General features: G+C 37.0%; 61 protein-coding genes, 2 rRNA genes and 2 pseudogenes (2 of these 65 running past the window's edge). 63 read left to right on the forward strand and 2 right to left on the reverse strand.

Annotated features, from left to right (window positions below):
- From K364_RS0119550 to K364_RS0119650, 21 genes are all read left to right on the forward strand, one after another.
- Positions 1–257: ribosomal RNA gene (locus K364_RS0119550) — 23S ribosomal RNA — on the forward strand (its annotated part extends 2,500 nt beyond the left edge of the window); the annotation flags it as partial.
- Positions 258–422: 165 nt separating this feature from the next.
- Positions 423–533 (forward strand): 5S ribosomal RNA (rrf, locus tag K364_RS0119555).
- Between the two features lie 426 nt (positions 534–959).
- A complete protein-coding gene (locus K364_RS0119560) occupies positions 960–1,385 on the forward strand; it encodes a DUF3842 family protein (RefSeq protein ID WP_028309407.1) in 426 nt (141 codons plus the stop codon).
- Positions 1,378–1,566 carry a CooT family nickel-binding protein gene (locus tag K364_RS0119565; RefSeq protein WP_028309408.1) on the forward strand — a complete coding sequence of 63 codons (189 nt, stop codon included), beginning with the start codon at positions 1,378–1,380 and terminating at the stop codon, positions 1,564–1,566. The genes K364_RS0119560 and K364_RS0119565 overlap by 8 nt, the downstream gene beginning before the upstream one ends.
- Positions 1,567–1,579: 13 nt before the next feature.
- The gene (gene nadE / locus K364_RS0119570; RefSeq protein WP_028309409.1) at positions 1,580–2,320 is read left to right on the forward strand and encodes an NAD(+) synthase; all 741 of its coding nucleotides are present in this window, start codon (positions 1,580–1,582) and stop codon (positions 2,318–2,320) included.
- Positions 2,321–2,427: 107 nt separating this feature from the next.
- Entirely contained in the window at positions 2,428–3,174 is a 747-nt protein-coding gene (locus K364_RS0119575; RefSeq protein ID WP_028309410.1) for a YebC/PmpR family DNA-binding transcriptional regulator, read from the forward strand.
- Positions 3,175–3,249: 75 nt separating this feature from the next.
- Positions 3,250–3,840, forward strand: a complete 591-nt coding sequence (locus K364_RS0119580; RefSeq protein ID WP_028309411.1) for a hypothetical protein — start codon at positions 3,250–3,252, stop codon at positions 3,838–3,840.
- An 80-nt stretch (positions 3,841–3,920) separates the two neighbouring features.
- Positions 3,921–4,421: a crossover junction endodeoxyribonuclease RuvC gene (ruvC, locus tag K364_RS0119585; protein WP_028309412.1), complete on the forward strand. Its 501-nt coding sequence runs from the start codon at positions 3,921–3,923 to the stop codon at positions 4,419–4,421.
- Positions 4,418–5,038: a Holliday junction branch migration protein RuvA gene (gene ruvA, locus K364_RS0119590; RefSeq protein ID WP_028309413.1), complete on the forward strand. Its 621-nt coding sequence runs from the start codon at positions 4,418–4,420 to the stop codon at positions 5,036–5,038. Before ruvC ends, ruvA begins: the two co-directional genes overlap by 4 nt.
- Before the next feature lie 61 nt (positions 5,039–5,099).
- Positions 5,100–6,092 (forward strand): Holliday junction branch migration DNA helicase RuvB, encoded by a 993-nt coding sequence (gene ruvB / locus K364_RS24920; RefSeq protein WP_051534282.1) that lies wholly within the window; start codon positions 5,100–5,102, stop codon positions 6,090–6,092.
- 38 nt (positions 6,093–6,130) lie between these two features.
- Entirely contained in the window at positions 6,131–6,322 is a 192-nt protein-coding gene (locus K364_RS0119600) for a DUF2905 domain-containing protein (protein WP_035270502.1), read from the forward strand.
- A 16-nt stretch (positions 6,323–6,338) separates the two neighbouring features.
- A complete protein-coding gene (locus K364_RS0119605) occupies positions 6,339–7,793 on the forward strand; it encodes a SpoIID/LytB domain-containing protein (RefSeq protein WP_028309415.1) in 1,455 nt (484 codons plus the stop codon).
- A gap of 1 nt (position 7,794) precedes the next feature.
- Complete coding sequence (queA, locus tag K364_RS0119610; protein ID WP_028309416.1) at positions 7,795–8,817, forward strand: tRNA preQ1(34) S-adenosylmethionine ribosyltransferase-isomerase QueA; 1,023 nt, start codon at positions 7,795–7,797, stop codon at positions 8,815–8,817.
- 24 nt (positions 8,818–8,841) lie between these two features.
- On the forward strand, positions 8,842–9,969 hold the full coding sequence (gene tgt, locus K364_RS0119615) for a tRNA guanosine(34) transglycosylase Tgt (RefSeq protein WP_028309417.1): 1,128 nt from the start codon (positions 8,842–8,844) through the stop codon (positions 9,967–9,969).
- A 140-nt stretch (positions 9,970–10,109) separates the two neighbouring features.
- Positions 10,110–10,373: a preprotein translocase subunit YajC gene (gene yajC, locus K364_RS0119620; RefSeq protein WP_028309418.1), complete on the forward strand. Its 264-nt coding sequence runs from the start codon at positions 10,110–10,112 to the stop codon at positions 10,371–10,373.
- Positions 10,374–10,499: 126 nt separating this feature from the next.
- Positions 10,500–10,664, forward strand: a complete 165-nt coding sequence (locus K364_RS26855; protein ID WP_156946536.1) for a hypothetical protein — start codon at positions 10,500–10,502, stop codon at positions 10,662–10,664.
- 4 nt (positions 10,665–10,668) lie between these two features.
- Positions 10,669–11,097, forward strand: coding sequence for a type II toxin-antitoxin system PemK/MazF family toxin (locus K364_RS24925; protein WP_051534256.1), 429 nt, complete (start codon positions 10,669–10,671; stop codon positions 11,095–11,097).
- Between the two features lie 100 nt (positions 11,098–11,197).
- A complete protein-coding gene (locus K364_RS0119635; protein ID WP_028309419.1) occupies positions 11,198–11,857 on the forward strand; it encodes an HD domain-containing protein in 660 nt (219 codons plus the stop codon).
- A gap of 112 nt (positions 11,858–11,969) precedes the next feature.
- The gene (gene secD, locus K364_RS0119640; protein WP_035270416.1) at positions 11,970–13,208 is read left to right on the forward strand and encodes a protein translocase subunit SecD; all 1,239 of its coding nucleotides are present in this window, start codon (positions 11,970–11,972) and stop codon (positions 13,206–13,208) included.
- A 13-nt stretch (positions 13,209–13,221) separates the two neighbouring features.
- Complete coding sequence (secF, locus tag K364_RS0119645; protein WP_028309421.1) at positions 13,222–14,121, forward strand: protein translocase subunit SecF; 900 nt, start codon at positions 13,222–13,224, stop codon at positions 14,119–14,121.
- Between the two features lie 107 nt (positions 14,122–14,228).
- Positions 14,229–14,702, forward strand: coding sequence for a hypothetical protein (locus tag K364_RS0119650; RefSeq protein ID WP_028309422.1), 474 nt, complete (start codon positions 14,229–14,231; stop codon positions 14,700–14,702).
- Between the two features lie 228 nt (positions 14,703–14,930).
- On the opposite strand, the gene K364_RS0119655 is transcribed toward K364_RS0119650, so the two are convergent.
- Positions 14,931–16,172: an IS4 family transposase gene (locus K364_RS0119655; protein WP_028309423.1), complete on the reverse strand. Its 1,242-nt coding sequence runs from the start codon at positions 16,170–16,172 to the stop codon at positions 14,931–14,933.
- Positions 16,173–16,406: 234 nt separating this feature from the next.
- Here K364_RS0119655 and K364_RS24930 point away from each other — a divergent pair, with 234 nt between their 5' ends.
- The 31 genes and pseudogenes from K364_RS24930 to K364_RS24955 form a co-directional block, all read left to right on the forward strand.
- Positions 16,407–16,793: a LapA family protein gene (locus tag K364_RS24930; protein WP_084296121.1), complete on the forward strand. Its 387-nt coding sequence runs from the start codon at positions 16,407–16,409 to the stop codon at positions 16,791–16,793.
- Between the two features lie 95 nt (positions 16,794–16,888).
- The gene (recJ, locus tag K364_RS25865) at positions 16,889–19,744 is read left to right on the forward strand and encodes a single-stranded-DNA-specific exonuclease RecJ (RefSeq protein WP_051534257.1); all 2,856 of its coding nucleotides are present in this window, start codon (positions 16,889–16,891) and stop codon (positions 19,742–19,744) included.
- 29 nt (positions 19,745–19,773) lie between these two features.
- Positions 19,774–21,945 carry a RelA/SpoT family protein gene (locus K364_RS0119670; RefSeq protein ID WP_028309424.1) on the forward strand — a complete coding sequence of 724 codons (2,172 nt, stop codon included), beginning with the start codon at positions 19,774–19,776 and terminating at the stop codon, positions 21,943–21,945.
- Between the two features lie 45 nt (positions 21,946–21,990).
- Positions 21,991–22,443 (forward strand): D-aminoacyl-tRNA deacylase, encoded by a 453-nt coding sequence (gene dtd / locus K364_RS0119675; protein WP_028309425.1) that lies wholly within the window; start codon positions 21,991–21,993, stop codon positions 22,441–22,443.
- Between the two features lie 12 nt (positions 22,444–22,455).
- A complete protein-coding gene (locus K364_RS0119680) occupies positions 22,456–23,073 on the forward strand; it encodes an MBL fold metallo-hydrolase (protein WP_028309426.1) in 618 nt (205 codons plus the stop codon).
- Complete coding sequence (gene hemZ, locus K364_RS24940) at positions 23,021–24,559, forward strand: coproporphyrinogen dehydrogenase HemZ (RefSeq protein WP_084296122.1); 1,539 nt, start codon at positions 23,021–23,023, stop codon at positions 24,557–24,559. Before K364_RS0119680 ends, hemZ begins: the two co-directional genes overlap by 53 nt.
- Positions 24,550–26,352, forward strand: a complete 1,803-nt coding sequence (gene aspS / locus K364_RS0119690; RefSeq protein WP_035270420.1) for an aspartate--tRNA ligase — start codon at positions 24,550–24,552, stop codon at positions 26,350–26,352. Before hemZ ends, aspS begins: the two co-directional genes overlap by 10 nt.
- 18 nt (positions 26,353–26,370) lie before the next feature.
- Positions 26,371–27,108, forward strand: a complete 738-nt coding sequence (locus tag K364_RS0119695) for a tRNA threonylcarbamoyladenosine dehydratase (RefSeq protein ID WP_277995619.1) — start codon at positions 26,371–26,373, stop codon at positions 27,106–27,108.
- A 123-nt stretch (positions 27,109–27,231) separates the two neighbouring features.
- Positions 27,232–27,561 carry a thioredoxin gene (gene trxA / locus K364_RS0119700; RefSeq protein WP_028309429.1) on the forward strand — a complete coding sequence of 110 codons (330 nt, stop codon included), beginning with the start codon at positions 27,232–27,234 and terminating at the stop codon, positions 27,559–27,561.
- A gap of 95 nt (positions 27,562–27,656) precedes the next feature.
- Positions 27,657–28,943, forward strand: coding sequence for a replication-associated recombination protein A (locus tag K364_RS0119705; protein ID WP_028309430.1), 1,287 nt, complete (start codon positions 27,657–27,659; stop codon positions 28,941–28,943).
- Positions 28,944–29,066: 123 nt separating this feature from the next.
- On the forward strand, positions 29,067–29,495 hold the full coding sequence (locus K364_RS0119710) for an RrF2 family transcriptional regulator (protein WP_028309431.1): 429 nt from the start codon (positions 29,067–29,069) through the stop codon (positions 29,493–29,495).
- Positions 29,492–30,658: a cysteine desulfurase NifS gene (nifS, locus tag K364_RS0119715; protein ID WP_028309432.1), complete on the forward strand. Its 1,167-nt coding sequence runs from the start codon at positions 29,492–29,494 to the stop codon at positions 30,656–30,658. Before K364_RS0119710 ends, nifS begins: the two co-directional genes overlap by 4 nt.
- Before the next feature lie 20 nt (positions 30,659–30,678).
- Positions 30,679–31,056 (forward strand): Fe-S cluster assembly scaffold protein NifU, encoded by a 378-nt coding sequence (gene nifU / locus K364_RS0119720; RefSeq protein ID WP_028309433.1) that lies wholly within the window; start codon positions 30,679–30,681, stop codon positions 31,054–31,056.
- Positions 31,057–31,066: 10 nt separating this feature from the next.
- On the forward strand, positions 31,067–32,140 hold the full coding sequence (mnmA, locus tag K364_RS0119725) for a tRNA 2-thiouridine(34) synthase MnmA (RefSeq protein WP_028309434.1): 1,074 nt from the start codon (positions 31,067–31,069) through the stop codon (positions 32,138–32,140).
- Between the two features lie 104 nt (positions 32,141–32,244).
- Positions 32,245–32,724: a PRC-barrel domain-containing protein gene (locus K364_RS0119730; RefSeq protein WP_028309435.1), complete on the forward strand. Its 480-nt coding sequence runs from the start codon at positions 32,245–32,247 to the stop codon at positions 32,722–32,724.
- Entirely contained in the window at positions 32,721–32,867 is a 147-nt protein-coding gene (locus K364_RS26860) for a hypothetical protein (RefSeq protein WP_156946537.1), read from the forward strand. Before K364_RS0119730 ends, K364_RS26860 begins: the two co-directional genes overlap by 4 nt.
- A gap of 99 nt (positions 32,868–32,966) precedes the next feature.
- A complete protein-coding gene (locus tag K364_RS0119740; RefSeq protein WP_028309436.1) occupies positions 32,967–34,010 on the forward strand; it encodes an AI-2E family transporter in 1,044 nt (347 codons plus the stop codon).
- Positions 34,011–34,178: 168 nt separating this feature from the next.
- Positions 34,179–36,824: an alanine--tRNA ligase gene (alaS, locus tag K364_RS0119745; RefSeq protein WP_028309437.1), complete on the forward strand. Its 2,646-nt coding sequence runs from the start codon at positions 34,179–34,181 to the stop codon at positions 36,822–36,824.
- Positions 36,825–36,914: 90 nt separating this feature from the next.
- On the forward strand, positions 36,915–37,175 hold the full coding sequence (locus K364_RS0119750; protein ID WP_028309438.1) for an IreB family regulatory phosphoprotein: 261 nt from the start codon (positions 36,915–36,917) through the stop codon (positions 37,173–37,175).
- 64 nt (positions 37,176–37,239) lie between these two features.
- Positions 37,240–38,190 (forward strand): aldo/keto reductase, encoded by a 951-nt coding sequence (locus tag K364_RS0119755; protein ID WP_028309439.1) that lies wholly within the window; start codon positions 37,240–37,242, stop codon positions 38,188–38,190.
- Positions 38,191–38,204: 14 nt separating this feature from the next.
- A complete protein-coding gene (gene ruvX, locus K364_RS0119760; RefSeq protein WP_035270423.1) occupies positions 38,205–38,621 on the forward strand; it encodes a Holliday junction resolvase RuvX in 417 nt (138 codons plus the stop codon).
- A gap of 103 nt (positions 38,622–38,724) precedes the next feature.
- Positions 38,725–38,880: a hypothetical protein gene (locus K364_RS26865; RefSeq protein ID WP_156946538.1), complete on the forward strand. Its 156-nt coding sequence runs from the start codon at positions 38,725–38,727 to the stop codon at positions 38,878–38,880.
- A 264-nt stretch (positions 38,881–39,144) separates the two neighbouring features.
- On the forward strand, positions 39,145–39,438 hold the full coding sequence (locus tag K364_RS0119770; protein WP_028309441.1) for a DUF1292 domain-containing protein: 294 nt from the start codon (positions 39,145–39,147) through the stop codon (positions 39,436–39,438).
- Positions 39,439–39,502: 64 nt separating this feature from the next.
- Entirely contained in the window at positions 39,503–40,546 is a 1,044-nt protein-coding gene (gene mltG / locus K364_RS0119775) for an endolytic transglycosylase MltG (protein WP_028309442.1), read from the forward strand.
- Positions 40,547–40,633: 87 nt separating this feature from the next.
- Positions 40,634–41,284, forward strand: a complete 651-nt coding sequence (locus K364_RS0119780) for an O-methyltransferase (protein WP_028309443.1) — start codon at positions 40,634–40,636, stop codon at positions 41,282–41,284.
- On the forward strand, positions 41,254–42,501 hold the full coding sequence (locus tag K364_RS0119785) for a peptidase U32 family protein (protein WP_242841758.1): 1,248 nt from the start codon (positions 41,254–41,256) through the stop codon (positions 42,499–42,501). Before K364_RS0119780 ends, K364_RS0119785 begins: the two co-directional genes overlap by 31 nt.
- Entirely contained in the window at positions 42,498–42,722 is a 225-nt protein-coding gene (locus K364_RS0119790) for a DUF4911 domain-containing protein (RefSeq protein WP_028309445.1), read from the forward strand. Before K364_RS0119785 ends, K364_RS0119790 begins: the two co-directional genes overlap by 4 nt.
- A gap of 48 nt (positions 42,723–42,770) precedes the next feature.
- On the forward strand, positions 42,771–44,285 hold the full coding sequence (locus K364_RS24945; RefSeq protein ID WP_051534259.1) for a peptidoglycan D,D-transpeptidase FtsI family protein: 1,515 nt from the start codon (positions 42,771–42,773) through the stop codon (positions 44,283–44,285).
- A 63-nt stretch (positions 44,286–44,348) separates the two neighbouring features.
- A pseudogene (locus K364_RS24950) lies at positions 44,349–45,011 on the forward strand (manganese catalase family protein); the annotation flags it as partial.
- 317 nt (positions 45,012–45,328) lie between these two features.
- Positions 45,329–46,801, forward strand: a complete 1,473-nt coding sequence (gene cls, locus K364_RS0119805) for a cardiolipin synthase (RefSeq protein WP_035270426.1) — start codon at positions 45,329–45,331, stop codon at positions 46,799–46,801.
- An 8-nt stretch (positions 46,802–46,809) separates the two neighbouring features.
- Positions 46,810–46,968, forward strand: a pseudogene (locus K364_RS24955) (YjbQ family protein); the annotation flags it as partial.
- Here K364_RS24955 and sfsA read toward each other — a convergent pair.
- Positions 46,949–47,662, reverse strand: a complete 714-nt coding sequence (gene sfsA, locus K364_RS0119815) for a DNA/RNA nuclease SfsA (protein ID WP_028309447.1) — start codon at positions 47,660–47,662, stop codon at positions 46,949–46,951. The pseudogene K364_RS24955 and the gene sfsA overlap by 20 nt on opposite strands.
- A gap of 197 nt (positions 47,663–47,859) precedes the next feature.
- Between sfsA and sigK the strand changes: the two genes are divergently transcribed.
- The 11 genes from sigK to K364_RS0119870 all read left to right on the forward strand — a co-directional run.
- Positions 47,860–48,585 carry an RNA polymerase sporulation sigma factor SigK gene (gene sigK, locus K364_RS0119820; RefSeq protein WP_028309448.1) on the forward strand — a complete coding sequence of 242 codons (726 nt, stop codon included), beginning with the start codon at positions 47,860–47,862 and terminating at the stop codon, positions 48,583–48,585.
- Between the two features lie 141 nt (positions 48,586–48,726).
- The gene (locus tag K364_RS0119825; protein WP_028309449.1) at positions 48,727–49,227 is read left to right on the forward strand and encodes a YqeG family HAD IIIA-type phosphatase; all 501 of its coding nucleotides are present in this window, start codon (positions 48,727–48,729) and stop codon (positions 49,225–49,227) included.
- Between the two features lie 8 nt (positions 49,228–49,235).
- Entirely contained in the window at positions 49,236–50,099 is an 864-nt protein-coding gene (gene aroE, locus K364_RS0119830; protein ID WP_028309450.1) for a shikimate dehydrogenase, read from the forward strand.
- Between the two features lie 52 nt (positions 50,100–50,151).
- Entirely contained in the window at positions 50,152–50,895 is a 744-nt protein-coding gene (locus tag K364_RS0119835; protein WP_028309451.1) for a prepilin peptidase, read from the forward strand.
- Positions 50,896–51,104: 209 nt separating this feature from the next.
- Positions 51,105–52,235 (forward strand): type IV pilus twitching motility protein PilT, encoded by a 1,131-nt coding sequence (locus K364_RS0119840; protein WP_035270429.1) that lies wholly within the window; start codon positions 51,105–51,107, stop codon positions 52,233–52,235.
- A gap of 91 nt (positions 52,236–52,326) precedes the next feature.
- A complete protein-coding gene (locus K364_RS0119845; protein ID WP_028309453.1) occupies positions 52,327–53,535 on the forward strand; it encodes a type II secretion system F family protein in 1,209 nt (402 codons plus the stop codon).
- Positions 53,536–53,539: 4 nt separating this feature from the next.
- Positions 53,540–54,265 carry a sigma-70 family RNA polymerase sigma factor gene (locus K364_RS24960; protein WP_051534260.1) on the forward strand — a complete coding sequence of 242 codons (726 nt, stop codon included), beginning with the start codon at positions 53,540–53,542 and terminating at the stop codon, positions 54,263–54,265.
- Between the two features lie 11 nt (positions 54,266–54,276).
- Positions 54,277–55,281: a type IV pilus assembly protein PilM gene (gene pilM / locus K364_RS0119855; RefSeq protein ID WP_028309454.1), complete on the forward strand. Its 1,005-nt coding sequence runs from the start codon at positions 54,277–54,279 to the stop codon at positions 55,279–55,281.
- A 3-nt stretch (positions 55,282–55,284) separates the two neighbouring features.
- Positions 55,285–55,884 (forward strand): PilN domain-containing protein, encoded by a 600-nt coding sequence (locus K364_RS0119860; protein WP_028309455.1) that lies wholly within the window; start codon positions 55,285–55,287, stop codon positions 55,882–55,884.
- Positions 55,884–56,414, forward strand: coding sequence for a type 4a pilus biogenesis protein PilO (pilO, locus tag K364_RS0119865; RefSeq protein ID WP_028309456.1), 531 nt, complete (start codon positions 55,884–55,886; stop codon positions 56,412–56,414). The genes K364_RS0119860 and pilO overlap by 1 nt, the downstream gene beginning before the upstream one ends.
- 26 nt (positions 56,415–56,440) lie before the next feature.
- Positions 56,441–57,671, forward strand: partial view of a GspE/PulE family protein gene (locus K364_RS0119870; RefSeq protein ID WP_028309457.1) — the 5' portion only. The gene runs 452 nt beyond the window's last position; only the first 1,231 of its 1,683 coding nucleotides appear in the window; its start codon is at positions 56,441–56,443; the stop codon falls past the right edge of the window.

A 57,671-nucleotide genomic window follows, 5' to 3' on the forward strand; every position in this document is an offset into this window, starting at 1 on the left:
GAATTGCCCCTAGTACGAGAGGACCGGGGTGAACAAACCTCTGGTGCACCAGTTGTCGTGCCAACGGCACAGCTGGGTAGCTAAGTTTGGCAGGGATAAGTGCTGAAAGCATCTAAGCACGAAGCCCCCCTCAAGATAAGATTTCCCACTGGCAAACCAGGTAAGACACCTGAGAGAACATCAGGTAGATAGGCCGGAGGTGTAAGGGCAGTAATGTCTTTAGCTGACCGGTACTAATAAGTCGAGGGCTTGATCTAAACAAACAGAGGTCAGAGGTCGGAAATCAGAAGTCGGATTAGAAGCACAATTGGCTATGCCAATTGCAACGAGTACTGACATCTGACGACTGACATCAGACATCCGTTCTTGCAGGTAGAAAAAAGCTGTGTAGTTTTGAGAGAGTAGAAAAACTCAAAAAGATTTTCGGTGACGATGGCGGAGGGGTAACACCCGTTCCCATACCGAACACGGAAGTAAAGTCCTCCAGCGCCGATGGTACTAGGTTCTCCTGGGAGAGTAGGTCGTCGCCGAACTAAATTTTTAAATAAACCCCTTTTGGTTTTTTAACTAAAGGGGGTTTTTAGGTATTGTTTCTCAAAAACACACTTTAAATAATTGCATATCATATATCAAAGATTTTTAAATATTTAAGTAAAAATGGTTTTTTTGTAGTCTATAAAAAAATTGTTATAGCAGGAATTCCATATAAATAAAGAGAAATATAATATAGTTTCATCAGGGTCATGAAGACCATGGGATAGGTTATAAAATACGCAATGTAAAAAATACAGCGCAAGCCAAGTTTTGTTTTATAGTGTTTCAAATATTTTTAATGAGATATAAAAAAACAAAGGGTATAATAAGGCTATGAAAGTCTTGAACCTAAATCAGGTCTTGATTTTACATGGCTTTTTATGTGGTTGGAGTGAAAAATATAAATATGGGAAGGTATGTTATAAATGAGAATTGCTGTGATTGATGGTCAAGGTGGTGGCATAGGCAAACATCTGACAGATAAAATTCGCAATACTTTACCAAATAATGTAGAAATAATTGGACTTGGTACAAATTGTATTGCTACCAGTGCAATGATGAAAGCAGGGGCAAATGAAGGAGCCACTGGAGAAAATGCTATAGTACAAACAGTTAAGAATGTGGATATAATAGTAGGTACTGTTGCTGTATTAGCTGCAAATTCTATGCTTGGAGAAGTAACACCAAAAATTGCGAAAGCAATAGGTGAGTCAAGGGCAAAGAAAATACTGCTTCCCTTTAACAAATCAAATATTGAGATAATAGGGGTAGCAAATGAACCCTTGCCACACCTGATAGAATTTTTAGTTAAAAGATTAGAAAACATAATGGAGGATGATAAAAATGTGTGAAGCAAATGCTTTCTTATTAAAAGGAGACAAGGAAGAATTGTTTTTTGAAAATGTTGATAAATTAATACCCCAGGGAGATGAATTGATTTTAGAGGATATTTTTGGAAAGCGCAGAATAATTAAAGCCATAATTAAAGAAATGGCATTAGTAGATCATAAAATAGTACTTGAAGAAATCTAAGCTGCAAGAAAGGGTGTTGAATATGGAAGATGTTGCACAATACCTGGTTAATTGGATTAAAGAAAAAGTATCTAGTGCAGGTGCAAAAGGGGGAGTTATAGGCATCAGTGGTGGGGTAGATTCGGCTGTAGTGGCTGCCTTGACTAAAAGGGCTTTTCCTGACAACTCCTTTGGAATCATAATGCCATGCCATAGTAATCCTGATGATACCGAATATGGCCTATTAGTTGTAAAGGAGCTAGGTCTAGATTATGAAAAGGTTGATTTAACTGCAAGCTTTGACACCATGTTAAAGGCACTGAATCCTACTGAAAAAAACAATCTAATGGCCATAGCAAATATCAAACCTCGATTGCGTATGACTACTCTTTATTACTTTGCAGCTTTAAAAAACTATTTAGTAGTGGGGACGGGTAATAAAAGTGAACTCTTAACGGGCTATTTCACCAAATATGGAGATGGTGGGGTGGATATAGAACCCATTGGAAATCTGTATAAATGCCAGGTATATCAACTTGCTAGATACTTGAATATACCTGAACCTATTATCCAAAGGGCACCTACAGCTGGCTTGTGGGATAATCAGACAGATGAAGAGGAAATGGGTATAACCTATAGAGAACTTGATAAATATCTATGCTCAAGAGAAAGCTCAGACAGGGTAGCAGAGATTGTGGATAGGCTTATTGCTAAAAGTAAACACAAAAGAGAATGCCCAGCTGTACCAGACAAAGAATTTCCAGTCAATTTTTAAGTAACCAAACCTTTTGAAAATATTAGGGGTTTCTTGAAAATAAATAATATGATAAAATTTTTTAGTTAAAAGAAATTAATGTAATTGTACTGGATGGGGGTAATACTATGGCTGGACATTCTAAATGGGCAAACATAAAACATCGTAAAGCAAAAATGGATGCACAGAAGGGAAAAGTATTTACTAAAATAGCCCGGGAGTTAATGGTTGCTGCTAAACACGGAGGTTCTGATCCAGAAGGCAACTCAGCCTTAAAGCTAGTAATTCAAAAGGCCAAGGAAGCAAATATGCCTAATGACAATATTCAAAGGGCCATACAAAAGGGTTCGGGAAACGCTGAAGGAGTTAACTACGAAGAAACACGTTATGAAGGTTATGGCCCTGGAGGTATAGCAGTTCTCATGAGAATCCTAACAGACAATAGGAACCGTACAGCAGGTGAAATTAGATATATTTTTTCAAAAAATGGTGGAAATTTAGGTGAAACAGGTTGTGTAGCGTGGATTTTTGAAAGTAAAGGTCTTATCTCCTTCGACATGGGTTCAAGGGATGAAGATGAATTAATGATGCTTTTAATTGAAGCAGGAGCAGATGACTTCACAATAGAAGATGGTATTGTAGAGGTTGTTACAGATGTAGAGAGCTTTTCCACCGTCAAGGAGAAGCTGGAAGCTGAAAAAATCAACTTTAATGTCTCCGAAGTAACAATGCTTCCCCAGAATACGGTAACTATAAATGATTTGGAAACAGCTTCTCAGATTATTAAGCTTATGGATTTATTAGAGGACCATGATGATGTTCAAGCAGTATATGCAAATTATGATATTTCAGACGAAATAATGAGCAAAATGTAAAAATGAATAACATGCCCTTTTATTGGAAATAATAGACAAATAATTGGAGTTTATTTTCAAAAGGAGGGTTAATTTATGTTCTGGAACAATTTAAAATATATACTATATCTTTTTTTATTGATTTCCTTCTTAAGCTTTGCAGCAGCTTTTCTAGTAACAACTAAGGTGTACTATCCACATGTTCTAAAGCCTATGGACTTACAGCCTGAAAAGGTTGCTGCAGAAGAAAAAATTAGCGAAAAATTAGTAATCAAACGTTTTCATACTATTTGTGGTCATTTTGAGGAACTGGATCCCAAAACATTAACCGTAAATATAGCTGATACAAATAATATAGGTGTTGAGGAGCTTATAAGGGAATTTCCCCCAGAGGATGGATGGATTTTAGATTTTGTAGAGGGAAAATGGATAGCTACGCAGATTACAGATACGTTATGTGTAGCGGATAGGTTAAAACGGCATTTAAGGGTAGTAGATGAGTACATTGCTGTTTATCAGGGTCCGCCCACCTATAAAGAAAATTTGCTTTTCATTACAGAAATATCCATTTGGGATATTCCAGAAAAGTGGAGAGAGGCAATTTTATCTGGCGAAACCTTTTTCAATAATGAAAAGGAACTATTGCAGGCCCTGGATTCTTTAGATGAATTTCGAATGTCTTTTTAACCAAAATATTCATTTGCTTCCATTTTAAAAAAGGATAATTAATGGGTGGTGTCGAAAATATGTTCTAGGAGGTAACAGCTATGTTAATATTAGGTGTAGATCCTGGAACAGCAACTACAGGTTATGGGATTGTTGAAGTAAAGGGCAACAGATATTTTAGCGTAGATTATGGAACAATCCTCACTGAACCATCATTAGAGATGCCAGCCAGGCTAAAGCTAATTAATGATGGTTTAATCAAGATTATTAATTACTACAAGCCAAAGCACATGGCAGTTGAACAATTATATTTTAGCAAGAATACAAGAACAGCTCTGTCAGTAGGCCAGGCTAGAGGTGTAATCCTGTTAACAGGCATACAGATGAACCTTCATTTAGCAGAGTATACACCACTACAGGTAAAACAAGCTGTAGTTGGCTATGGAAGGGCTGATAAAAAACAGGTTCAAAAAATGGTTGCAACTGTATTGGGTAGCAGTACCATTCCTAAACCAGATGATGCAGCAGACGCCCTGGCAGTTGCTATTTGCCATGCAAATTCTTATAAGCTAAATTCTGTATTTGCAGGTGAAAAAATATGATAGGGCATTTAAGGGGAACTATTGAACTTATTAATACAGACAGTATTATTATTGATGTACAGGGTGTTGGTTATATGCTGTACATGCCGGCTTCCGCTATATATAAGCTTCAGGTAGGCAGCACTGCGAAGGTTTTTACACATCTACATGTTAGAGAAGATGTGATGCAGTTATATGGATTCTTGGACAATTTAGAGTTGGAGCTCTTTAAAATGTTGCTTGGGGTAAATGGAGTTGGCCCAAAGGCAGCACTTTCAATTTTATCACAATGTAATTGTGATGAAATCGTAGCTGGAATTAATACTGAAATGCCAGATGTTTTTATCAGGGTATCAGGAATAGGTAAAAAAACTGCCCAGAGAATAGTTTTAGATTTAAAAGATAAGACAAAAAATTTAACTATTCCTGTACAAAGGCAGCCATCAGATAATACAATTCCTGTTATTAGAGAAATTTCGGCAATTGAAGAAACTATAAATGCTCTGGTATCCTTGGGGTATAATCCACGGGAAATAAAGGATTTGGTTTATACTACCGCAAAGGAAAACCAAAACGTCTCCACAGTAGAGGAATTACTAAACAAAGTTCTTAAAAAATTAGGTCCAGCTGGTAGGTGATATTAGTTTGGAATTTGAAGAAAGATTAGTCACAGGTACTAGAATAATAGAAGATGGAGAAATGGAGAGCCTAAGGCCTCTTAATTTAAGAGAATACATTGGACAGGAAAAAATAAAAAAGAATCTTCAGGTTTTCATAAAAGCAGCTCAGATAAGACAGGAAGCTTTGGACCATGTGTTGTTATACGGCCCCCCTGGATTAGGAAAAACAACACTAGCTAACATCATTGCTGCTGAAATGGGAGTCCAAATTAGGATAACATCAGGACCTGCAATTGAAAGACCTGGTGACCTAGCAGCAATATTAACCAATTTAGAGCCAAGGGATGTATTATTTATTGATGAAATTCACAGACTTAACAGGACAGTTGAGGAAGTTCTATACCCTGCCATGGAGGATTTTTGTCTAGATATAGTTATTGGTAAAGGTCCTAGTGCCAGATCTATAAGGTTAGAACTTCCCAGATTTACTTTAATAGGTGCAACAACTAGGGCAGGCTTACTTACTTCACCTTTAAGAGACAGGTTTGGAGTAATAAGCAGACTTGAGTTTTATACCACTAAAGAGCTGTGCAGCATTATAGCTCGTGCTGCAGGTATACTTGGAATAGAAATAACTGAAGAAGGTGCTGAAGAAATAGCAAGAAGATCCAGGGGAACACCAAGGGTAGCCAACAGACTTTTAAAAAGGGTTAGAGACTTTGCCCAGGTAGAAGCACAAGGCATTATAACAAAAGAAGTGGCCATGTGGTCAACTGATAAACTAGAGGTTGACAAGCTAGGTCTTGATCATACTGATAGAAAGCTCATGCTGACCATAATTAAAAAGTTTTCAGGGGGTCCTGTAGGTCTTGACACCCTGGCTGCATCTACTAGTGAAGAAACTGAGACTATAGAGGATGTATATGAGCCATATCTATTACAGTTGGGCTTTCTGCAAAGAACACCCAGGGGAAGGATAGCTACTGTGGCCGCCTATAAATATTTTGGTATAGAGCCCCCTGGCAGGCAAGATGGTCAATTAACCTTAGATAATATTATTGAAGGGAGGTAGTTCTTTTGGGAGAATTTAGTTCCTTCGGTAAAATTCTAATGGTATTAGGAATAATCATATTCCTAATGGGTGGGCTTATGCTGGTAGCGGGAAAATTCCCTTATATAGGTCGCCTTCCTGGAGACATATACATAAAAAGAGAAAATTTTACCTTTTATTTTCCTTTAGCAACGGGTATTATACTCAGCATTGTTTTGACAATAGTTTTGAATCTAATTTTTAGAAGATAAAAGTAGGAGTGTAGATATGACAGATAAAATTATTAAAAAGATCATTGTTTTTTTATTGTCTCTTTGCATCTTCATGGCCACTCATATCACACCAATGCAAGCAAACACATTATCATTCCAGGGAAATGTTAATATTAGAGTTTCTTTGTCTTCTGGAATTAGTATAGCCAACTTTAGAGTGGAAAGGGGTTCATATTACTTAATAGATGAAGGCACAGGTATAATAGTAGGCCAACCAACTCAAGGAGCGTTATGGAGCATAGTAAAAAAAGGCCCTGTCCTGGATGTAGAGGTTGGTGGGCAGTCAGTCAGTATTGCTTTCAAAGGTCCTCTAGCATTAATTCCCCATGACCAACAAGCCTTAAATCTTGTGAGCTTTTCTAATACAATATATCGTGACAATATAAGATTTATAAATGAAAATGAAGGTGTCCGGGTGATAAATGAATTGGATGTTGAAAGGTACCTTTATGGAGTAGTTGGTCCTGAAATGGGGACAAGTGCTGACCTAGAGGCATTAAAAGCTCAAGCAGTGGTATCAAGATCATATGCCCTGGCCTCTATGAATCCTAGGAATGCTTTTGATATTACTAATAATACTACTACTCAGGTATATAGAGGTTATAGTGCTGAGACATTACCAGGGGGGAATAAAGCAGTAAAGGCCGTTGATGATACATCAGGAGAAGTGATTTACTATGGAGACACCCTGGTACAGGCCTTTTATCATGCAAATGCCGGTGGTTATACTGCCAGCTCAGAAAATGTATGGCACAATCCTTTGCCATATTTAAAAGCCACTCCTTCACCCTATGATATCTTTGCTTATAATTATCCAAATCAGTCTGGAGGTTGGCCTGCTAATACATATAAATGGGAAAAAACAGTATCCCTGGCAGAAGCACAACAGATGATTGAAAAGTATTACCAAAATTCAAACAGCGTTATTATTGGTAGTTTATTAAATTTATCTACCAGACAATTGGACCATACTACTAAAGGGAGTACTCTTTGCGGTAGAGTAACAGAAGTAGAAGTTTACGGCTCTGCAGGAACAGGAACCGTTACTAAGGATCAAATCAGGAATATTTTTGGTTTAAGGAGCACAAAATTTGAAATCAAGATAGATTCTGCAGTACATGTTAAGAATGGAACTAATGCAATTGTACAAATGAACTCTGCTGATGGACTAAAGGTAATTGGCCGAGATGGAGCTATATCTGATATAAATGGTAGCAAGCCTGATTATGCTGTTAAAGGTAAGGCATCCACAAGACAAATATCAAAGAATTTTTCAAAAATAACCTTTGATGGTTATGGACATGGCCATGGTGTAGGAATGAGTCAATGGGGAGCCAGGGGTATGGCAGCAAATGGGTATAATTACAGAGAGATTATTGAACACTATTATAATCCAGGAAAATATGATGGCAAATTAAGAATATTAAATTACTATGCAAGGGGAAAATGACATGAAGGTCTCAGAATTTGATTTTCATCTTCCCGAAGAATTGATTGCACAGGAACCCATTACACCAAGGGATATGTCAAGATTAATCGTTCTTCATAAACGGGAGAGGTGTATTGAGCATAAAAGGTTTTATCAAATAACAGAGTTTCTGCAGGAAGGTGATCTTTTAGTTTTAAACCAAACAAAAGTATTGCCAGCAAGATTATTAGGCTTCAAGGATACTGGAGCAAATATAGAACTGGTCCTATTAAAAAGAATTAAAGGAGACTATTGGGAGTGTTTGGTGAAACCGGGGAAAAAGCTTAAACCAGGTACAAGGGTTTGTTTTGGAGATGGTGAGCTTCAAGGAGAGATATTAGACTATACAGATAGCGGTGGAAGAATTGTGCAATTTATTTATCAGGGAATATTTGAAGAGGTTTTGGATAGGCTTGGTGAAATGCCATTACCTCCTTACATACAAAAGGAGCTTAAGGACAAAAGTCGTTATCAGACTGTGTATGCCAGGGAACAGGGTTCAGCAGCAGCACCAACAGCTGGACTTCATTTTACTGAAGAACTATTTGAACAAATTAAAAACAAGGGTGTTCAAACGGCTTTTTTGACTCTTCATGTTGGTTTGGGAACCTTCAGGCCGGTGAAAAGTGAAAATGTTGAAGAACATAAAATGCATTCCGAGTACTATTCCATAAATGAAGAAACTGCTCATTTGATTAATCAAGCCAAGGATAAAGGTAAGCGGGTGGTTGCTGTTGGAACAACAAGTATACGTACACTAGAAACAGTTGGAGATAAAAATGGAAGGATACAGGAATCATCTGGGTGGACTGATATATTCATCTATCCGGGATATAGTTTTAAAGTGGTTGATGCTATTATTACTAATTTTCATCTTCCTAAAAGCTCGTTGATTATGCTGGTTTCTGCCTTTGCGGGAACTGATTTTGTTAAGGAAGCATATAGGGTTGCTATTGAGGAAAAATATCGTTTCTACAGCTTTGGAGATGCAATGTTGATTATCTAACATAAAGTACTGAGGTGTAAATATATGACTGTATCTTTTGAATTATTATATGAATCACAGGAAACAAAGGCTAGATTGGGGAGGTTTACAACTGCCCATGGGGAGGTAGAAACACCAGTTTTTATGCCTGTAGGTACTCAAGCTACAGTAAAGACTGTAACTCCTCACGAACTAAAGGAAATTGGAGCGGAAATAATCTTGAGTAATACTTATCATCTTTATCTAAGACCTGGTCATAAGGTCATAGAGGAAGCGGGTGGTCTCCATAGGTTTATGTCCTGGGATAAACCTATCCTTACAGATAGTGGAGGTTTTCAGGTTTTTAGTTTGGCAGACTTACGAGACATTAAAGAGGAGGGAGTTACCTTCCGCTCCCATATTGATGGTTCAAAGCACTTTTTCACCCCAGAAAGGGCCATGGAGGTCCAGATGAGTTTAGGATCAGATATAGCCATGGCTTTTGATATTTGTGCTCCCTATCCATGCAGCTACGAGCATGCCCTTGAGGCCTCTGATAGAACTACCAGATGGGCAAAAAGGTGTAAAGATTTTCATGACCATCCATATCAGGCGGTATTTGGTATTATCCAGGGTTCAATGTTTCCAGATTTAAGAAAGAAAAGTGTAAGCGAGATTACAGCTTTTGATTTTCCGGGATATGGAATTGGAGGATTAAGTGTTGGTGAACCTAAGGATATAATGTATGAGATGCTTGATCATACATTAGATGAGTTGCCAAAAAACAAGCCGAGATACGTAATGGGGGTTGGTTCACCAGATTGCCTGTTAGAGGGTGTTAAGCGTGGTGTGGATATGTTTGATTGTGTACTGCCTACTAGAATAGCAAGAAACGGAACAGTTATGACCAGTATAGGAAAGGTAGTAGTGAGAAATGCTAATTATGCCAAGGATTGGGAAAAGCTTGACCCCAATTGTAATTGCTACACTTGTTCTAATTACAGCAGGGCATATATACGGCATCTTCTTAAGGCAAATGAAACCCTGGGTATTAGATTAACCACTATTCATAATCTAAGCTTTTTGATAGACCTTATGAAAGAAGTACGTGTGGCAATTAAAGAAGAGAGGCTTGAGAATTTTATTAAAGATTTCTACCAAACCTATGAGGAAAAAGCAAACACAGGCATTTAAATACTTTAATGTTTATAATGGTAAAGTTTTGTGAAAAATATTAAGGAATAATTATCCTTTATTAAAGGTAAATAGGTATTAATGTCGAAGTAAAATAAGACTTTTTTTTGAAAGATGCATTGAAAGGTAGGTGAAACAGGATGGAAGGTGCTGGAGCTTTTATTTATATTGCAATCTTTTTTGCAATTCTCTATTTCCTTATGATTCGTCCTCAACAAAAACAACAGAAAAAGAGAAAACAAATGCTGGAGGAGCTCAAGGTAGATGATGCCATTGTAACAATTGGCGGCATCCATGGCAGGATCACTAAAATGAGAGAAGATTACATAACTGTAAGAATAGCTGACAAAATCGAGGTTGATTTTGACAAAACAGCAGTAGGTTATGTTAAAGGAAAAGAATAATCTAACAAAAACAGTGGTATTATCCACTGTTTTTACATTCTTATAGGCAAACCGACAATATACTATGGAGGAAAAACACATTTTTTGTTTAAGTTATAATATAAAATCTGTCCAAGAGGGGTTACCATGTTTAGATTATTTAATCTATTTTTAGATCCCGATCTGAAAAAAAAGTTAAAAAGTGATTATATTGCCTATAAGCAAATGCATCTAATTACCTATGATGGTCTTTGGTGTTTAAAAGAAAATGATGCACTTCTTCTTCTAGAAGAACATGGAATTGGAGGATAGTATTATGAAGGCAGATTTAACAAAGGTTTCCATAAGAAGAGGAGATATCTATTTAGTTAACCTGGGATGTGACAGTAAAGGAAGAACGATTAGCAGACCTGTTCTTGTAATACAAAATGATATAGGAAATAGGTTTTGTTCAACGGTAATCGTAGTTCCCTTAATACCAGAGACACTGAAAAAAAAATTGCTATTTTCAATTTCCATAAAGGCCAATTCAGTCACAGGTTTAATGAAGGATCATGTGGCAGTTTTTTCACAAATTAGGACAGTGGATAAGAGCTGGTTTACAAACGATTGTTATTTGGGAAGATTAAATGATGAAGATAGAGAGCAGATGGATAAGGCAATAGAGCTGAGCTTGGGATTAAGCACTTTACAAAAACTTCAAAATAGAAAAGAAGTATATGTTAACCAAAAAAAATTGGTATAATAATATAAAGAAAGATATAGGAAGCGATTAATAATCGCTTTTTTCTTTTAATATTATCTTTTTCTATTTAACTACATGTCATGGATGGGGGAATTGCAAATTGATAACTCTAAAGGATTTAAAGGATAACAAAGAAGTGAGCACCTATATAAAAAAAGCAAATGAGCATCTTAAGGCCATGGGCTATACAGAGCATGGATTTAGGCATGTTAACCTTGTAGCAACACTGGCTGGAAAAATTCTTGAACAGCTAAACTATCCAAAGCGTGACCAGGAGCTTGCGTCCATGGCAGGCTATCTTCATGATATAGGTAATGTAATAAGTCGTCATGATCATGGTCAATCTGGGGCCCTATTGTCCTATTATATTCTAGACAAACTTGGTATGGAACCTGAGGAAATAGCATTAATAATATCTGCAATTGGAAATCATGAAGAACAGTATGGCCATGCTGTAAATCATATTGCTGCCAGTCTAATATTAGCAGACAAGTCAGATGTTCATAGATCAAGGGTTAGAAATAAGGACATATCAACATTTGACATCCATGACAGGGTTAACTACGGAGCTGAGCATTCATCCCTGGTAATTAATAGTGAGGAAAAGACTATAACCATGGTAGTAAACATCGACCTGACAATTACTACAGTTATGGAGTACTTTGAAATTTTTCTTACAAGAATGGTAATGTGTAGAAGAGCAGCGGATTTCTTAAGATGTAATTTTGGTTTAATTATTAATGATTCGAGACTGCTATAATGTAGAGCTCCATTATATATGTATGTAATTTGACAAAGCTTTGAAATGGGGTTTATAATATAACAGTTGAAAACAAAAGATAGTGGCAATTTTTATTTAGTGGGGAGGAAACATGGTGAAATATGCTAATACATTTAAGTTGCTGTTGGTCATATTATTAGTAGCTGCCATCAGCTTTTTTTCTTATCCACCTCTAATTAATTCTCTTAACCTTGGTTTAGATTTACGAGGGGGAGTTCATATTGTCCTTGGCGCCATTGAGACAGAAGATGTTAAGGTGACAGATGAAGACATGGAGCAATTAATGATGGTAATGAGGCAAAGAGTTGATGAGCTGGGAGTAAGTGAACCCTATATTCAAAGAGAAGGGGATAAAAGACTCATTGTTGAACTCGCAGGAATTGATGATCCTGAAGAAGCAGTTAAAATTATTGGAAAGACTGCATCTTTAGAATTTCAGCTAGCAGATGGTACTGTAATCTTACATGGTGGAGATTTGGAGACGGCCCAGGCTAGAATGGATCAATATACGCAAAGACCCCAGGTAAACCTTAAGTTTAAGCCTGAGGGAGCAAGGGTTTTTGCCCAGGTTACTGGAGAACTGGCAAATTCTTATCCTCCACAGGATCCCAGGAGATATATAGCAATACTATTAGATGGTGAAGTACTAACAAATCCTCATGTTAACGAGGCAATTCCAGATGGACAAGCTGTAATTAGTGGTGGCTTTACCGAGTTCATTGAGGCAGCCAACCTGGCAGCTCTTTTAAGAGCCGGTGCGCTACCTGTAGATGTTGAAATTCTTGAAAAAAGATTAGTAGGCCCCCAACTTGGGCTTGATTCAATTGAAAAAAGCAAAAAGGCTATTGCCATAGGAATTACATTTATTATTCTATTTATGCTTTTAGTTTATAGATTAAATGGGCTTGCAGCCAATATATCGCTAGCCCTTTATGGAGTAGTATTACTTGCTTTAATTTCAGGCATCAAGGCCACTTTAACCCTGCCTGGAATAGCAGGTCTGCTATTATCTGTGGGTATGGCAGTAGATGCAAATATTATTATTTATGAGCGAATTAAAGAAGAACTGCGGAACAAGAAAAGTATCAGGGCAGCAGTTGACGCTGGATTTAGAAGAGCAACCCTTACAATATTAGATGCTAATATGACCACTTTAATTGGTGCCTTCGTTTTATATTTCTTTGGTGCAGGTATGATTAGAGGTTTTGCGGTAACCCTAACCCTGGGGATTCTAGCAAGCATGTTTACCTCATTAATTTTCACCAGAATCCTTTTACGTACTGCAGTTAAGATTAAAATATTTCAAAATACCAGGTATTTTGGTGTATAGGGGGGGAAACTAAATGTTCTTTGATTTTATAGGAAAGAGAAAATTATGGTTCCTTATGTCGCTTATTATAATTATCCCAGGATTGATTTCGCTAATGTTCCAGGGACTTAACCTTGGGATAGACTTTGCTGGTGGTACAAAGGTAATGGTTAAGTTTTCTCAGGAGGTTTCTTCTGAAGATATTAGGGAAGTGCTGTCTGAGCACAATCTTGGAAGAAGCACTATTCAGGCAAGTGAAAATAACCAGTTCATCATTAGAACACCCATTTTAACTGAGCAGGAAAATACTCAGGTTGTAAATGCATTAAGAGAAAAATTAGGTGATATGCAGATACTAAGTAATGAATCTGTTGGTTCTGTTGTAAGTGCAGAGCTGCAAGAAAAAGCAATAATTGCTCTCTTAATCGCAACAGTATTGATGGTTGTTTATATTACAATTAGATTTGAGTTAAGCTTTGCCTTATCGGCCATAACAGCCCTTTTCCATGATATTTTAATTACCTTGAGCATTTTTTCAATATTCCAGATAGAAATCAATATATCATTTGTAGCAGCAATACTCACTATTATTGGTTATTCCATAAACGATACTATAGTAATATTTGACAGGATCAGGGAAAACCTTGAATTCAGACAAAAGGAAACCTTATCAGAGCTTGTAAACAAAAGTATTCATCAGAATTTAGTAAGGTCAATCTTTACTTCACTAACTTCAGTGGCCGTTTTGCTTGCCTTACTCATTTTTGGTGGTGATACTACAAGGGTTTTTGCTCTGGCAATGATAATTGGTTTTATCAGCGGAACCTATTCATCCATTTGTATAGCAAGTCCGGTATGGTTAGAGCTAAAAAAGCGCTGGTTTGTAAATGATAGAAGAAAAAAGAAGAAGGTAAACCCAGCACCTTCAAGGTAAAACCTTTGCACCAAAAAAACAGCTGTCAAAAAGACAGCCGTTTTTTTTGTTTTACATACCGCCACTTAGGGAAAAGCTAATAGCAAGGCTTATGATGAGGTGAGTATATGGAATATATAGCAATAGCTTGGATAATATTTGGTCAAATAATAAACACGCTTCTAGGCATCAAGGGCATTGTACTTTATCTGCTTGGGTTGTTTTTACTAGCTGCCCTTGATGGTTATCAATTTATTACATACATGCAGTTTAGTAATATTGTAATAGCAACAACTGCACTAATAATAATTTTATTGACACTAATCTTTTTCAGGAAAAAGATCTGGGGAAGGTATAACATGCCAGTAAACAGTCTTGTATTAATGGGAATTTCAAGTATTTTTATTATTGGCTCCTTGACCAAACCCTCTATAGGACTAATGGCAGGTGGAACAATTATGGTCCTGCCAATAGGTAGGGTAATTTTATACAAAGGATTTTTGGGAATATTTCAGTTATATATTATGTCATTTTTACAGTGGTTTGGTGTATTACTGATAAATTTATATATTTTTTGGAGCATTATTGGAAATTTAACGTAAAAATTTCTGCAAATTCTGAAGGATTTAGTGTTTCATTGGGAGAAATATATAAATTAACAGTAGTGTTGCATAAAAATTTTCTAACATTGTCAAACCCAGAAAATAGCAATAATTAACTATGGATAATTAAGCTAAATATGTTTAAATTTAACAATTAAATTTCCTGATCAAATTGCCAAAAAGGCGAAGTAAGGGGTAGTCCTTATCCACATTTTGACAGTATGCGCTTTACAGTAGTACTGGGTCATAAGTAAGATCATCTAAATGATCTGATTCGCCTGCTATAACCTGCCTTAGAGTCATTTTGTAAGTTAGTTCGTGGTCAATTTTTCGTCGCCCCTTCGAGGTCCGCTTAGGTTTTCGATGAAGCTTGCGAATAAATGTACTAAATGCTTCTAATAAGCAAGTGATTAGCATTCTTTTAAAATTTAGCATTAAACCCTGATAGCCAGTTTTTAATTTAAGCAGCATCAGCAAGCAATGTGTTATTAGTGCTATTAGTATCTGGTTTTCCACTGCCTGGGGACTTTGCCCATAAAAGTGCTTAATGCAAAACTGCTGTTTGAGCCATTTGAAAAATACTTCTATTTGCCAGCGATAGAGGTAAATACTACTTAACTCATCTACAGATAGTTCTAGCTTATTCGTTATGATAATTATCTTATTGCCTTTACTGTCTTGTGTCTCTATAAGCTGTAGGGGATGCTCCATTTTTGTAGAGCCATCTTTACCAAGGCGTACTAGCTGATGTTTTGTTATGTTACCAGAGGTTGGATAATCTTCTATTACTTCTACTATTGCATTGCTTTTTAAGCGACTGACGAAGTAAATACCCTCTTTACAGTATGCATCAAATTTCTCATAATCAACATACGCCCTGTCAAAAACATAGATGGTTCCTTGTTCATAGATTATCATATCATCCATCATGTTTTTATCTGCAGGCTTTGCTGGTGTAACTATTGCTTCTTCTGGTATAACCACACCATTGCAGAATTCAAGTAGTAAATGAAGCTTTATCCCTGCTTTAGTTTCTCTGAATTTAGCCCATCTAAACAGAGATAAACATAAGCTTATGGCGCTAGAATCAAGTATTAGCAACCGTCCCATTTCTTGACGTATTCTATCATGACCAAGTTCTTTACCAAGTTGCGTAGTGATATTTTTGAATAAATAAGCTACTACCTCTACTGGTAGATCTCTTAATCTACGAGATATTTGTGAAGGACTAAAGGATTCACAATCAAAAGCTTCGCAAAATCCATCATTATTAAAATCATTGCTAATATCTCTTAAACTAGCTCTTTGATTAATCTGAGAATTGGCTAGCAGTTCAATAAGTTCTACTGTAGATAACTTTTTTAAATACTTATCTACCTCCATGTCTGACAGCAAATTTAAAAATTTTTCATTAATTATAGGACTAAACAGTTGCAAAAAAGTGGATTTTTTGATATCCTTGCCTTGCATTTTATAACTCCTTTATATTAGGGATTTGGCAAGGACTACCTTGTTATCTCTATTATAAAGGATTTTTTAATGCAAATACAGCAAAATATCTATTTTATCTTCTTAATTCGCAGCATTTCTTTGATTATCAAAATTTATTATAACTTGACAAATTCTAAATGTTTTTTTGCAACGTTACTGATAAATTAAGAAGTTAATATTTGTGTATTTCCTATATGGGAGGAGTGGAGTACCATGCAGGCATATCTGGTGGGAGCATTATTATTTGCTGTGTTAGTTGCAATCTTTGCAATACAAAATGTGAGACCAGTTGATATACGCTTTTTAACCTGGCAGATACAGGAGATATCTTTAGTTTTGGTCATTTTAGGTTCAGCCTCAATAGGTGCAGTAGTAGTTTTTTTCCTTGGAACAGTTAAGCAAATCTCCAATCATCGGCAAATCAAGGAATTAAGGAGAAAAAATGATGAGTTAGAAAAAACAGTAAAGGAACTTCAAGCCATTAAAGAAAACCATAATAATCTGGACCAAGATTCAATAGAAACGGAATTGGATGAAACTAATGAAGCACATGAACCACTGCCTGATGAACATGAAATTGAGGAAGAAGAAAGAAATTAAAAGCACTCTCTAAGCACTGAACTGAGTGCTTTTTTTGTGTGGTTGATATATGTAACCCTATTGTTTATAATAACCTAGATAGGATGGTGACATAAGTGGAGAAAGCAAACAAAATATGGTACATAAAACCTTCTGAACCTAATTTACAATGTGAGTTGAGCAAGGGGCTGGGGGTATCACCTCTAGTTTCCCAATTATTAATAAATAGAGGCATTACAAACCAGGATGAGGGCAAAAGCTTTCTCTCTTCTAATTTGAGCCATTTAAGTGATCCATGGCATATAAATGGTATGGAGGCAGCCTGGGAAAGATTTTTATTAGCCAAGGAAAAAGGTGAAAGAATTTTAATATATGGTGATTATGACGTTGATGGTTTAACTGCAACTGCTATAATGATAGAGTTCATAAAAAATGCAGGGTTAGAAGTTGAATATCTTATTCCCAATCGAATGGAAAATGGCTATGGCTTAAGTATGGATATGCTTCCTGCTGTTGAGGATAAAAATTGTTCTCTAGTTATTACCGTTGACTGTGGTATTAATTCAATAGAAGAGGTTAGGGTACTTAAAAAAAAGGGTATAGATGTAATTGTAACAGATCACCATCTTCCTGGGGAAAATCTTCCTGAGGCCTGGGCAGTCATAAATCCAAAGCTGAAATCCCCTAAAGAGGCCTATGACCTGGCAGGTGTTGGGGTTGCTTTTAAAGTTGTTCAAGCATTTTCTGAAAGATTACAAATAGAGGGCCAGGTTCCTGATGTATTAGATCTGGTAGCTTTAGGAACTGTAGCTGATATTGTTCCTCTTTTTGGTGATAACAGAATCATTGTGAAGGAAGGCCTAAAGGTATTAGCCTCTACCCATAGGAAGGGTCTAAAGGCACTAATGAACGTTTCAGGCATTAATGGACAAGGTATTACTACTCAAGAACTGTCTTTTGGTCTGGCCCCCAGGATTAATGCAGCAGGACGAGTGGGAGATAGTGCAGCTGCACTTGAACTGCTACTAACTAAGTCTATTCAGAGGTCAGATGAATTAGCAAAGATACTAAATAGAACAAACCAAGAACGTCAGGTAATAGAAGGTGCAATCAGTAATCAAGCGGAAGAAATGTTAAGGGAGCTGGATTTATCATCACAAAGAATTGTGGTTCTAGCATCAGAGTTTTGGCATCCGGGAATAATTGGCATTGTAGCCTCACGCCTTGCTAATAAAATCTATAGACCCGTCATTTTAATTGCAATTGAAGGGGAAAAGGGTAGGGGCTCTGCGAGAAGTATAATTCAATGTAATATTTATGAAGCTTTGCATTATTGTTCTGAACTGCTTGAAGAATTCGGAGGTCATGAGCTAGCAGCAGGAATTACTATTGCCGTGGACAAAATAGAAGAGTTTCGCAGGAGAATTAATTCCTGGGCTAATAATCTTGATGAAAGTGTATTTGTTCCAAAGGTTTTCGGGGATGCAGAAGTTGTTTTTTCAGAGCTCCATAGGGAGCTTGTAAAGGAACTTGAGACCCTGGCACCATTTGGCGAGGGTAACCCAAGTCCCCTTTTAATGTGCAGAGATATTGATATAATTAATTCCAAAAAGGTTGGCAAAATGGAAAACCATTTGAAAATGGTCGTAGCATCAGATGCAGCAGTAATTGATGCCATTGGATTTAAATTGGGGGCATATGATGAAATTGCCACAGCAGGCAACAAAGTTGATCTGGCATTTGAGCTGGAAAACAATTACTGGAATGGGAATGAGAATCTACAGTTAAAATTGAAGGATATTAAGAAAGCTGGTTTTAATAATGAAATACAAATACTTTGTAAAAAAGTAATTAAAGCAGAGGAAAAACCGCTTCCTATAGAAAAAGGTGATTTTCATGGTAGTGTGCTTGAAATAAACTCTGACATGGAGGTTCTCTTTCAGCAATTTTCAAAACAGAAGGGTACTATTTATGTTATAGGCGATACTGTTGCTTTTAGTCATGTCTTATTTACTTATTGGAAGTCCTATATAAAAAGGCTTAATATGGATGCATACTTTTTGTCTGGAAGTGACACGGACCATAAAATTGATAATATTATACATAAAAAAAATAATTCAACCAGCGTCATATTTGCATCAGCGGCCTGGCTGAATCATTACAAGGTAATTATATCAAACCAGAGCTGTACAACAATTAGAATTGCATCCTCGTCAATAGACACAGATTCTCACAATGTAGATGACATGGAGATAAAAAAGAATTATATTATATATAATCAAGAAACAGTAGTATATGATGAAATAGGATATGATTTAATATCACAAGGACAATTAATAGCTATTGTTAGTAATGAAGCTTCTGTTATATGGGTAAGAGACAAATCTGAATTAAAAAAACTTTTAAAGAAAATACAAAGCAGTATAGGCACACATAACATTTCTTACTGGGATTATGAATTAAGTTATGATAAACAGAGGGAAATGGTTGAAAGGTTTAATTCAGGAATAACTAACATATTTGTGGCAATTCACTCATTTCCCAGGGGATATATTACTAGAGAAGCTATAGATATATTTATAGATTTTCCACTTGATAAATCCTGTTGGGATTATCTTATGCTAAACAAGAACTCCAAGTTCTTATATGCTGGTCAAGACATTTCCAAAATTCAATATCTTATTGACGATATGTATCCAACAAAGGATGCTCTAAAGCTTATATATACATTTGCAAGGCAATCTAAAAAAGAGTTAATTGATATTAATTTTCATAAGCTTCATGCATTCCTAGCCAGAAAGGGAACAATCATAAATGAAAAAACCTTTAAAACCATAATAAATACTTTTAACGAGCTTGGCTTAACTGGCAGCTCTAATGATCCCCAGGTTGACCTTAATAGATCATGGAGATATAAAGAAAATTTACATCAGCAGCAGGCTTGTAAGGACTTTATTACACGTTTAATCTAAATTTAACAAAGCAGGAAAGGGGATAGCCTTTGCCCATAGATGATTTAATAAAACAAGTAAGAGAATATAATCCCGATGCAGATGTGGGTTTTATACAGGATGCATATGAGTTTGCAAAGGAAGCTCATAAGGGTCAGCAGAGACGTTCTGGGCAGGAATATATTGTTCATCCAGTAGAAGCAGCTAAAATCCTAGCTGATTTACATATGGATGTGATAACTATAGTTACTGGGCTTCTTCATGATGTAGTTGAAGATACAGACGTGCCCCTTAGTAAAATATGCGAGGCCTTTGGTGAAGACGTGGCTCAGCTTGTGGATGGTGTCACAAAGCTTAGCAGAATTGAATTTAAATCCAAAGAAGAGCAGCAGGTAGAAAACCTTAGAAAAATGTTCCTTGCCATGGCAAAGGATATACGGGTTATCATAATTAAGCTGGCAGATAGACTTCATAACATGCGTACCCTTAGACACCAATCCCCGGAAAAGCAAAGGGAAATTGCAGAAGAAACTCTAGAGATTTTTGCTCCCCTTGCCCACAGGCTTGGTATTTTTAGGATTAAATGGGAATTAGAGGATTTAGCATTGCGCTACATGCATCCTCAAAAATATTATCAATTGGTTCAATCCATATCCATGAAACGTCAGGAAAGGGAGCAGTATATTAACGAGGTTATTGCCATTTTAAAAGCCAAACTGGATGAAGTAGGCATTAAGTCCGATATTCAAGGTCGTCCAAAGCATTTCTACAGCATTTACAATAAAATGGAAAAGCAGCAGAAGCACATTAATGAAATATATGATTTAATTGCCGTTCGCCTTGTAGTTGATTCTGTTAAGGATTGCTATGGAGCTCTTGGAATTATTCATACCCTTTGGAAGCCAATTCCAATGAGATTTAAGGATTATATAGCAATGCCAAAACCAAATATGTATCAATCGCTGCATACTACAGTTTTAGGCCCCAGGGGAGAGCCTTTTGAAATACAAATTCGTACATGGGATATGCATAAAACAGCGGAGTTTGGTATAGCTGCCCACTGGGAGTACAAGGAAGGCCATGTTGGAGATCAGAAGTTTAATGAAAAGCTTATCTGGCTTCGCCAGCTGTTAGATTGGCAGAGAGATCAAAAGGATGCTAGTGAATTTATGGAGTCACTTAAGGTTGACTTCTTTTCAGACCGGGTGTATGTGTTTACACCGGCAGGTGATGTTGTGGAACTGCCGGCAGGTTCAGTCCCAATTGATTTCGCATATAGAATTCACTCTGATGTTGGTCATCAATGTGTAGGAGCAAAGGTAAATGGTAAAATTGTACCATTAGATTATCAGCTTAAAACTGGAGATATTGTAGAAGTACTCACATATAAGAGTAGTGGACCCAGCAGAGACTGGTTAAACCTGGTGCAGACGTCCCAGGCCAAAAATCGTATAAGACAATGGTTTAGAAAAGAGCAAAGAGAAGAAAATATTATAAAGGGAAGGGAAATATTAGAAAAAGAATGCAAAAAGCTAGGTCTTCCAATGGGAGACACCCTTAAAACCAATAATTTACTAGAGGCAGCCAAAAGGTACAACATTATGAGTGTTGATGATCTTTATGTTGCTTTTGCAGAGGGAGCCATAAGCGCAATACAGGTTCTCCATTGGATAAAGGATAATTTTAAAATAAAAATTAAGAAAGATACCAAGGAAGAAACTCAGCCAGGTCCAGAGAAACCACTAAAACCATTTTCTGGATACGGAAAACCTTCAAGTGGCGTTAGAGTAAAGGGGATAGATAATCTGCTTGTTCGCCTTTCAAGGTGCTGTAACCCCTTGCCAGGTGATAAGATTATAGGCTATATTACAAAGGGCAGGGGAGTATCTATTCATAGAACTGATTGTCCTAATGTAGCTGACAGCCTTAATGGAAAGGAAAGGCTAATAGATGTTGTATGGGATACAGCAGCCGATGCAGTTTATCAAGTTGAGATAGAGGTAAGTGGTATGGATAGACCTGGATTTGCCCTTGATGTTATGAATGCAATTTCAGACTCCAAAACCAATGTGAATGCCATAAATGCTAGAACCACCAAGAATAAGCTAGCCATAGTTGATATGAAGGTGGAAATTCATAATATTGGTCATTTGAAAGTAATTCTTGATAAGTTAAAAAAAGTAAAGGATGTCATGGAAGTAAAGAGATTGACGCCCTCCTAAAAAATACTTTTTTATAATTAAAATGTATACCAAGGAGGTATGCTAATGAGAGCAGTAGTACAAAGGGTTTCTAGTGCCTCAGTTGATGTGGCAGACAGCATTGTCAGAAGAATTGATGCTGGAGTACTTATCTATTTAGGAGTAGGCAGGAGTGATACAGAGAAGGATGCCGATTATCTGGCTGAAAAAATTGCTAATCTTAGAATTTTTGAGGACCATGAAGGCAAGATGAACCTTTCACTTCTGGATAGGCAGGGACAGGCCCTAATAGTATCACAGTTTACACTTTATGGAGACAGCCGTAAGGGCCGTAGACCCAGCTTTACAGACGCAGCACCACCTGAAGAAGGGGAGCGGCTTTTTAAATATTTTGTTGAACAAATGCAAAATAAATGGAAAATTGCCGTTGAAACTGGTATATTTAGAGAATATATGATTGTCCATTCTGTAAATGAAGGTCCTGTAACAATGCTATTAGATAGCTCTAAAATTTTTTGAAAGGGTGATTATGTGTATTTTAGAATGCTGCCTGTAGGTATGCTGCAAACCAATGCTTATCTGCTAGGATGTGAAAGAACAAAGAAGTGTCTAGTTATTGATCCCGGGGATGAGGGTGAAAGAATTCTCCATACAGTAAATACTGATGGATACAAATTAGAAAAGATAATTAACACACACGGTCACTATGATCATATAGGTGGTAATAGCATAATTAAAGAAAAAACTGATGCACAAGTATGCATTCATGAAGCAGACAAGGAATTTTTAGAGGATGAAAAACTTTGTTTAAGTTCGTGGATTCCTAATGCACAAAAGCTGGTTGGTGCTGATGTTTTGTTGAAGGAAGGAGATGTTATAACCTTAGGTGATATTGCTTTAGAGGTTATACATACTCCAGGCCATACACCGGGATGTATTTCATTAAAGGGACATGGCTTCTTATTTACAGGTGATACACTTTTTGCAGGCTCTATTGGGAGAACTGACCTGCCAGGAGGAGACTATAAGATGATTATTAGATCGCTTAAGGAAAAGCTAGCTCCCCTGGACGACAGCTTATCTGTATATCCTGGACATGGACCCCAATCTAATTTGGGCTACGAAAAGAAAAACAATCCTTATTTTTAATAAGATGAACTACTATGTAAAATTTTCACCAGAGAATCTGGATAAGACTATTGAAGATATATTTCTGCTATTTTTTCCAAATGAGCAGATCAGGGCTTGGAAGCCAGGAAACCAATGTCATTTTGAAGTAAACTACAAAGTTAATGACCAGGAAATTGCTGTTGAAGCAATAAGCCATTGGCAAAGAGAAATAAGAATAACAGAGACAAGAGAAGAAAAAGAATATGAAGCTCGCAGTCAATTTAGAAGATTAGTCAGGTTAACTTTTTACAAGCTTATGCTTAAACTGTTCAATGAGGAACCAAAACCATGGGGCATTCTTACAGGTGTCAGACCAACTAAAGTTATCCATCGCCTTCTGGATAACAATTTAATGGGAAAAGAGTTGGACAACTATCTTAACAAGGAATTCTATATTAATAAGGATAAAATTGACCTTGTTAAAGAAGTGGCTCTGGCCCAAAGAAAGTTATTTAAGCAAATTAGTAAAGACCAAGCTGGTATCAATATTTATATTAGTATCCCCTTTTGTCCATCAAGATGCCTTTATTGTTCATTTCCTGGTTATGAGATTAAAAAGTTTAAAAAAAGAATAGCCAGTTATTTAGAAGCATTAAAAAGAGAAATAAAAGAATTTTATCAAGCCGCGGAATGCGTGGATATTAATGTTGATTCTTTATATATAGGAGGAGGAACTCCGACAGTTTTGAGTGCTTCCCAGCTTGAAGAGCTATTATACATAGTTGAACCTTATGTTAGTCGTTATAATGTTAGAGAATATACCCTTGAAGCAGGTAGACCAGACACTATTGACAAAGAAAAGCTTTATCTAGCAAAAAGCTATGGAATAACTAGAGTAAGTGTAAATCCTCAAACCATGCAGCAAAAAACTTTAGGTTTAATAGGCAGGTGTCATGATATTTCTCAAATCCATGAGGCAGTAGCTCTGGTGCAAAAGCTTAACCTAAAGCTTAATATGGATCTTATACTAGGACTTCCAGGTGAGGATGCACAATCAGTTATTGATACAGTTGAAAAGGTTATTAATCTTAAGCCCCAAAACATTACAGCTCATACCCTGGCAATAAAGACTGCTTCAAAGCTTAGAAAGCTAGAAGTTCATCTTCCCACTGCTATAGAAGTCTCTGAAATGCATATTGCAGTAAATAAAGCCCTTAGAGACCAAGGATACAAACCATACTATCTATACAGACAAAAAAGAATTTTAGGTGACATGGAGAACACAGGCTATGCTTTGGAGGGGGAAGAAAGCTGGTACAATATAATGATAATGGAAGAAAGGCAAACTATAATTGGTTTTGGTGCTGGTTCAGCATCTAAATTTATAAATAAAGCTAACCATGAGATTCATGGGGTTTATTATAATCCAAGGGATTCAATAATATATGGACAAAGAGAAAATCTAACTAAAGACAAAATAAATTTATTGTGTTCATTGCTTAAGGAGGAAAAAAGATGGCAATAACTGCGGAGAGTATAGCTGGTTTAAAAAGGAGTCATCATTGTGGTCATGTAAACAAAGGAAGCTTGGGCCAAAAAGTCACTCTTATGGGATGGGTTAATAGAAGAAGAGATCATGGCGGATTGATTTTTGTTGACCTTAGAGACATTACAGGAATGGTACAGGTTGTATTCAGTCAGGATGTTGATCAGACAGCTTTTAATAAGGCTGAAGATGTGAGGAATGAATTTGTTATAGCAATAAGAGGTGAGGTGCGTCCCAGGCCAGAGGGAACGGTTAACCTTAATTTACCTACGGGAGAAATTGAAGTATATGCAAGTGAACTTAGGATACTTAACCCAGCAAAAACCCCACCCTTTTATATTTCCGAAAATATAGATGTGGATGAGAACCTTCGATTAAAATACAGATATCTGGATTTAAGAAGGCCTGATATGCAACGGATTATGATCTTAAGGCATAAGGTTAACAAGGCAATTCGTGATTTTCTTGATAAGAATAATTTTCTTGAACTTGAAACCCCAATGCTTACCAGAAGCACACCAGAGGGAGCCAGGGATTACCTGGTACCCAGCAGGGTACATCCAGGCAGGTTTTATGCCCTGCCCCAATCCCCACAGATATTTAAACAGCTTCTAATGGTCTCTGGTATGGATAGATACTTTCAAATTGTGCGCTGTTTTAGAGATGAGGACCTAAGGGCCGACAGACAGCCAGAATTTACCCAACTGGATATGGAAATGTCCTTTATAAATGAAGAGGACATTTATAAGCTTTTAGAGGAAATGATGGCTTACGTAGTTCAAGAAGCAATTGGAGTTACAATACCTACTCCCTTTTTACGTCTCACCTATGAAGAGGCCATGGACAGATATGGGTCAGATAAACCAGACTTAAGATTTGGTATGGAGCTGAAGGATGTTTCACATTTAGTAGCAAACTCAGGTTTTAAGGTGTTTGCCAATGCAGTTGAAACAGGTGGCCAGGTAAAGGCAATTAACGCATCAGGCTGTGGGAATTACTCCAGAAAAGAAATTGATGATTTGACCAAATTTGTTTCCATATATGGTGCAAAGGGTCTAGCCTGGATTATTGTTGAAGAAAATGGTGTAAAGTCACCAATTAGCAAATTTTTTACAGAGCAGGAGCTGAAACAAATTTTAAAGGTTCTTGAGGCTAAACCAAATGATTTGCTGCTCTTTGTAGCAGATAAGCCAGGTATAGTAGCAGATTCACTAGGACATTTAAGGGTTGAGCTGGCAAAAAGGCTTGATTTGTTAAATGAACAGGAATTAAAATTTGTCTGGGTTACCCGTTTCCCATTATTGGAATATGATCAAGAGGAAAAACGTTGGATTTCCATACACCATCCCTTTACATCTCCAGTAGATGAAGATTTGGAAATTTTAGAATCAAACCCAGGTAACGTAAGAGCCAAAGCTTATGACCTGGCCCTTAATGGACTTGAATTAGGTGGTGGAAGTATTCGAATTCACAGCAGAAATATTCAAGAAAGCATATTCAAACTTTTAGGATTAGATAATGCTGAGACTGAAAATAAGTTTGGATTTATGCTGAAAGCCTTTGAGTATGGAACACCTCCACATGGTGGAATAGCATTGGGAATGGACAGAATGGTGATGCTTTTAGCAGGCAGGTCCAGCATAAGAGACGTAATTGCTTTTCCAAAAACTCAAAGTGCTTCAGATCTGCTGACAGAAGCACCATCAGAAGTTGACCAGGCCCAGCTTCAAGAGCTCTGTATTCAAACTGTTATACCTGAAGAAGATGAATAGTAGAGGGGATTAATAATAGTGAGATTTACAAGAACTGAAATGCTGTTGGGATTAAAAGCAATGGATGAGATAAAAAAGAAAAATGTCCTTGTACTTGGAATAGGAGGAGTCGGCAGCCACGCTGTTGAGGCCCTTGCAAGAACCGGTGTGGGAAGCATAGCAATGGTTGACCATGATGTTATTGCAGTCACCAATATAAACAGACAGCTTCATTCCATGGAGAGTACTATTGGCAGACCAAAGGTAGAAGCAATGGCTGAGCGGATTAAGGATATAAATCCAGATTTACAGGTAAAGGCCTTGCAGGAATTTTATACACCAGATAGGGGAGACTATTTCATAACTAGTGATTATGATTTTGTGATAGATGCAGTTGACAATGTGTCTGCCAAGCTCGATATCATAACGCGCTGCAAAAGAAATGGCATTCCCATCATTTCAAGCATGGGTGCTGGCAACAAAATAAGCCCGCTGACCCTAACGATAGACGATATTTCTGAAACAGCAACCTGTCCTTTAGCTCGTGTAGTGCGGAGGGAGCTAAGGAAAAGAGGCATTGTAGATGGTGTGCCTGTGGTATATTCACCTGATAGTCCCGTACAGCTAAAACAAGAGACTGCAGAAAGGGTTCCACCTGGGAAGAATTCAATTCCTGGATCTATTTCATTTGTTCCAGCAGTGGCTGGTTTTTATCTGGCATATTATGTAATTGCCAAATTTGTAGATTCTGTGAATGATCATTCTTATAATAATTAAGAACTTGCTTCAAATAATTATATATAATATAATCTGAGCTAGGTAAGTATTCCCATAATGGAAAATTTCCATGACAACTTGCTTATAAATTTAAAATAACATCCTGAAAGGAGAGAATTGAAGATGGCAAGTGATAAAATAATAAAAATTGAAGATAATAACTTTGAGTCAGCAGTTCTAAATTCCAAGGAAACTGTTCTAGTTGATTTTTGGGCTGCCTGGTGTGGGCCTTGTAGGATGATAGCACCAGTTATTGACGAAATAGCAGAGGAGCTGGCTGGAATAATAAAAGTAGGCAAATTAAATGTTGATGAGAATCCCCAGACTCCTACTCAATTTGGAGTAATGAGCATACCTACTCTTATTATATTTAAGGGTGGAGAAGAAGTTGAAAGAATAGTAGGATTTAAAACAAAAAATGAGCTTTCAGCACTACTAAAAAAGTATGCTTAAATATTAAATAAGTACAGATGTTAAAGCTTTCAGTTGCCTATACCTGGATAAGTGTATAGATGATTGAAAGCTTTATAGTTGAAGGATGGATTAACATGGATTTATTTTCCTTTTCTAAAGAACAAAACTTAAAAAAATCATCACCTTTAGCTGTTAGAATGAGACCCAGGAATCTTGATGAGTTTATTGGCCAGGAACATATCCTGGGCAAGGGCAGGTTTCTGAGGAGAGCCATTGAAGCAGACAGGTTAGGTTCTATTATTTTCTATGGTCCACCAGGAAGCGGGAAGACCACCCTGGCAAAGGTCATATCCAATCTTACGAAATCTAATTTTCAAAGCTTGAATGCTGTCACGTCAGGTGTTGGAGATTTAAGACAAATCATTAAAGCAGCAGAAGAAAGACTAGGAATGTATAATGAAAAAACAATACTTTTTATAGATGAGATACATAGATTTAATAAATCACAGCAGGATGCACTACTTCCATCTGTGGAAGATGGTACCTTAACCCTTATTGGGGCCACTACAGAAAACCCATACTTTGAAATTAATGGCCCCCTGCGGTCCAGGTCAAGAATATTTCAACTAGCATCATTAAATGAAGAGCAGATGGAGGACATTATTAACCTGGCCTCAAGAGATGAAGAAAGGGGCCTTGGCAAATACAGGTTTGATTTAAGCAAAGACGCCATGGAGCATCTAATAAAATGCTCTGGTGGTGATGCAAGAATTGCTCTTAATTCCCTGGAGATGGCTGTGCTTACCACCCCTCCAAATAAAGATGGGGTTCGCCTGATTGATTTAACAGTAATTGAGGATTGCCTGCAAAGGCCGAAAGTTAGCTATGACAAAAAGGGGGACTACCATTATGATGTAATATCTGCCTTTATCAAGAGCATTCGCGGTTCAGATCCCCAGGCTGCCATCCACTATCTGGCCAGGATGCTTGATGCAGGTGAGGACCCTAGATTTATTGCACGAAGAATGATAGTCCATGCCTCAGAAGATATTGGCATGGCTGATCCACAAGCACTTCAAATTGCTGTTGCTGCTTTTAATGCTTTGGAATTTGTAGGAATGCCCGAGGCAAGAATTAATCTTGCACAGGCTGCCATACATCTGGCATTAGCACCTAAAAGCAATTCAGTTATTACTGCCATAGATGGTGCTTTACATGATGTGAGAAAGGGGGAAATTGGTGAAATACCAATTCATCTTGCTGACAGCCATTATAAAGGAGCTAAAGAGCTGGGAAGGGGAGTTGGATATCTCTACCCCCACGACTTCCCAGACAACTGGGTAAAACAGCAGTACCTTCCCGATAAATTAAAGGATAAAAAGTACTATATACCAAAGAATAAAACTGAAGAAAAGGGATAAATTAATTCCGAGTAAAAAACTTTGGATTAGCCATTGACATTTTGGTAAAATCTATTAGTATATTAATATAGAATATACCCAAGTATTTTACTTGGTTTTAAAGTGGAAAAGTGGGGTGTTTCCATGAAATTATCCACCAGGGGAGAATATGGATTAAGGGCAATGTTTGAACTTGCACAATTTTATGGTGACGGACCTATTCCCCTTAAACTAATAGCTGAGAGACAATCTATATCTGAACCATATTTGGAACAGCTTTTTGGCAGCTTGCGTAGAGCAGGATTGGTAGAAAGTACAAGAGGAGCTCAGGGAGGATATAGTCTGGCCAAAAAACCAGAGGATATATATGTTGGTGATATTATACGTACACTTGAGGGACCAATAGGCCCCATGGATTGTGTACATGAAGATATAAATACATGTGACAGGGCTGGAGGTTGTGTAACCAAGATAGTTTGGGAAAAGGTTAGAGACAGCATAACCCAGGTTTTAGACTCCATAACCCTGGCAAATATGTGTGATGAAGCTAACAAACAGGAGGAATTGAGATGAGAAAAGTATATTTAGACCATAGTGCTACTACACCAGTTCGAAAAGAAGTTGCCGACCTGGTGGTAGAATATATGGTCGACAAGTTTGGCAACCCCTCAAGTATTCACAGCTTTGGCAGAGAAGCCAGGAAAGCTTTAGATGAGGCCAGGGAGAGGCTTGCTAATCTCATTGGTGCAGAGCCCAAGGAGATATATTTTACTAGTGGAGGCACGGAATCAGATAATATTGCAATTCTCGGTGCAGCCTTTGCCAATAGTAAAAAAGGTAAACATATTATAACGTCTGCAATTGAGCATCATGCTGTAATGGATCCCTGTAAATACCTGGAGAAACAAGGATATGAAGTAACTTATCTACCTGTAGATGACCAGGGTATTATTAGTATAGCAGATTTAGAAAAAGCAATAAAACCAGAAACCATTTTAATAACCATCATGCATGTAAACAACGAAATTGGTACAATTCAGGATATTGGTCCAATGGCTAAATTGGCAAAGGATAAAGGCATTCTATTCCACACAGATGCGGTACAGAGCCTGGGCAAAGTTCATGTTAATGTCAATGAATTAAATGTAGACATGCTGAGTGGTTCTAGTCACAAGATATATGGACCCAAGGGTGTTGGTGTTTTATATATAAGAAAAGGTGTTAAACTTGACAGCATCATGTATGGCGGTGTTCAGGAACGCAAGAAAAGACCAGGAACAGAGAACTTAAGTGGTATAGTAGGTTTTGGGTTAGCTGCAGAGCTTGCAGGAAAAGAGATTGATGAGGAAAATGACAAGCAAAGCAAACTTCGGGATAAGTTAATAAATGGTATTTTAGAAAATATACCCCATACAAGATTAAATGGCCATTCAGAAAAGCGAATTGCAAGTAATGTTAACGTAAGTATTGAGTTTGTTGAAGGTGAATCATTATTGTTAAGCCTGGATATGAGAGGAATAGGAGCATCTAGCGGATCAGCTTGTACTTCCGGTTCTCTAGATCCATCCCACGTACTATTGGCAATGGGTTTATCCCACGAAATTGCCCATGGTTCACTGAGGATGACTCTAGGGAGAGAGACCACAGAAGAAGACATTGATTATGTACTAGAGGCACTTCCTCAGGTTGTAGATAGGTTAAGAGCAATGTCACCATTATATAATAAAAAAAAGTAGCCTTAAGGGGGAGAAAAATTATGTATACAGATAAGGTAATGGAGAACTTTACAAATCCAAAAAATGTTGGGGAGATTGAAGATGCAGATGGAATAGGACAGGTGGGTAATCCTACTTGTGGGGATATTATGAAAATGTATATTAAGGTTAAAGATAATGTAATAGAAGATATTAAGTTTAAAACCTTTGGATGTGGAGCAGCAATTGCAACAAGCAGCATGGCAACTGAACTTGCCAAGGGCAGGACCATTGAAGAAGCTGAAAAGCTTACAAACAAGGAGGTTGCAGAGGCCTTAGGTGGTTTGCCTGGAACAAAAATGCACTGTTCCAATTTAGCTGCTGATGCATTACGCAAGGCAATTGAGGATTACAAGTCAAAGCAAGCAAAAAATAGGTGATGAATAAAAAATGCAAAAAGTATTAGTTGCCATGAGCGGCGGTGTAGATAGTTCTATTACCGCCCATTTATTAAAAGAAAAGGGTTATGAAATAATTGGTGTCACCATGCAAATCTGGCCTGAGGACCAGCCTCCTGCTGAAAATGAGGCAGGCTGCTGCAGTCTTAGTGCTGTTGATGACGCAAGAAGTGTGGCTAATAAACTGGGAATACCTTTTTATGTAATTAATTTTAGAAGCATTTTTAAAGAAAAGGTTATTGACTATTTTATAGAAGAGTACATGCAGGGACGAACTCCCAACCCTTGTATCGCATGCAACAAATTAGTAAAGTTCGATGCCCTTCTTGATAAGGCGCTCCAATTAGGTTTAGATTTTATAGCCACCGGCCATTATGCTAGGATTTACTATGACCAGGATAGGAAAAGGTACTTAATGAAAAAGGCTGTAGATTTAAATAAGGACCAAACCTATGTGCTTTATGGTTTTACCCAGGAACAGTTAGCTAAAACCCTCATGCCCCTTGGTGATTTTACTAAACCAGAAATTAGAAATATAGCACAAGAACTAAATCTAAGGGTTGCAAACAAGCCAGAGAGCCAGGAGATTTGTTTTGTTCCTGATAACAATTACAGAAATTTTCTTCAAAGCAAGGTAGAAACCATAAAAAAGGGATCATTTATTGATATTCACGGAAATAGAATAGGGACCCATGAGGGGATTCCCTTCTATACAATTGGCCAAAGAAAGGGCTTGGGATTAGCCCTTGGATATCCAGCCTATGTGGTGGATATAGTGCCGGAAAAAAATGCAGTAGTTATAGGCAAAAAAGAAGATGTTTTTTCCAATGGACTATATTCATATGATAACAATTTTATTTTATTCGATAGTCTTCAGGAACCAATGGAAATTCAGGCAAAAATCCGTTATAAATCTGAACCTGTAAGTGCCATTATTTATCCAGAGGAAGGAAGAATTAGAGTAGAATTCGCAGAGCCTGTAAAAGCCATTACTCCCGGTCAAGCAGTAGTATATTACTTAGACGATCTGGTAGTGGGCGGAGGTACCATTGGTGAAAAGATATAATACTATAGTAAATTATTTTGAGAAATGCGTTGCCTGCAAACGCATTTTTTTTATATTATCTGGAAAGAATATTTAATAAATGGAAACTTTTATGAGTATTAAACATGTATAAATCAAATGAATTAATAGAAAAACCAGTCATTTCTCTAGAAACGGGCAAACAAATTGGCTTTATAAAGGATTTAATAATTTCCTGGAATGAAGGCATTGTTAAATATCTCTATTTGGAAACTGGTGGTATTCTCAACAAAAATGATACTGCCATCCCATTAAAAAACTTTAAAAGGCTTGCGGGAGATTGGGTTCCCCTGGTAAGACTGGAAGCTTTAGAAGAAATTCATGAGGATGGAGAAAGGTGGAGCAATTATCGGGGACGAAAAATAATTTCTAACTGGGGACGCGAAATAGGATTTTTGGCTGAAATTATATTTTCCTTTCCAGACGGAAAAATAGATTGTATTGAGATTTCAGATGGACTTCTGAAAGATTTTATTAATGGCAGAGAAAAGGTTCATCTTAAAGCCTTTGAAACCCTTTCTGATAATATGATTATTATAAAAGAGAATTTAGGAGGTGATAAATGATGAAGAATTGTCCAGTATGTAACGGTAGGGCAGTAGGAAGAGTGGCCACAGATCAATTCTACTGCTGGAACTGCCTAATTGAATATGATGCTAATAGCAAAATATATGAAGTAGAAGAGGATGGTTCATTAACAAGTGTATAATAACTCTTTGAGGTGATGGTTAAATGTGGGGCTTTGTTGTAAAATCAAAGGACAGAGCAAGGTTGCAGGCAGAGGTAAATGAATTGATGAGAAAGTAATATGAATGTTAAATTTTTAAATTTTAGTAAAAGAACCAGGAGGGTTCTTCTATTAATAGGGGCACTATTATTAGGTGTATACTTCTTGTATATTGTAAGAGTAATCCTGCCTCCCTTTATACTAGCCCTTGTATTAGCTTATCTATTAAATCCCCTGGTAACAAACCTAGAAAAGAAGGGCTTCAAGAGAACCTTGGCTATTTTAATTGTATATACCTCTGTGCTTGGGGGTATCACCCTTATTATTATCTATGCCTTTCCTGTTATAGCAAGAGAGATTGATAAGTTTTCAAAAATGGTTCCTGTCCTGACTATACAACTCCAGGAATCAATCACTAACTTTTATGAAAACTATCAAAGAGTTCAGATACCTGAGAGCTTACGTCAAGTAATAGACGATACCATTAGCAATTTTGAACAGTTTCTCATTGCTAGTCTGGATGCATTTGCAGAAAGAATATTAGGAATATTTTCAGGCCTGGTTATAATTTTGCTATCACCCATACTGGCCTTTTATATTTTAAAGGATAAAAATATCCTTGGTGAGAGAGTAATGGGATTATTCCCAGCAGCACTTCGGAGGGAGGTGTCTCATCTTTGGAAGGAAATAGATAGGATATTAACAAAGTTTATAAGAGGACATCTTCTAGTAGCATTTTTAGTAGGCCTAATGATGGCCGTTGGTTTGACAATAATTGATGTTCGATTTGCCATTCTTTTAGGAATTATCTCAGGCCTATTTGATTTAATTCCCTATTTCGGCCCAGTATTAGGAGCTTTGCCTGCTTTTATCATGGCATTGTTAGATTCACCTATTAAGGCATTATATGTTTTAATATTAATGGTAGCTGTTCAGCAAATAGAATCTAATATATTATCCCCTAAAATATTGGGGGAAAGTGTTGGACTTCATCCTCTAACAGTTATTTTTGTTGTATTAGCAGGGGGACATCTATTTGGATTGCTGGGACTTTTAATAGCAGTTCCCGTTACAGCAGTAACCAGAATAATTATAAACTACTGGGTGGATAAGATGATGAATTAGAAATTACGACAGGCAAATGAGATATTCCAGTACAATTGACATGATTGGTTATATTTAGGTATAATATACGGGACATTAGTACAGAGTGTTACCTCGTCCATGTCTTAGCTGGTGACGGGGTTTTATATATTTTACTTATCAAAGATATGGGTTGAAGGAGTGATTTGGTTGCAGGGCAAGGAAATTAGGGAGGCTTTTTTAAACTATTTTGCTGATAGGGGACATAAGATTGTAGAAAGTTCGTCTCTTGTACCACATAATGATCCTACATTACTTTTTACAAATGCCGGCATGGTTCAGTTTAAGGATGTTTTTACCGGTATTGAAAAAAGAGATTATTCAAGGGCTGTTACTGCTCAAAAGTGTGTTAGGGCAGGTGGAAAGCATAATGACCTTGATACAGTAGGAAGAACTGCAAGGCATCATACTTTTTTTGAAATGATGGGTAACTTCTCCTTTGGAGATTATTTTAAAAAGGAAGCCATTGAATACGCATGGGAATTTTTGACTTCAATGATTAAGCTGCCTAAAGATAGGCTGTGGGTCACAATTTATTTGGATGATGATGAAGCCCATGATCTATGGATTAAGAATACAGATGTACCACCAGAAAGAATCATTCGTTTAGGAGAAAAGGATAACTTCTGGGCCATGGGGGATACGGGACCATGTGGGCCATGCAGTGAAATAATCTTTGATAGGGGAACCATGTATTCATGTAAAAGTCCAGACTGTGCCCTGGGAGTTTGTGATTGCGATCGATGGCTTGAAATCTGGAATCTTGTTTTTATGCAGTTTGAAAGAGGTCAGGATGGAAACCTTACACCCCTTCCCAGACCAAGTATAGATACGGGAATGGGGTTAGAAAGGGTTGCATCTATTCTTCAAAATGTAGATAGCAATTATGATACAGATTTGATGAGGCCCCTAATAAAATGGGTGGAGAAGCATACCGGCAAGGAATACTCACCTGGTGAGACAGGATTTCCCTTTAGGGTCATTGCAGATCATGCCCGCTCCTGTACTTTCCTTATCGCTGATGGCGTTTTACCAGGCAATGAGGGAAGAGGCTATGTTTTAAGAAGAATATTAAGGCGAGCAGTTAGATTTGGAAAGGTAATAGGAATAGATAAACCATTTTTAAATAAAATGGTATCAGAAGTGGGCAGTATTATGGGCAAGGCTTATCCACAAATAGTAGAAAAACAGGAGCATATTGAAAAGATAATAAAGCTTGAAGAAAAGAAATTCCATGAGACAATAAATGAAGGAATGAAAATGGCCAATGACATAATTACTTCTGCTAAAAAGTCAGGAAAAACACATATTTCTGGCCATGATGCCTTTGTATTATATGATACCTTTGGCTTTCCTCTTGACCTGACCAAGGACCTTGCAGAGGAAAATAATATGGAAGTGGATACTGAAGGCTTCCAAAAAGAAATGGAAGCACAAAGACAAAGAGCAAGGGCTGCTCGAGAGGATGCAAAGGGTTGGGATTTTTCAGCTGCATTTATTGGTGCATTAGGTGACATAGGAAAAACAAGGTTTATTGGGTATGGACAAACCACCAACGAAACCAAGGTATTATCAATTATTATTGGAGAAAAATCTGTAGAAACTGCTGCTGCTGGTGATGAAGTCTTTGTGGTACTTAAGGAAACACCCTTTTATCCTGAGGGTGGTGGTCAAATAGGCGACCAGGGAGATATTGTCAGTGAAAATGGCAAGATACATGTAATTGACACTAAAAAGCTTCCGGACGATAAGATTTTACACATTGGGAAAGTAGTTGAAGGAAGCATTAGTGTAGGCAGCAAGGTTGATGTATCAGTAGACAGCCATAGAAGATTAAATACTGCCAGGAACCATACTGCCACACATCTACTACATCAAGCTTTGAGAGATGTCCTTGGAGATCATGTTAATCAAGCAGGATCTTTGGTAACGCCACAACGTTTGAGATTTGACTTTAACCATTTTGGAGCAGTAACTAATGAAGAACTAAAAGAAATTGAGGATATGGTTAACAGGCAGGTTTTATTTGGAAGTCAAGTTAAGTTCTTTGATACTTCACTAGAGAAAGCCAAAAAGCTTGGTGCTGCTGCCCTTTTCGGTGAAAAGTATGGTGAAGAGGTAAGGGTTGTTCAAATAGGGGATTATAGTCTTGAACTCTGTGGGGGAACACATGTAGAATCTACCTATGAAATTGGTGTTTTCAAAATTGTAAGTGAAGGTGGTATTGGCTCAGGCTTAAGAAGAATTGAAGCAATCTCAGGCCCAGAGGCATTAAATTATTTAAATACAATGGAGTCGATTACAAAAGAAATAAGTAAAGCTCTAAAAACAGACTCTGAACATATAGTTTCAAAAGTTGACCAGCTTATTCTTGAAAACAAGGAAAAAGTAAGGGAAATTGAAAAGCTTTCTGCAAGATTGGCAAGCTATCAATCACAAAACCTCTTTGATAATATTATAGATATAGAGGGAGTAAAGCTCCTGGCAGCAAAAGTTGATGCCAGAAACATGGATGCCCTTAGGAATATGGGAGACACTTTTAGAAACAAAATACAGTCTGGGGTTATAGTTCTCGGGGCTCCCATAGAAGATAAGGCCAGCTTTATTGTTATGGCAACCAAGGATGTTATTGATAGAGGTGTTCATGCAGGTAATACTATTAGGGAAGTTGCCAAAATTGCCGATGGCGGTGGTGGCGGCAGACCTGATATGGCACAGGCAGGAGGAAAGGACCCTTCAAAAATTGAAGAAGCTTTAATGGCTGCAAAAGACATAATCCTAGGTCAAATTAAATAGTATATTATGTTATTTTTTCTTAGTATAAAGGAATAATAATTATAGGTGCAGAAGTAATAAAAAAAGTGCCTATTCTGGGGAGGGAAAGGAATGGGAAATAACGATATGGATCAAACCATGATGTTCAAGGTAAAAAAAGAAGATGAATTAAAGGCCAGGGACATTTTGGTTCAGGTTCATGAAGCGCTTAAAGAAAAGGGCTACAATCCCATAAACCAGCTAGTTGGGTATCTCTTATCTGGGGACCCTGCATACATTACCAGCCACAATAATGCCAGGGGTCTTATCAAAAAGTTAGAAAGAGATGACCTTTTAGAGGAATTGCTGATACATTATCTAAACAAAGAGTAAAAAGGTCAATAAACCCTGTGAGTTTGTCATGGGGTTTATTTTCATGTAAGGATGTGATAGCTGGGTGTTGTATACAACTCTTGGTAAAACAGGTATTAAAGTTTCAAAGATTTGCTTTGGTACCCTTACCATTGGTCCATTGCAAAAGAATTATAGCATAGCCCAGGGAACAGAAATCCTAAAAAAAGCAGTTGAAAAGGGTATTAATTTTTTTGATAGCGCAGAAATATATGAAACATATTCCTACCTTAATAGATTATTAAAGGAAATTAGCACTCCTGTAATAATTGCTAGTAAGTCTTATGCGTATACATTTAAAGGAATGATGGCTAGTATAGAAAAAGCTAGAAGGGAAATTAACAGGGATTATATAGATATTTTTCTTATGCATGAACAAGAATCCTTTCTAACTATTAAGGGGCACTATCCTGCCTGGGAGGCCCTACTAGCAGCAAAGGAAAAGGGCATTGTTAAGGCTGTCGGAGTATCAACCCATTATGTGCAGGGCGTATCTGCTGCAAAAAAATTGGATGGCATTGATATTATACATCCCATAGTAAATTATAAAAGTCTGGGTATTGTTGATGGAACAGTTGAGAACATGCTTCAAGAAATAAAAAGTGCAAAAGTTCAGGGTATAGGAATATATGCCATGAAAGCTTTAGGTGGAGGCAATCTTGCTGGTAATTACCTAGAGGCGTTGCAATATGTTTTTGCTATAAAAGAATTAGATTCTGTTGCCCTGGGAATGCAGGATCCTTTAGAAATACATGCAAACTGCATGATTCTTAATAGAATTAAGATTCCAGAAGACCTGCATATAAAACTTCTTAAAAACGACAAAAGGCTGCGTGTTGAACCATGGTGTAACGGTTGTGCTAAATGTGTAGAAAAGTGCAGTCAGAGGGCTTTAGCCTTAAATGTCTTTGGGGAGCTAATAGTGGAGCATGAAAAATGTATTTTATGTGGTTACTGCTCAGCAGTATGTACTGATTTTTGTATAAAAGTATTTTAGGAGGTAATTTGTTAATGGCTAGAATAGCTGGTCTAGATATAGGTGAAAGAACAATAGGAATAGCGGTAAGCGACTTGCTGGGCATAACAGCTCAAGGTCTTGATACAGTCAAAAGAAGCTGCATGGAGGAAGATTTGAAGCAAATAATTAGTATATTAAAGGATTACGATGTCACTTTTGTAGTAGTAGGCCTGCCAAAGAACATGAATAATACCCTTGGGCCTTCTGCAGATAGAGCTAAGGAGTTTGGCAATGAGCTTGCCAAAAGGACTGGTCTTGAAATAAAGTATTGGGATGAAAGATTAACTACAGTGAGTGCCCAAAGGACTCTTCTTGAAGGAGATGTCTCCAGAAAAAAAAGGAAGCAGGTTGTAGACAAAATTGCAGCAGTAATGATTTTGCAAAATTATATGGATAGTACAATTCGCTAATTATGAAGAATTTGTATAGATTTGCCTTTTAAGAAGGAGTTATTACAGTAAATTACGAAACTAAGACAACAAACAACCTATCCTAAAAGGGAGGATGATTATTGTGGCTATCTGTACTACTTGTGGAATGGAAGTGCCAGATGATGATTTATATTATATTGGTGGTCGTGTAGTTTGCGAAAAGTGTTCTTTAGAGCAGCTTGAACCTCCAAAGCCCTGTAGTGGTGGAATTGGCGGACCATCATATAATAAAGAGTAAAGTCAAAAAAGTAATAGGGGGATAACGTCCCTCTTTTACTTTTTGTAAGTTTACCACATGACTATCCCCACTATCTTAATTATTCTGTTTTCCAAAAGACTACTGCCACTGTCTTAGATGGGATTGTGGCGGTATGAAGAATCTTGTTTATTTCAATTGACAATTGGAAATAATAACAAGCATATACTGGACAAAAATCAATAACAAAAGGTATAATTGTCAAGACTAAAAAATCATAAAATCAAGTAAAGGCGGGGTTTAAATATGACAGAACACAATGAAAACATGGAAATGGATAATACCATTACTTTAGTAGATGAGAATGGAGAAGAAATAGAGTTTGAGGTAATAGACATGATACAGGTTGATGAAGAAGAATATGCTATACTGTTGCCAAAGACAAAGGATGGTGTTGGGGAAGAAGCTATAATATTAAAGGTTGGAATTGATGATGAAGGGGAAGAAATACTTTATGAAATTGAAGATGATGATGAATGGGAAATGGTTGCTAACATATGGCAGGAAGGTTTAGAAGAAAGTGAAGATACCCAGAACTAACCTTGTAGAAATAAAAAGAAATATGTATAATAGGTTGAGTAAAAGCTTTTGGGAGTGATTTTAAATGGAACCTAAAGCATATATTCAACCTAAAACTTTTAAAAAGACAAAATTAATAGTTTTAGTGCTATTACTAGCTGCGGTGCTGGTATTTCTGTATGGCTTGATTAAAATAGAACAGTTTAAAGGTCCTGTTGAAAAGGACAACTACCAATATGTTGTGGTTGACATAAAAAATAACACCGGCACAGCTCAGATAGCCCAGCAGCTATTTGATAATGGTTTAATCCACAACCCTGTATTCTTTAGATTATTTGTGAGAAATCAAGGCTTGGATAGACACCTTAAGGCCGGAAAATATGATTTAAGTCCATCAATGTCATTGCCTGAGATAATAGATAGGCTTCAAAGGGGACAATTAAATCTAATTTCTTTTACTATTCCCGAAGGCCTTACCCTTGAACAAATAGCAGCCTCTCTTGAACGACAAGGTGTAGCTGATGCTCAAGTTTTTCTTAGGCTAGCTGAGGAAGGGGATTTTATTTTTCCCTGGATGGATGAGCTTCCTGAAGGCCCCTTAAGGTTTGAAGGCTTTCTGTTTCCTGACACTTATAGAATACCAGAAGGCTTTTCTGAAGCAGGCATAATTCAGATGATGCTTGATAGATTCAAGGAAGTTTATTCAGAGGAATATAAGGCTAAAATGAATGAACTGGGTATGAACATATTAGAGGTTGTGACCCTAGCCTCCATAATTGAACGAGAAATTAGAAAACCTGAAGAACAGGTCCTGGCATCAGCAGTTTTTCATAATCGACTAAACAGGAAAATGAGGCTTGAGTCATGTGCTACTATTCAGTATGCATTAGGTGAGGTCAAGGAGGTGCTCTTATATAGTGATCTTGAAATAGTATCACCATATAACACTTACCGAAATGATGGATTACCCCCAGGGCCAATTGCAGCACCAGGTAAGGGGGCAATTCATGCAGCCCTCAACCCTACAGATGATGACTATCTTTTCTTTGTGGCAAAACCAGATGGCTCACATCATTTTAGTAAAACTCTTAGAGAACATGAGCAGGCCAAAAATAGATATTTAAGATAGCTTTAGCGAATAGACCCTTTTCCCTTCACGGAAATACAAAGGGTCTATTCTGTGATATCATATTTTTCCTCAAAAGAGGGTGACCAAATGGATACTATACTTTTAACAGATTATCTTAAAACCTTTGTACCAAAAAGGGATTCTCTTCTTAAGCAGATGGAGCAGGAAGGGCTAGAGGATAAAATACCCATTGCTGATCCTCAGACTGCAGGGCTGCTTTACTTACTAGCAAAAATGCATAACAGTAGAAGGGTTCTAGAGATAGGAACTGCTACTGGTTACTCAACCATTTGGCTTGCAAGGGCAGTTGCTCCCCTTGGCAGGGTTACTACAATAGAAATTAATCACCTTCGTCATAGAAGGGCGAGGGAGTACTTTCAACGGGCAGGTCTAGACAACATCATTACTGCCTATCTGGGAGATGCTTTGAACATATTGCCCCAATTACCAGGTGACTTTGATTTCATCTTTATGGATGCAGCAAAGGGTCAGTACATATCCTTCTTTGATTATGCTTATAAGCTACTGGTGCCAGGGGGAATTCTAGTAGCAGATAATGTATTGTTCAAGGGCATGGTGGCGACAGGTGCAAAATATCCTAGAAGAAAAAGAACTCTAGTGGTCAGGCTAAGGAAATTTTTAAGAATGTTAAATAATCATCCTAACCTGGTTACGTCCATATTGCCCCTGGGAGATGGAGTAGCTCTATGTTTAAAGGAAAGGAAGGAATTGTCTTGAAAAAACCAGAACTATTAGCACCTGCCGGAGATATGGAAAAATTAAAATTTGCCTTGCTTTATGGAGCAGATGCTGTTTATTTAGGTGGAAAACAGCTTGGCCTGCGTGCCTCTGCAGGAAATTTCACCTTAGAAGAGATGCAAGAGGCAGTTGACTATACTCATTCATTTAATAAAAAGGTTTATGTAACTGTTAATATACTTGCCCATAATGATGATTTGGAGGGCATAGAGGAATATCTTTTAAAATTAGAAGCTATAAATGCAGACGGTATAATAGTTTCTGATCCAGGAATAGTAAAGATAGCCAGAGAAGTTGTTCCGCAGCTTCCTATTCACCTGAGCACCCAGGCAAACACCACAAACTGGGCAGCTGCAGACTTCTGGAAAGACTATGGTATAAAAAGAATAGTACTTGCCAGAGAGCTGTCATTGACAGAGATTGCAAAAATTAAACAAAAAGTTGATATAGAAATTGAAGCTTTTATCCATGGAGCCATGTGTATGGCTTATTCTGGAAGGTGCCTTTTAAGCAACTTTTTAGTAGGCAGGGGGGCTAATCAAGGGGAGTGTGCCCATCCCTGCAGATATAAGTATCATCTTATTGAAGAAAAGAGGCCAGGGCAGGTTATGGAAATTCAGGAGGATGAAAGGGGCAGCTATATTTTCAACTCCAAGGATTTATGTATGCTAGAAAATATCCCTGCCATGGTAAAAGCAGGGATAGCTTCTCTAAAAATAGAAGGAAGAATGAAAAGTATACACTATGTTGCTACAGTAGTAAAGGCTTATAGGCAGGCAATAGATTCCTATTGCCAAAGCCCCGAAACTTACACCCTGGATGAAAAGCTCCTTGAAGAGGTAGGCAAAGTAAGCCACAGGGAATACACTACAGGCTTTTATTTTAATAAAATTACATCTGATGATCATAACTTTGAGACATCCGCTTACAAGCATACTTACGATTTTATAGGCATTGTAATTGGTTACGATAGTAGTAAAGGACAGCTTATTGTAGAACAAAGAAATAATTTTGGCGTGGGAGACAAAATCGAGCTCTGCCCTCCTAAGGGTGAGAATAAGGAAATGATTATAAAGGCAATGTTTGATGACAAAATGGAGAAGATTGCTAAAGCTCCACATCCTCAACAGTTAGTGTATATACCTTCACCTGTAATGTTTCCAGAAGATACTCTTATTAGAAGGAGAAGAACATGACCTTAGACAGAGAAATTTCTATTCTTGTGCAGGTGGCAATAAGAGATATTGATTTACTAAATAAAATAGTTGAAGGTCATGAAGGCATAGCCCTTGTTACAACGGAGGATGCTCACCATGGATATGTTAGGCTCCACACGGCCCAGTCTAGTAAAGCATATCTTTTAGAAATATTGGAGACCTTTCCCAGGGAGATTAAAATTATAGATATAACTGAATAAGTTTTCTGCCTTCCGTCAAATATATACATGAATGGAAGGTGTTTTTTTATGAGAAGATTAAAAAACAGGTTAGGCATAGTACTCCTGGTATTGGTTTTTGCCTTTAGTCTTTTATTAATAAGGTTGGTATATTTACAGCTTATTAATGGTAATGAATTACGTCAGCAGGCTTTTCAAATGCAGAATAGGTATATAAGTTCTGAGGAGATTCCCAGGGCAGACATAATTGATAGAAATGGAATAAGTTTGATAGGTAGTGAAGTAAAAACAAGAGAGGCTATGATTACCAGTGACCGTAGGGTTTTTATCAGTAATGAACCACACGAGTTGATACCAGTATCAGATTTTGGTGAGCATCAGATCTTTTCAATGCCAATCATAATGCGTTATGGCAAAGATTCTCTTGCACGCCACCTTATTGGTCATTTGGCAGATGGACGGGGAGCTACGGGTTTAGAACGGATTTATGATGATTATCTCATAAGTTCTTCAAGGTATCTTTGGAGGATTGTTCTGGATGGCAGAGGAAATATTATCCCGGGCTTAAGCTTTCAAATGGAGGAAAGAGACGTTCCACGTAACCAATTGGTATTAACCATCCAAAAAGATATCCAGGAGGCAGTAGAGGATGTAATGGATTATCATAAAATATCTGGAGCTGTAGTGGTCATGGATCCCCTTAATGGTGATTTACTTGCAGTAGCCAGCAGACCAAACTACGATCAGAATAATCCATTACCTACCCAAGGGACTAGTCTTTTAAACAAAGCATTCCAACACTACTTTCCAGGCTCAATATTTAAAACCTTTATAGCGGCAGCTGCTTTAGAGGAAGGCTTGGTAACACCTACAGATGTTTTTCATTGTAACGGAGTCTATATATTTCCAACAGGTCTAAGGATTAACTGCTGGAATAGGGAAGGACATGGAAATATTAATTTAATTGAGGCAGTGGCATATTCATGCAACCCAACATTTATAGATATTGGGTTAAGAGTGGGAAGACAAAATATACTAAAATATACTGAAAGGTTAGGATTGACAGACAACAGTATAATGGGTTACCCACAGAATCTGGTTAATCAGATAAATATTGATTATGGACCAGGTAAAATTGCAAATGCTTCCCTCGGCCAAGAAGGGATTATGATTACACCGGTACAAATGGCAGTTCTTATATCAGCCGTTGCAAATGGAGGGTATGCTGTTACTCCTCGGGTTGTTATGGAGATTAGAGACCAGGACGGTAAACCTGTGCAAAAAATAATTTCAGTGCCACCCTATAGGGTCTGGTCAGACACTACTGTTTCCTCTCTTCAAGATATGCTCTATGCTGTGAATAGGTGGGGTACAGGAATAAATGCCTGGATTAATGAAGTACCATCGGCTGGTAAAACAGCCTCTGCTGAAACAGGCAGTGGCTTAAATGCATTATTCTCCGGGTATTTTCCCATAGATAATCCAAAATATGTAGTTGTAGTTGTTGTGGAGGGTGGCAGAAGCGGTGGTGCTGATGCAGCACCCATTTTTAAAGAAATAATGCAAAAAATTAAAACACAATAATAATACTCCCATCTTTAGTAAAGACTAAATTAGAAGAATTTTATTAAATAAGGAGTGAATGAATTGTTTAGACATGAGAAACGTCTTTTACATCCTGTTAAAGTTGACAGGCCAAATCCAACTTATGCAGCCATGCTTCAGGAACAATTAGGCGGTGGAAATGGTGAGCTAAAGGCAGGACTCCAATATTTTGTGCAAAGCTTTAGAATCAAAGATAAGGCTATAAAAGACCTGTTCCTTGATATTGCTGCAGAGGAATTCAGCCACATGGAAATGGTTGCTACCATGATTAACATGCTCAATGGACATGATCTGCAGGGCAATTATGCCAATGCCAATTTAGAACCCCATGTCCTTACCGGGTTATCACCTGATTTAGTTAATGCTTCAGGTGTTCCCTGGACTGGAGCTTATATTAATACAACAGGTGATTTAGCTGCTGACCTATTATCAAATATTGCCGCAGAGCAAAGAGCCAAGGTTGTTTATGAATACCTTCATCGTCAAATAAATGATAAGGGAGTAAGAGAGGCAATAGATTTTTTATTAAATAGGGAAGAAGCTCACAATGCACTTTTTAGAGAAGCATTAAATAAGGTCCAAAATACAGGCTCAAATAGAGATTTTGGTGTAGATGAAGATGCAAGGCTCTACTTTGACCTGTCTTCGCCAGGAAAGCACTTTCAGGCTCCTCAGCCAACGCCACCAGGCTTTAATAACCCCAGGGGAACCAATCACAATCAAACACAGCATCATGGTCAACAGTATGCACAACAGCAGCAGTATTATCATAATCAGAACCAAACCCAAAATCAAACGCAAAAACCTAATCAGCATCCTAACTATCAATAAACAAACACAAAAAGCAACCCCCTGGGTTATACTAATTCTCAGGGGGCATTTTTATTGCAATAATATTATTTTAAAAATGAAAAAATATGTATCCTTTTAATCTTTCTATCATTATGATAATACAAAGTACAGTTACATTTGTGATATAATTTACTAAAAATATTTTGCTAAGCCTAAGGAGATAAAAATAAATGCACAGCTTTTTTCAGTCTTTTATTGAAATTGTGCCTGCAACAATTGCATACATATTTTCCTTTATCGTGTTTCTAACTGGGATTGTAATATTTTTTGAAAAAAGGAATCCTTCACAGACTGTAGCATGGCTATTAATACTTCTTGTATTCCCTGTGGTAGGCTTTGTTTTGTATTTCTTTTTTGGAAATAACATTCGCAAGCGTGCCCTTTTTAAAAGAATGAAACTGGATAATGGTCCCATTGATTGCTATCAGTTAGTGCAGTCACAAAAAGAAAGAGTTAAACAAAAGCTTCTATTTTGCTGCGATGAATACACAGATGTTAAACACAAGCTAATCAATTTACTTTTAAATAATTCCAAATCGCCCTTTACCCATAATAATAAGTCAGAGGTGCTTACTTGTGGTGATGATGCCTTTAATTCAAAAATAGAAGCAATGGAAAATGCAAAACATCATATTCACCTTGAATATTTTATTGTTAAGGATGATAACCTTGGAAATAAAATAAAAAACATTCTAATCAAAAAGGCTAAGGAAGGAGTCAAGGTAAGGTTCATTTATGATGGACTAGGCGGCTTCGGACTGGGTAGAAAATTTCTAAAGGACCTTATAGATGCCGGTGTACAAATAAGACCATTTCTGCCAATTAGGATACCATTTTTTAATAGTGAATTTAATCATAGAAATCATCGTAAGATTTTAATAGTAGATGGTACAGTTGGGTATCTAGGGGGATTAAATATAGGTGATGAATACATTAATGAAAATCCTAGATACCCATTTTGGAGAGATACACATATTAAAATTCATGGTGAGGCAGTTTATATTTTACAAAATGTATTTCTAAAAAACTGGCGTTTCATAACTGGGGAGGTTCCAGAAGGAAGTGAATACTTCCCCAAACACGGGAAAGTGGGCCAAGAATTAATACAGATAGTACCTAGTGGCCCAGATTATGATTGGGAATCTATTCAACAGGCATATTTCTCCATAATAACTTCTGCCAAGTATAAGATTTATGTTACAACACCCTACTTAATTCCTGATGAAAGTATACTAATGGCATTAAAAACAGCAGCCTTGAGTGGTGTTGAGGTAAAAATAATTGTACCAGGTGTACCTGATAAAAAGTTTGTATATTATGCAACCTGCTCATATTTTGAGGAGCTTATCAAGGCAGGGGTACGAATATTTAAATATAACAAGGGCTTTATACATGCAAAAGTTCTAACAGTAGATAATGTTATTGCATCAATAGGCACTGCTAATTTTGATAATCGCAGCTTCCTGTATAATTTTGAAATTAATGCTTTTTGCTTCCATCCATCAACGGTAAAACGCCTTGATGAGGATTTTTATGATGACTTAAAGGAATGTGTAGAGGTTACATTAGAGTCTTTAGAGAATAAAACCCTCTGGGTAAGATTTATGGAATCAACTGCCAGGCTGGCATCACCACTATTGTAATACTTTTAGATGCAGATGCCCATTTAAAAAGGACCATTATGGGAAGAGAGGTAGTTGTTGCGGTAACAAAGGGCAGGCTTGACTTTGGAACATGGGAGCAAATTTTTTATGGTGAATTTGATGGCAACAGGGATAAAAGAGTTTTAGTTAAGATAATTGGCCAATAGGAACAATTTCATTAAGGCTGATTGCTTCTGTATTTATGGTGCATTTATATGGATATACCTCAACACCATTTTCTAAAGCTCTGTAAAATTCCCTTGTAAACAATGGATCGGTTTTTTTATTTGGGGAGAAAAGCTCAGCCCCTGGATGTTGAATTATAAACACCACACAGCTTCTAAAACCTTCTTTTTTTAGTTCTATTAGCTCACCTAGGTGTCTTGCACCCCTTACTGTGGGAGCATCTGGAAACATGGCTATATTTTCCATTACAAGGGTGCATGACTTAACCTCTAGATAGCAGGGTATCAGATCTTTGCCGGTTAAAAGGAAATCTAATCTGCTCTTTTTTACAACCGGCTCAGTACGTATTTGGTCATACTCCTTAAAGGGATTTAGAATCCCTGCGGATAAGGCCTTTTTCACCAGTTTATTGGGAACTCTGCTATCTACTGAGATCAGACTTCCGCCGTTTTTAACTAGAGTTAGATCATATTGTGTTTTGCGCCCTTCCTTTGCTGCATGACTTACATAAACCTCAGCACCAGGAAATAACAATTCTGTCAATCTGCCTGGGTCAGCTACAAAAGATCGTATCATTTCTCCAGTTTCCAATTCTACTATACCTAGAAAACGATTAGGTCTTTCTAGTAGCCTGCCCTTATTAAGCTTTGGTAGCTCCAAAAAAGCTTCAACCATTTAACCATCTCTCCTTTTTTTATAGCTGCACACCCAGATTATACAGCATTAATTGAAATGTTACCACACTCTTATCCACCTTTGAAAAATGGAAAAATATACTTGTGGCGTATACATGCACCAAGGAATACTAAGCTCCATATAATTTAAGGTGACTTTATTGAAGTTTTACAAGAGCTTATGGAGGTGGTAAATTAATGCATCCTGGTTTCATTGGCTTAATAATAGCATCTATTATAAAAGGCATAACACTCCTGGTTTCGTATATTAGCAACAATACTTTTCCCCAACCACTATCAGAAGAAGAAGAACATTTATTTTTAAAGCGGCTTAAAAGAGGTGATGAAAGGGCAAGGCACACATTAATTGAGCATAATTTACGTTTAGTTGCTCATATTACTAAAAAGTTTGAAACAAGTGGAGAAGATGTTGACGACCTAATATCAATAGGAACCCTTGGACTTATTAAAGCAATAAACACCTTTGATCAGGAAAAGGGCACAAAGCTTGCCACATATGCTGCACGATGCATTGAAAATGAAATTCTTATGCACCTCAGAGCTACAAAAAAGATAAAAGGAGAAGTCTCACTTTATGACCCCATAGGAGTAGATAAAGAGGGAAATGAATTAACTCTACTTGACGTTCTGGGTACAGACCATGATGTAGTTTCACTTAAAGTAGAAAACGACCAAGAAAAGAAAAGAGTCATAGAAATGGTTAAAAAGCTAAAGGGAAGGGAAAGGGATGTTTTACAAATGCGTTTTGGTTTATTTAATGGCTTTAGAAGGACCCAAAGGGAAATTGCTAAAAGTCTAGGAATTTCTAGATCATATGTATCCCGTATAGAAAAAAAAGCCATTAAAAATTTAATTAAGGAATTAGAAGCACATGAAAAAAGCAAATCATTTGATAAAAATTAGAAAAAAGCATAAATAAGAGGAAAAAACAGTATAATAAGAGAATGTTTTTTATCTAAACTTTTATTTATATTATTACTATGATAAAATTATCAATACCCAATCTTTGAACTATAAATTAACTATCGTAAGCAGGAGGAAACCATGTTAAATAAATTAAAGCCAAAACTATATGTAGATTCTATTTACCATATTAACTTTGAAAAGCTAAAGCAAAAGGGAATCAGCGGCATTATTATTGACCTTGACAACACTATAACCGAATGGGATAATCCCCGGCTTCCAGACACAGCATTTGATTGGTTTACAAAGATGCAACATGCAGGCCTTAAAGCCTGTATTGCATCGAATAACAGTCAGGATAGGGTTGTAAAGGCAGTAGAAAAACTAGGCATTCCTTATGTTGCAAAGGCTAATAAGCCTCGCAGAGGTGCTTTTAGAAAAGCAATGGAAATGATGAAAACGAAACCAGAGCAAACTGCAGTAGTTGGAGACCAAATTTTTACTGACATACTTGGGGGAAATCGCTTAAACCTTTTTACTATTTTAGTGGTACCTATAAATACAAAAGAGTTTATTGGTACCAAACTGGTAAGAATTGTGGAAAGAAGGGTTCTTAAATCCCTAATAACTAAAAAGGATTAGTATTTAAGATGAAAAATAAAATTAATGCAAAAACAAATCTCATTGGCATAATAGGTAACCCAGTTGGTCATAGCCTTTCTCCCTTAATACATAACCATCTTTTTGAACTATTAAATTTAAATTATGTATACCTTGCCTTTGATGTGAAGCCTGAGCTGCTGATAGACGCAGTTCATGGACTAACAGCTCTAGGTGCAAAGGGTTTTAATGTTACCGTGCCGCATAAAGAAAAAATAATGGGCCTTTTAGATCATGTGGAAAAAAATGCCCAAATAATAGGAGCGGTAAACACAGTATTGGTAGAAAACGGTAGAATTATAGGTTATAATACAGATGTTGCAGGGTTTAAAAAATCTATTGAGGAATCAGGCTTTTGTACAGCAGGTGAAGTGGTAACTGTTTTGGGAGCAGGGGGTGCTGCTAGAGCAGCTATTATTGGTTTAATAGAATTAGGTGCAAGGGAAGTCAACATAATCAATAGGAATGAAAAAAGAACCCAGGACATTATAGATTTTTATAGGGCTAATGGTATAGATAACATTAAGAGTATTCCCACAATGCATACAGATGAAGCAGTAAGACAAAGCAGATTAATTATCAACGCTACTTCTGTAGGCATGAAGGGTTATCTCCCTAATGAAAGTCCCATTTCGCCAGAATATTTTACTGCAGGAATGTGGGTTTGTGATTTGGTGTATAACCCTTTAGAAACTGTGTTCTTATCAGAGGCAAAAAAAAGAGGGTGCAATATTATAAATGGTCTTCACATGCTCGTCCACCAGGGAGCAGACTCTTTTAAAATTTGGACAAAGATTGAGCCACCCAGGGAAAAAGTAAAGGAGTTTCTGCAAAAAAATATTTCCTACATGTGAAAGGAGGGAGATATTTATTGTTTGAGAAACTTACAAAAGAAGGTGAAAATAAATGACTTTACTTATTACTATTTTAGGATTAGTTATTGGGTCCTTTTTGAACGTTTGTATTTATAGAATACCTAAGGGGAAATCGGTAATCTATAAGCCATCAAATTGTACCTCCTGCAATACTAACCTGGAGATTTTAGATCTAATTCCCTTGATAAGCTATATATTGTTAAGAGGCAAATGCAGGTATTGTGGAGAAGGAATTAAGGTACGCTATCCCCTTGTTGAAATACTAACAGGAGGGATTTTTTTAATAACATATTTATACATTGGATTTGATGTGCTTCTAATTAAATACTTAGTCCTATTTTCAGTACTTATAGTAGCAACCTTTATTGATTTGGATCACCAGATAATTCCAAACAAGCTTGTTTTTCTCATTTTCACTTGGGGAATTATCTGGCAGATTTTTTATCCAGAACTATTTTGGTATCAAAGCATAGGAGGAGCTATCCTCGGAGGGGGACTTCTTTTCCTGGCTGCAATTATCAGTCGTGGTGGCATGGGCGGAGGGGATATTAAATTAATGTTTGCAGCGGGTTTTATTTTAGGCATATCTGCAACAGCCCTGGCATTATTCTTGAGCTTCCTGGCTGGGAGCATCATAGGCATGGTACTGATACTACTCCGAATAAAAGGTAGGAAGGATCCAATACCTTTTGGTCCTTTCCTTAGCTTGGGTATTTTCATTGCAGCATTATGGGGATACGAAATAATTAAGCTGTATTTAAAACTAATGTTTTAAATCCTATACATCAATGTATGGGGTTTTTTGTTTACCAACAAGACTGTTTACTACTGTAAAAAAATTAGTTTCTTATCAGGGTTAATTAAAAAACTTTCTACTTTTTTGTCAAACTATGTTATTATTTGATAAATAGGTAAATATTTAAATGAAATTTCGGATATCTTGGATAACATTCGTCTTTGATAAATGAGGGGGACAGTATATTTATGACCAGTGAATTTGAACGTGTTTATAAAGATAAATACCCGGTAAATATAGATAAACTGCTGGAAACTACCTGCAAAAACTCCGGATCAGATTTACATCTTGCAGTTGGCATACCGCCCATGGCCAGAATAAAAGGAAAATTGGTTCCTTTAGAATTTCCAGTTTTAAGTGTAAAGGCTGTTGAAGAGTTAGTAATGGCTGTAGTACAACCAGAGTACAAAAGGTATTTTGAAGAAAACTTAGAACTTGATTTATCCTATTCTCTACCTGGTATTGCACGATTCAGGGGCAATATAATGAAGCAAAGGGGTACTCTAGCTGCTGTGTTTAGAATAGTTCCTTTTGACGTTCCCGATATAAATATTTTAGGTCTGCCACCAGCAGTAAAGGATCTTTGTTTTTTATCAAGGGGTTTGGTTCTGGTAACAGGCCCTACAGGCAGTGGCAAATCTACTACCTTAGCTGCCATGGTTGATTTAATTAACAGTGAAAGAAGAGTCAATATTGTTACAATAGAGGACCCAATTGAATTTCTTCATAAGCATAAAAACTCAGTAGTTAAACAAAGAGAAGTGGGGTTAGATACCCGTTCTTTTGCAAATGCTTTAAAGCATGTTTTAAGGCATGATCCAGATGTTATTCTTGTGGGGGAGATGAGAGATGTGGAGAGTATAGCTATTGCTCTTACAGCTGCAGAGACCGGCCATCTGGTTTTTTCTACCCTTCACACACAGACCGCACCCCATACAATTAACAGGATAGTTGATGTTTTTCAGGATTATAAAAGGGATCAGGTTCGCCAACAGCTTGCAAATACCCTTAGAGGAGTTATTTCACAGCAGCTCATACCTACTGCAGATGGAAAGGGTAGAGTAGTTGCTGTTGAGTTCATGAAGGATACCCCTGCCATACGCAACATGATTAGAGAAGGCAAAGAGCACCAGTTATATAGCGCCATTCAAACTAACCGTAACATGGGCATGCAAACCATGGATCAAGCACTGGCCAATTTGTATGCTAAGGGTAAGATTAAAAAAGAAGTGGCTCTAGAGTACTGCATAGACAGAGTAGAAATAGAAAGGATAATGCAGCGAGTAGAAAGCAATTCTAGTTATTTTTGGAACAATTAGTAAAGTTTATGTGCAAATCGTGAAAAAGGCAGATGGGAATCACACAGAGCTTATATAAAATATTATTTTGCTAGTGAAAGAGGGTTGGATAATGAGTGTCTATTCTTATGAGGTAGTTGACAATAATGGCAACCTAACTGTGGGAGAAATAGAAGCTGATGATTTTTCAAAGGCAACAAGAAAATTAAGAGAAAAGGGATATATGGTTGTTGATATTAAGGAAACGAAATCTATAATGAAGGTAAGCATATTTAACAGACCCAGAAAGGTTAAACTTGGAGAATTAAGTCTGTTCAGCCGTCAATTGGCTGCAATGCTTGATGCAGGTATCCCTTTAACTCGTGCTCTATTTACACTAAGCAAACAGATTCCAAACCCTACCTTTAAAAAAACAGTTAGTGAGATTGCTTCTAATGTTGAAGGAGGTTTTAGCTTTACCGAGGCTATTAGTGCACATCCAAAGATATTTAATCCATTGTATGTAGGCATGATAAAAGCTGGTGAGGTAGGTGGTACCCTTGAAAAATCTCTCCTAAGGCTCTCAGATCAGCTGCAGAAGGATAAATCTTTAAGAGACAACATTCGTGCAGCAACTTTTTATCCAACATTGGTACTTGCTTTTGCCTGTATTATTTTTACTATTATGATGGTATTTGTTGTGCCAATTTTTGTGAGTATGTTTCCGGCAGATATAGAATTACCCATGTTAACTAAAATTGTAGTAGGCTTATCAGATATGATAAGAGCCTATTGGTATTTATGGATAATTGCTATTGTGGCAATCATGTCTGGTATTCGTTATTATCTAAAATCTCCCATGGGCAGCTACCAGTGGGACAAAATCAAACTAAAATTGCCTGTATTTGGCGAATTAATGCATAAAGCAGTTCTTGCAAGGTTTTCTAGAACCCTCTCAACCTTATTATCAGGGGGAATTCCAGTTCTGCAAGCCCTTGAGGTTTCAGGAGCAGCTTCCGGCAATTTAATTATTGCTGAGGCTGTTAATAATGCACGAGAAAAGATACAAGAAGGAAGAAGTATAGCTGAGCCATTGGATGAAAGTGGAATGTTTCCTCCCATGGCGATACATATGATTTCAGTAGGTGAAGAAACAGGGTCACTATCAACTCTTCTAACTAAAATTGCTGAATTTTTTGAAGATGAGGTAACTACTATGACAAAGGGATTAACATCCCTTTTGGAGCCAATTTTATTAATTGTTATTGGTATACTTGTAGGTGGTATGGTTATGGCATTATATCTGCCTATATTTACCGCCATAACAACGGTAGGAGGCTAAAAACATGAGCTTAGGAGTTACTGCTGATTTACAAAACCGAAAGGATGCTTTAGAGAAAGCTGCCCTCGACTATTCACTAAATGAAAGAAAAGAAGCTTTAGAAAGGCTTTTAGAAGCGGGGAATGGATTGGTAACTTACTATGCCAGACAATATTCTGGTGGACGTATTATAGAAGACTTGAAACAGTCGGGGTATGAAGGGTTAATCAAGGCTGCAAAAAGATATGATCCTAGCAGGCAGGTTCGTTTTTCCACCTTTGCCTCTCATTACATTATGGGTGAAATAAGACATGAAATTAATAGGGAAGCAAGGTTTGTTCGATCTGAATGGATAATTAGAGTACAAAACAAAATTAATAATGCCATTGATGAATTAAGACAGCAAAATAGTCAGGAGCCAACTTTAAAGGAAATATCAGAGTTTGTAAATATCCAAGAGGAAGGTATTGTTCAAGCTATGCTTGCTGGGAGAGTGCCCCTGGATAAAATTGACTTTGCTCGTATTAGAAACATCCGTTATAACAGTTTTCAACTCCCAGTTGAAGATAAAATCTTAGTTCAACAGGCTATGCAAAAGCTTAGCGAAGTACAAAAGCAGGTTGTATACTTAATTTTTTACAAGGATTTTAACCAAACTCAGGTGGCAGAACGGCTTGGGATAAACCAAAGAAGAGTATCCAGGATTCTAAATCGTGCATTAACTAAATTAAGATATTTAATCATAGTTTAGGGGATGGGAAAATGTTTTTGTTAGGTAGAAAAAGAACAATTGGCTTGGAAATAGATGACTGTGAGGTTAGGGCTGTAGAGCTGGAAAAAAAAAGAGGAAATATTTATCTTTTAAACTGGGGTAGAATGACCATTGAACCAGGGCTTGTAAAAGACGGCATAATTAATGAACCACAAAAGCTTGGATTGTCCATTTCAAAACTATGGAATGAAAGAAAATTTAAAAGCACTAGTGTTGTTTTAGGAGTATCTAATCAAGGAGTTCTGGTCAGGTTTGCATATTTTCCAAAAATCCCAGAAAACAAACTGGACAAGTTTATTCGTTTTCAATCACAGGGATTTCTTCCTGTTCCTTTAGACACTATTGTATTTGATTACTCAGTTGTAGGTGAAGTAGTAGACAACGAAGATAACAAAAAGCTTCATGTGCTCCTTGTAGGGGCTAAAAGGGACATGATCAATGGCTACATACAGACGTTAAATTTTGCTAAGCTAGAACCACTAGATATTGAGGTATCTCCTTTAGCTTTGCTCAGGTCAATTAATAAAGAAGATAAAAGGAAAGTAGTAGCTGTAGTAGATATTAATTATGGATTATCCAGTATAGTGGTTTCTGAATTTGGAGTACCAAAATTAGCAAGGATGGTCCAGTCAAATTTGACACTTGCTGCAAAAATGTCTGCTTGTTCAGTAGAGGATATAATATCCGGACAAAAGGAATTCTTGCCTGAAACACTAGCTGTATTGTCAGAGATACTTGCAGGTGAGATACATACCTCAATTGGTTATTATTTAGCCCAAAGGAATTCTAGAGATGTGGATAAAATAATTTTAAGTGGTAGGGGAGCTAATTATACAGGACTGGCTGAAAATTTAAAAGACATGTTAAATGTCCCTGTAGAACCTATAAAACCCCTGGAAAATATATTTAATAAAAGTAGTATTGGAGCTGACTTTAATAAATACTTGGACTTTTCCTTGAGCTTAAGTTTGGCTTATAAGGGAATGGAGGAATAGGAATTGAATAATGTTAGTTTGCTGCCACCAGAAATAAAACTATACAGGCAGTCAAGGCAGAAAATGAAATTTTACTCTTTTATTTTAATTATTGGATTTATGGTTCTCTTATTAATCTACTTTTCCCTAATATTTGCCAACATACAAGCAAGGTCTGAATTAACTGTTTTAAGAAATGAAAAGATTATTCTGGAAAATGAAATCTCAATTCTCAAAAAATATGAGCAGATGCAGGAACAAGTCATCTATTTAAACCGTACCTTTGAAAAAATTATGGAAAGGGTTCCGGACTGGGAAGGGGTGCTGCTGGATATTGGTTTTAGTATTCCAGATGGTGTGTGGTTAACAGATATTACTGCTACTCATAGTACAACTAGTGAAAGTATTGGTGGAGACTTACTCATTAGGGGAACAGGGGTAAATAACCTATTAGTTGCTGCTTGGCTGGAAGAAATTCGGGTCATGTCTTTTGTAAATAATGCCAATATTAACTTTGTAAGCAAACGAATTGTTGATAATCATGAAGTAATTCAATTTGAAATAAAGGTGGCAGTCAAGCCAGGTGAAAACTATAGTCCCTTTTTAAAAGGGGGTAAAAATTAATGAAAAAGAAAATCTCACCTCAAAAGGCTGTTATTGCATTGTTTTGCACTGCAGTTTTTGGTTTCACGCTATTTGCAATATACTCCCAGATATTATCGCTACAGACTGTTAAAGCTCAAATAAAAGCAGAACAAAATTTAATTGTAAAAGCTCAAATGAACCTTCAGGTTTTAAATACTTTGAGAGAACATGAAGCTTTTATGGTCAATCAGATAAAGATTTTAAATAATGCAATTCCCCCGGTTGTTGATGAACTCTCAACTATATTACATATAGAGAGTGCACTTGGATTTCCTGAAAGTGAAATTATTGATATCCGTTTTGAAAGCAAGATTTCTAAAGATGGATATGATGAACTGCCTGTAAAAGTAATATATGAGGGCTATTACCATGGATTAACAGCTTTTTTAAATAATCTGCAGCATGGTTCAAGAATCATTCGTATTGATAGTGTTAGGATCTCGCGAGGAAGTGCCGGATTTCCACATATAAAAGCTGATATAAATATCAGTACCTTTTATTCGAAATAATTAACTGCTAAGTGGGGTGGAAAGATTTGAAATTAAATGTTCTAAAAAGCTACATTGGCAGCTATTTAGTTGAAAAAGGTGAAATAACTGAAGAACAGCTTCAGGAGGCTTTAACTTATCAAAATAATGCCCAGGGAAAAAGAAAGTACCTTGGTCAGGTACTGGTAGAGTTAGGGTACACTACTGAGGAAAAGGTTTCCATGGCAGTTGCCAAGCAAGCAGGAGTTCCCTTCGTTTCACTTGAAAAGTTTCAAATAGATCCAGCAGCTGTAGCTTCTATTGAACAGGAGACGATTAAAAGATATCAAGCTCTCCCAATTGCCTTTGATAATGGAAGATTAGTTGTTGCAATGGTACAACCAAGAGATGTAATTGCAATAGATGACCTGCGCATTATTTCTGGCTATGAAATTCAACCAGTTCTTGTGTCAGATAGTGAATTAAAAGCAGCCATGGAAAAAACAATTCGTACAAATTTACATGTGAAACAGGCTCCAGAGGAAGATGTTCATGAAGAAATAGTTCTGGGGCAGGATGCAGCTGAAAGGCCGGCAGTAAAGCTTGCTAATCTAATATTAAGTCAGGCTGTCCAGACTAATGCAAGTGACATTCATATTGAACCCCAGGAGAGAAATCTACGGATAAGATTTAGGATTGATGGAGTTTTACACGAAACCATGAGACCTCCCCGAAGAATAGGACCGTCTCTAGTTTCACGTATAAAGGTTATGGCCAACATGGATATTGCCGAAAGACGTATTCCACAGGATGGCCGTACTACATTAAAAATAGACGGCAAAACAATTGATTTTAGAGTTGCATCACTCCCATCTGCCTATGGGGAAAAGCTTACCTTAAGAATATTGGACAGAAGTACTGAACTAATTACTTTAGAGGGTCTTGGATTTCCTAACCATCAGCTTAAAAGGTTTAACAACATAATGAAACTGCCGTATGGCTTCATTCTAGTTACAGGACCTACCGGTAGTGGGAAAAGTACTACCTTATATTCTGTATTAAAAGAGCTTAACTCAGTCACAAAACACATAATTACGGTAGAAGACCCTATAGAAAGACGGATTGATGGTATAAACCAGGTTCAGGTTAATAATCAGGCAGGCATGACCTTTGCTTCAGGCTTAAGATCAATTCTACGTAATGATCCTGACATTATTATGGTTGGAGAGATTAGAGATTATGAAACAGCGCGTATAGCTGTTGAATCAGCACTAACTGGACACCTGGTTTTTTCAACCT

This window comes from Desulfitibacter alkalitolerans DSM 16504 (assembly GCF_000620305.1).
In the GTDB taxonomy this organism is placed as follows: Bacteria; Bacillota; DSM-16504; order Desulfitibacterales; family Desulfitibacteraceae; genus Desulfitibacter; species Desulfitibacter alkalitolerans.

Coding starts and splice junctions, on each gene's coding strand:
- K364_RS0119785 (WP_242841758.1), top strand. CDS start 41,254: ATGTTTAAAGGAAAGGAAGGAATTGTCTTGAAAAAACCAGAACTATTA.
- K364_RS0119790 (WP_028309445.1), top strand. CDS start 42,498: ATGACCTTAGACAGAGAAATTTCTATTCTTGTGCAGGTGGCAATAAGA.
- K364_RS26860 (WP_156946537.1), top strand. CDS start 32,721: ATGATGAAGAATTGTCCAGTATGTAACGGTAGGGCAGTAGGAAGAGTG.
- aspS (WP_035270420.1), top strand. CDS start 24,550: ATGGCAATAACTGCGGAGAGTATAGCTGGTTTAAAAAGGAGTCATCAT.
- tgt (WP_028309417.1), top strand. CDS start 8,842: ATGACTGTATCTTTTGAATTATTATATGAATCACAGGAAACAAAGGCT.
- pilO (WP_028309456.1), top strand. CDS start 55,884: ATGAAAAAGAAAATCTCACCTCAAAAGGCTGTTATTGCATTGTTTTGC.
- secF (WP_028309421.1), top strand. CDS start 13,222: ATGTTCTTTGATTTTATAGGAAAGAGAAAATTATGGTTCCTTATGTCG.
- K364_RS24930 (WP_084296121.1), top strand. CDS start 16,407: ATGCAGGCATATCTGGTGGGAGCATTATTATTTGCTGTGTTAGTTGCA.
- pilM (WP_028309454.1), top strand. CDS start 54,277: ATGTTTTTGTTAGGTAGAAAAAGAACAATTGGCTTGGAAATAGATGAC.
- K364_RS0119580 (WP_028309411.1), top strand. CDS start 3,250: ATGTTCTGGAACAATTTAAAATATATACTATATCTTTTTTTATTGATT.
- hemZ (WP_084296122.1), top strand. CDS start 23,021: ATGGACCCCAATCTAATTTGGGCTACGAAAAGAAAAACAATCCTTATT.
- nifU (WP_028309433.1), top strand. CDS start 30,679: ATGTATACAGATAAGGTAATGGAGAACTTTACAAATCCAAAAAATGTT.
- ruvB (WP_051534282.1), top strand. CDS start 5,100: ATGGAGAGCCTAAGGCCTCTTAATTTAAGAGAATACATTGGACAGGAA.
- K364_RS24925 (WP_051534256.1), top strand. CDS start 10,669: ATGAAGGCAGATTTAACAAAGGTTTCCATAAGAAGAGGAGATATCTAT.
- ruvC (WP_028309412.1), top strand. CDS start 3,921: ATGTTAATATTAGGTGTAGATCCTGGAACAGCAACTACAGGTTATGGG.
- K364_RS0119565 (WP_028309408.1), top strand. CDS start 1,378: ATGTGTGAAGCAAATGCTTTCTTATTAAAAGGAGACAAGGAAGAATTG.
- K364_RS0119600 (WP_035270502.1), top strand. CDS start 6,131: ATGGTATTAGGAATAATCATATTCCTAATGGGTGGGCTTATGCTGGTA.
- K364_RS0119560 (WP_028309407.1), top strand. CDS start 960: ATGAGAATTGCTGTGATTGATGGTCAAGGTGGTGGCATAGGCAAACAT.
- K364_RS0119740 (WP_028309436.1), top strand. CDS start 32,967: ATGAATGTTAAATTTTTAAATTTTAGTAAAAGAACCAGGAGGGTTCTT.
- ruvA (WP_028309413.1), top strand. CDS start 4,418: ATGATAGGGCATTTAAGGGGAACTATTGAACTTATTAATACAGACAGT.
- K364_RS0119650 (WP_028309422.1), top strand. CDS start 14,229: ATGGAATATATAGCAATAGCTTGGATAATATTTGGTCAAATAATAAAC.
- ruvX (WP_035270423.1), top strand. CDS start 38,205: ATGGCTAGAATAGCTGGTCTAGATATAGGTGAAAGAACAATAGGAATA.
- mnmA (WP_028309434.1), top strand. CDS start 31,067: ATGCAAAAAGTATTAGTTGCCATGAGCGGCGGTGTAGATAGTTCTATT.
- K364_RS0119750 (WP_028309438.1), top strand. CDS start 36,915: ATGGGAAATAACGATATGGATCAAACCATGATGTTCAAGGTAAAAAAA.
- aroE (WP_028309450.1), top strand. CDS start 49,236: ATGAAAAATAAAATTAATGCAAAAACAAATCTCATTGGCATAATAGGT.
- K364_RS0119845 (WP_028309453.1), top strand. CDS start 52,327: ATGAGTGTCTATTCTTATGAGGTAGTTGACAATAATGGCAACCTAACT.
- K364_RS24960 (WP_051534260.1), top strand. CDS start 53,540: ATGAGCTTAGGAGTTACTGCTGATTTACAAAACCGAAAGGATGCTTTA.
- K364_RS24945 (WP_051534259.1), top strand. CDS start 42,771: ATGAGAAGATTAAAAAACAGGTTAGGCATAGTACTCCTGGTATTGGTT.
- queA (WP_028309416.1), top strand. CDS start 7,795: ATGAAGGTCTCAGAATTTGATTTTCATCTTCCCGAAGAATTGATTGCA.
- K364_RS0119655 (WP_028309423.1), bottom strand. CDS start 16,172: ATGCAAGGCAAGGATATCAAAAAATCCACTTTTTTGCAACTGTTTAGT.
- sigK (WP_028309448.1), top strand. CDS start 47,860: ATGCATCCTGGTTTCATTGGCTTAATAATAGCATCTATTATAAAAGGC.
- secD (WP_035270416.1), top strand. CDS start 11,970: ATGGTGAAATATGCTAATACATTTAAGTTGCTGTTGGTCATATTATTA.
- K364_RS0119710 (WP_028309431.1), top strand. CDS start 29,067: ATGAAATTATCCACCAGGGGAGAATATGGATTAAGGGCAATGTTTGAA.
- yajC (WP_028309418.1), top strand. CDS start 10,110: ATGGAAGGTGCTGGAGCTTTTATTTATATTGCAATCTTTTTTGCAATT.
- K364_RS0119835 (WP_028309451.1), top strand. CDS start 50,152: ATGACTTTACTTATTACTATTTTAGGATTAGTTATTGGGTCCTTTTTG.
- trxA (WP_028309429.1), top strand. CDS start 27,232: ATGGCAAGTGATAAAATAATAAAAATTGAAGATAATAACTTTGAGTCA.
- mltG (WP_028309442.1), top strand. CDS start 39,503: ATGGAACCTAAAGCATATATTCAACCTAAAACTTTTAAAAAGACAAAA.
- K364_RS26855 (WP_156946536.1), top strand. CDS start 10,500: ATGTTTAGATTATTTAATCTATTTTTAGATCCCGATCTGAAAAAAAAG.
- nifS (WP_028309432.1), top strand. CDS start 29,492: ATGAGAAAAGTATATTTAGACCATAGTGCTACTACACCAGTTCGAAAA.
- K364_RS0119770 (WP_028309441.1), top strand. CDS start 39,145: ATGACAGAACACAATGAAAACATGGAAATGGATAATACCATTACTTTA.
- cls (WP_035270426.1), top strand. CDS start 45,329: ATGCACAGCTTTTTTCAGTCTTTTATTGAAATTGTGCCTGCAACAATT.
- K364_RS0119825 (WP_028309449.1), top strand. CDS start 48,727: ATGTTAAATAAATTAAAGCCAAAACTATATGTAGATTCTATTTACCAT.
- K364_RS0119730 (WP_028309435.1), top strand. CDS start 32,245: ATGTATAAATCAAATGAATTAATAGAAAAACCAGTCATTTCTCTAGAA.
- K364_RS0119840 (WP_035270429.1), top strand. CDS start 51,105: ATGACCAGTGAATTTGAACGTGTTTATAAAGATAAATACCCGGTAAAT.
- sfsA (WP_028309447.1), bottom strand. CDS start 47,662: ATGGTTGAAGCTTTTTTGGAGCTACCAAAGCTTAATAAGGGCAGGCTA.
- K364_RS0119575 (WP_028309410.1), top strand. CDS start 2,428: ATGGCTGGACATTCTAAATGGGCAAACATAAAACATCGTAAAGCAAAA.
- K364_RS0119705 (WP_028309430.1), top strand. CDS start 27,657: ATGGATTTATTTTCCTTTTCTAAAGAACAAAACTTAAAAAAATCATCA.
- K364_RS0119605 (WP_028309415.1), top strand. CDS start 6,339: ATGACAGATAAAATTATTAAAAAGATCATTGTTTTTTTATTGTCTCTT.
- K364_RS0119780 (WP_028309443.1), top strand. CDS start 40,634: ATGGATACTATACTTTTAACAGATTATCTTAAAACCTTTGTACCAAAA.
- dtd (WP_028309425.1), top strand. CDS start 21,991: ATGAGAGCAGTAGTACAAAGGGTTTCTAGTGCCTCAGTTGATGTGGCA.